Here is a 47,871-nt window from a genome sequence, read left to right as displayed (position 1 = left end):
AACTTAATCGGCGAAGCTCAATTCAGCCGTCAGGCCTCATCTCGTCTTCGCGTCTCATTCACCACCGCGGTGCAGTGGTAACGGAATGATAAGAGCCAGGGTGGGGGGTGTCAACGCGCCCGGTAAAAAAAATGGGAACACGATCCAGAACCCTTGGCATACAAGGGTTTAGAGTTCTCAGCAGTTGTGCCGCTTCTGCCCCACTCCGGGCCGGTGGCGTGATTTGCCACATCGTCGGCCATTCCTCCGGGCTCACTAGATGGAAGTGAACCCAGACGTTACAACGATCTTGTCCCCGCCACATGCGCGGGTCAAGCATAAAGGGCGCCCCTTCGCGGACATTTCATCATGGCCACTCCACACGCACTGATCCTTCGGGCGCCCGGGACCAATTGCGATCACGAGGTCCAGACCGCGTTCGAGATGGTTGGCGCCCCTTCCACTCGTTTGCACCTGAACGCCCTGCGCGAAAACCCGAAGGCCCTTCGCGATTACCAGATTCTGGTGCTGCCCGGCGGCTTCTCTTACGGCGACGATGTCGGCGCCGGGAAGATTCAAGCCCTGTACCTTCAGCACTTCCTGAGCGACGCGATGCGGAAGTTCCGCGATCAGGAGAAGCTCATTCTCGGCATTTGTAACGGCTTTCAGGTGATGCTGAAGGCCGGGTTGCTCATGCCGGTGGACGAGGAAGACGGCCCGATCGCAACGCTGACGAACAACGACTCGGGACGCTATGAGGATCGCTGGATCCATCTCCGGGCCACACCAGGGAAGTGTCCCTTTCTGAAGGGGGTGGAACAGGTCCACCTGCCGGTGGGTCATGGCGAGGGGCGGTTTGTGTGCCGGAAAGAATGGATTGCGAAGGGGCTCGAGCAATCCGGGCAGGTGGTCCTGCGATACGTTGACGAACACGGAACCCGCGGCGGCTACCCCATCAACCCGAACGGCGCTCAGGACGACATCGCCGGGATTTGTGACACCACGGGGCGAGCGTTAGGGCTGATGCCGCACCCCGATCGGCACTTGTTCCCAACCCAGCACCCGCAGTGGACGCGCCGCGGTCTGAAGTCCGAAGGAGATGGCCTCGCCATCTTCCGTAACGCGGTCGAGTTTTTCAAAGAGTGAGTGTGTCTCCCAGAATTAAAATCCCCATCCGCTGAGCTTGTACATCGTGTCATCGTCGTCCCTCCAGCGCGGGGTTGAGGCGCGGATGATGGGGCAGGCTTGGCGATTTCCGTTTGAGCCGCAGGGAACCGGCCGCTTGCGGCCCGTGTGATGACCAGTCGCTCGCCGGTACGGGGTCCGCGCCCCTCCCCTACCCACCCACGGGTCGATCAACGGCACATTGCTCCCCAGTCGCTGGCGACCAGCGGGGCCAGCTTTTGAGGCACATCGCCGCGCAGGGAGTCGGAAAGCCCACGCTGCGAGTCCGTACAATACCGGCTCGCCCGACAACTGGGGGAGCACACGATGCAGCGGAGCGCAACGGCACTGGTGGCCCTCGTTCTGACCGCGACCGCGTCGCCAGCGGCGGTCGTCACGAAGGTCGTCGAGTACGATTACGACGGGGTCAAACTCAAGGGGTTCCTCGCCTTCGACGATGCGGTGAAGGAAAAGCGGCCCGGGGTGCTGGTGGTCCACGAGTGGTGGGGACTGGACGACTACGCGAAGGGGCGCTGCAAGCAACTCGCGGAACTCGGCTACGTCGCGTTCGCGCCCGACATGTACGGCGAGGGTAAGGTGGTGAACCACCCGGACGACTCGGGCAAAATGGCCAGCGCGGTGCGGGCGAACGTGACGGTGTGGCGCGGCCGTGCGGAGGCCGGGCTGAAACAGCTCAAAGGACAACCCAACGTGGACGGCGACAAGCTCGCCGCCATCGGGTACTGCTTCGGCGGAAGCACTTGCCTCCAGCTCGCTTACGGCGGGGCCGATCTGAAAGCCGTTGCGACGTTCCACGCCGCGCTCCCGAAGCCGACTGAGGCCGAAGCGAAAGCGATCAAGCCGAAGCTACTGGTCTGCCACGGCGCAGCGGACACCTTCATTTCGGCACAGTCGATCAAGGACTTCCGCGGGGCGCTCGATGCCGCCGGCACCAAATACGAGTTCGTGGCTTACCCAGATGTGGTCCACAGCTTCACGGTGCCCGGTGCCGACGCGCACAACATTAAGGGCATGAAATACGACAAGCACGCCGACGAGGACTCCTGGAAGAAGATGCTCGCGCTGTTCAAGGACACGCTCGGTCGCTGACCGCAGCAGTCGGGAACCGTGATCGTGGGAGTGAGCGGATGCGGCCCCGTGGGGCGCCAAGCTCAATGAGGTTTGGCGCCCTACGGGGCCTGATCCTTGGTCTCGTGCCCGTACCGATTGTGCCGCGTGTTCCCATCTCGCGGCCACGAACGCACTTCTCTAACGTTGGCGCGCTGTGCTAACGTTAGTCGATGGAATGAAACGCGCAAGGTAGCGCACGCCCAGATTGCAGGAGGCGTATCACATGTCCGCCGGGACCGTCACCCCATCCGCGCCGCAGCCGGCGGCCAGACGCTCGCGTTCCAAACGGTGGCTGAAGCGGCTGCTCCCGTTGTTCACGCTGCTGATACTGGTGCTGTGGTTGGCGCCAACCATCGTCGCGAAGACCCCCCTTCGTAACGCGGTCGCGCGGAAGGCGCTCGCCGACGTAAAGGGCTCGGTCGAGGTCGGGGGCGCGTCGCTCGGGTGGTTCGCTCCGGTTGAGCTCCGTGACATCAGTGTTCGGGACGAGTCCGGGCGACCGGTCGTGAACGTCGCGAAACTGCGGTCGCAAAAGACCCTCGTAAACATAGCAGTTGCCCCGAACGCCCCCGGGGCGTTTACGGTCGAGCGCCCGACGATCAACGTAACGTTCGAAAAATGGAGCACAAACGTCGAAAGCGCGTTCGCTGAGTATCTGAAAGAGAAGTCGGGTTCCGCTGCCCGCGTTGCGGTGAATGTGAAAGTGACAGGCGGCACGATCACGCTTCTGGAAGCCGACACGAACACGAGCACGAGCGTGGAGGGGATAGAGGGTTCGGTTGACGTGCCCGCGGCGGCGGCCGAACCGGTCGCGGTGCGCCTCACCGCCGCGACCGGTGAGCTGAACGTCGACGCCACGATCGGCGAAACCGGCACCGCGAAAGTTACGAGCAAAGGTCTCAAGCTGGATACGTTCGCCCCACTGCTAAAGCGAGCCGACCCGGCGCTGAAGCTCTCGGGCGCGCTGGGAACGGACCTGAAGCTCTCGTGGAAGACGGACGCCCGCGGGCGGCTCGCCGTGGCCGTTGCCGGCGCCGCGAACGGGACGCAGCTCGCGCTCTCCGCGCCGTGGCTGAGGGGTGACGAGTTGCGCTTCGACTCGGTCGCACTGCCGCTCGACGTGGAACTCGTCGGGCGGAATTTACAGGTGCGGTCGCTCGACCTGAAATGTGACACCGGCACGGTTTCCGTGAAAGGTGTGTTCGACCCCGAGCAGGCCACGGAGAGTCTGCTCAACCAGCCCGGCGTGTCGATCGAGGCGGACGTGAACGCCGCCCAACTTCTCGCGAAGCTGCCGAAGCTGTTCAAGCTCAAAGGCGGCATTGAACTGCATGAGGGGCGCCTCGGCGTCAAAATCGCCAGCAAGACTGATCCCGCGAACGGCGGCACCGTTTGGGACGGGAAGGTGAGTACATCGGCGCTGAAAGCTACGGCGCCGGGACCGGACGGTAAGGCGCGGCCGGTGGTGTGGGACGAGCCGCTGAAGGTCGAGTTCGTCGGGCGGTACGCGAGCGGACGGTTCCCGACGTTCGAGAAGTTCGTGTGCTTCTCGGAGTTCATGTCCGTCAACGCGGCCAGCGACTCCGAAAAGCTCTTGCTGTCCGCCAACGTGTTGCTCGGCCGGCTGGGCACCCGGCTCAAGGACTTCGTGGACCTCGACGGCTGGACGATTGACGGGCGGGCGTTCGCGTCGCTCGCGGTGCGCCGGAGCGCGGGCGATGCGTTCAACGCGGAGGTGATCGTCGAACTCACCGACCTCGCGGTCGTCGATCAGAACCGGAAGGGCTGGCGCGAGCCGGCGCTGAACGCGCAGTTGAATGTCAAGGGAACACGCCCCGCCGACGGTCCGATCGCGCTCGCCGGCGCGTCTATGAAGCTCACCGCCGGCGGCGATCGGCTCGAGGTTGACCTCACCGAACCGGTCGCGGACCTCGCCAAGCTGTCGAGCGGGAGCGCGGGTGTGCGTCTTCAGGGGCAGGTGGCGAGCTGGAAGGACCGCCTCGACGTGCTGGTCGGCATGCCGGCATTTGAGTTCACCGGGACGATCGACGCACAGGGCAAGGCCCGGTTTTCCGACGATCGCGTGACGATGGACCGGCTTCAGGTCACCCTCACAAAGCCGAAACTGGAGCGGTGGGTCGCGCTCGACGAGCCGCGCATGAGTGCGGCCGGGGATCTGGTGTTCACCCGCGCCGACCGCGTCGCGACCATCTCGAACGTGGCGGTCACGTCGGACACGCTCAATGTCGCCAAAGGCACGCTCACCTTCGAGGTGCCCGCGAAGGGCGACCCGGTGATCAGTGGAAGCGGGCAGAGCACCGTTGACCTGAACCGGCTCGGCCGCACCGTAAAGTTGTACACCGATCCGAACGGGCCGGAGGCCCTCTACGGCACCGGCACCGGGCCGCTCAAGTTCCGCACGGCGGGGAGCGTCACGGAGTTCAGCGGCTCGCTCGCGGTAACGCGCTTCGGGTACGGCCCGAAGAACCAGCTCGTCTGGCAAGAGCCGGCGCTCCAACTCGAGGCCGAGGGTAAGTACGACAACGGCACGGAGGCGCTCGTGCTCGCCGGTGCCAAGGTCGAGCGCCCGGGCCTCGTGCTCAACACGAAAGGGACGCTGGCCAAGGTCACCACCACCGGCGAGGTGAATCTGACCGGCACCCTGCGGTACGATTGGGACCAGCTGAACCCGCTGATGCGCAAGTTCGTCGGTGACACGTTCACCGCGACCGGCACCGGCTCGCGCGGGTTCGCACTGTCGGGCCAGCTCGAACCGCCGGTCGCGGTGGTTACCGCCCCCCCGTCGCCGAAAGGCCGCCCCGCACCGAAAAGCGGCCCGGCGCCAAAGGTGCCTGTCCCGGGGACGCTCGCGGGGCTGTCCGGCCAGGGTTCGGCCGGGTGGCATACGCTCAACGCGCTCGGGTTCGATGTCGGTGCGGTGGAAGTGGACGCGAAGATGACCAGAGGGGTGGTGAAGGTCGAGCGCATTCACACCACCGTTGCGGGCGGTAAAGCGTCCCTCGAGCCGACGATCAACCTCGGAACCGCCCCCGGCACGGTGACGTTTACGAAAGGCGCGGTTATCGACCGCGCGAAGATCACGACGGGCTCGCTGGGTCAGGTCGGGGCGCTGAGGTTCGCGCTGCCGGCGTTCTCCGGGGCGGTGCAGGCGGAAGGCGAGTTCTCGGCGGCGATCGAGGACAACCTCGTCTCGCTCGCCGACCAGAATCAGACGGCCGCGAAAGGAGTGCTGCTGATCCACCGCGCCACCGTTGGGCTCACGCCGGTCGCGGCCCAGGTCGCAAACCTGCTCGGCGCGAAGGACACCGCGATGACCCTCGCCAACGAGACGGCCGTAACGGTGCAGGTCGCCAACGGGCGGGTCCACCACCAGAACTTCGCGATGCGGATCTCGGGCACCACGTTCCACACCAGCGGGTCCGTCGGGTTCGACCAGTCGCTCGATCTCGTCGTCGATGTGCCGATGCCCAGAGAGTTCGTGCTGCTGAAAAACAACCCGGTGCTGCAAAAGGCGATCGCCGGGAAGGTGCTGAAGGTGCCGCTGAAGGGCACTTTGACCAAGCCCGAACTGGACCCGAAGGCGCTGAACGCGGCGATCGCCGCGCTCGCCCGCGAGGGCGCAAAGGACGCCGGTAAGGACCTGATCGAGAACGAGATCAAGAAGCTGTTCCCCGGCGCGGCCGTGCCGTCCCCGCAGGGGGGCGGGTTCCCGTTCCCGTTCGGCAAGAAGCCGTAGAAAGTTCGCCTTGTCGCTTTAACGCGGTGTGCTATGTGCTCCGGCCGGTTCCTACCCCCCCGGAGGTTGGCATGCGGTTCCGGACACTGATTGCAACGCTCGCCGTTCTATTTGCGTTGCCCGCGCTGGCGGAAGACCTTCGTCCGCTGGTGCCGCCCCGGGCATGGGCCACAGTCGCTGAAACCCCGGCCGCAGCCCCAGTCAAGCCACAAGTCACGAAGGTTTTTACCGTTACGGAACTGGTCGGGCCGTCTCTGTCGCCTGAGGGCGAGAAGGCCGCTACCGCGCAGCCGTCAAACGCACAAAAGCTTGTGAAACTGGTGACGGGCATGGTCCGGCCGTACTCGTGGGTCGGCGCAGGCGGCACGGGAAAGGTCGAATACTACGACATCGGTGCCGCGCTGGTCGTGACGAACACCGCGGACGTGATTACGGAGATCGGCGACCTGCTCGAGGCGTTGCGGCGGGTCTCCGTCATGAACCTGGTTTATGACGTTCGGTTGGTCCGCGCGCCGGCAAACGTGTTTGAGCGGGCCGGGGTGAAAGCGGCACGCGATACCGTTCTTACCGATGCGCAACTCCGGGCGGTGCTCGACGCCAGCCAAGCCGACCGCGACGCGAGCGTGACGCCGTTCCCGCGAATCACCGCTGCGGCCAGCGAAACGGCCACCTCGAAGTGCGGCAACACGCAGACGTTCGTGACCGGCCTGGATGTCACGAAGGTGAAAGGGGCGTCCGTTCTGGTGCCCCGGCAAACGGCCGTGCACCTTGGCGAATCGGTCACGGTGAAAGGTGTGGTGTCGGCCGACCGCAACTACGTTCACGTCGAAGCGAGTGTGTCACGCACGCAACTCGTCGGGAACGTTGAACTGATTCCGGTAACGACGCAAATCACTCCGGTGTTCGAGGGCGGGGCGCAGGGTAAGCCGGTACCGTTCACGCAGTTCGTTCAGGCGCCGGACGTTCGCAAAGAGAGCGTCGAGCGGTCGGCCGTTGTTCCTAACGGCGGGACGCTTGTGATCGGATCGTGGAAGCAGGCGGCCGAGGGGCGCGGGAAGGACAAGCCGGGACCGGAACTCGAAGTCCTCGCGCTCGCGACCGTTCGTACAGCGTTCGACATCGACGCGTTCCAGAAGCACCTCACCGCGCCGGGCACGCCGCTGAGGAACAGCGTTCACAAGCTCAGGAGCGTCGCTGCCGCCGATGCGGCGCTGGTGCTCGGTGCGCGGTTCCAGCGGGCTGGGACCAAGCTGGTCGCTGAACCGGTTTCGAACAGCCTTCTGGTAAGCGGGGACAAGGACACCGTCGAGCAGATCGGCAAGCTGATCACCGAACTGGATAAGCCGCTGCCGCAGACGGTCGTGCAAGCGATGATCGTGGACGTGCCGGACGGGTTCCTGGCCAAGTGCGGTTTGACGGCGGAACGCGGCACGTCGGAGTGCGTGCTCACCCCGCGCGAAGCCGAGAGGCTGAACGCCTTCCTGCGGGCCGCGAAAGAAAAGGGCGAGTGCGAAGTGTTGTCCCGGCCGCAGGTTCAGGTCGCCGACAATCAAACAGGGTACGTTCAAATCGGGCAAAACTATCCGGTGGCGCTCGCGGGCGGGAAGGTCGAGTCTAAATTTGCCGGCACCGCACTTCGCGTCACACCGTGCCTCGCACCCGATGGCCAAACCGTGAAACTGACCACGGAAGTGCAGAACGGTAAGGTCATACCGGGTACGGTGATGACCGCGTTCATCCCCGGAACCGCCTTCCCCGTCACCACGCTCGTGCCGGCGACGGTGTGTACGCATGAGGTGCGGACCCATGTGGCGGTTCCCGCCGGGCACACGGCCGTGGTCGCCGTCCCTGTTGCCGAGCCCGCGCCGGCAGCAGGAGCGCCTCAGAGCGGCGCGCGGACACAAACGATCGTGGTGCTCACCCCAATACCTGTCGTTCACGATGTCGGGTCAAAGCCGGCCGGGAAGTGAGTCGAAGAGCCGGCAGACGCTTGCGACAGTGCAGTGACCCAACGTTCCCGATTTGGTGATAATTTAACCAACGGGCGAGCAGCGTGCGGCTCGCCCGTTGGCAGTTCCTCCTGGGTCCAGATCCAGTAGCTTTAAGTTGTGTCCGCGTGACATCGAGCGCGCAAACCAACTCGAAGCGACTGGATTTACGCGCTCGATGTCGCTGGGTGACATCAGCCGGGGGACACAGGAGCACGTCTGTGAACGCCTCATTTAATACGCAGCCGTCCGAGGCCGTCGCCCACTTCGGCCCCGCAACCGCAGGGTTGGTGTGGCATCCCGCGCCGGCCGGGTTCAGCGGTGCGGTTGTTTGGCGGGGGGACGATTCAGCGGGTGTACCACAAGTGGCCCTCAAAGGGTGGCCGCTGAGCACCACGCTTGAACGCGTTCGAGAGGTTCATTCCTGGCTTGCGCCTGCGTCGGCACTTCCGTTCGTACCGACCGTGATACGAAATACGCTCGGCGGCACCGCGGTTTCCGCGGTCGGGCGCGTCTGGGACGCGTGCCGGTGGCTTCCCGGGGCACCAGCGCCCCAGCCAAGCGAGGCCGAGACGCGGGCGGCGTGCGAAGCGGTCGCGCAACTGCACCTCGCGTGCCCGGCCGAGCCGGTGAAGCGCCCGTGCCCCGCGGTCGGAGCCCGCCTCCGCTTGTTAGTGGACCATCAGGCGCTCTACGCGGCCGGAACGATTCTGCCACCCCTTGCGCCACAACTCGATGCGCTCTTGGCTCGTGCCGCTGCGGAGATCGGTCGGTGTGCCGATGCGGCGGTTGAGGCGTTACGACCGTGGGCCGCGTGGCCGGTCCGGGTGCGGCCGTGTGTGCGCGACCTCCGACGCGAGCACGTGCTTTTCCAGAGTTCGGCCGTTACCGGAATTATCGATTACGGAGCGATGGCGATCGATACCCCGGCCGGCGACCTTGCCCGGCTCCTCGGCGATTTCGCCGAAGCCGATCCCGCGCTCTTTGAGGAAGGGTTGAGCGCGTACCGGCGCGCGGGCGGCCCGCTCGACGTGCCCAACGAGTTCGTTCGGCTGCTCGCGACCACGGGCACCCTTTGCTCTTTACTCGGCTGGCTGTTCCGCCTCTTCGTGCGCGCGGAGCCGGTCACCAACCCCGTCACGCTGGCCCACCGCCTCACACACCTGATCAGTCGGGTCTCACATCTGGTCCATTTCTAGATCGTTTGCTTTCGGTGCCCGGTTTGAGCGAACGGCGGGTCGAACGAGGCCGGTACGACCGGAGTGCGCGTTCGATAAATCCGACACCGTCGGAATAACAGTCAAAGCCGCTGAAAATGACGGCCGCGGATATTTGACACCCCCGACGCGCGCTCTACGGTTCGGGTGTGAACGGGTCGTCTGGCAACGCCGGTTCGGTTTCGAGACGACGGCCCGGTGATTTTCGGTCGCCGGTCCGCCGAAGTGGCGGCCGGGGCACCAAGAGTTGACCGGTAGCGACGCCCGCGTGACCGAGTCCCGGCGACCGGCCGGCTCGCGCAGCACACGGAGAGATGTCATGCTCGGCCGGTTCACACGGCGGGTCGTCGAGTTCCTGAAAGGGGAAGACGGTCCGACCGCCGTCGAGTACGCCGTCATGCTGGCGCTGATCATCGTCGTGCTCGTCGCGGCGATCACCAACATCGGCGGCACGACGAGCGCGATGTACAACGATTTGAGCCTTCAAGGGGTGAAACCCGGCGGCTCGGGGTCCTGACCTGGTGAGTGGGTTTCGGTTCGTGGCGCCGTGCGGGGCGGGGAACCCGGTGCGGCGTCGGTCTGGTGGTTACCAACTTTTTACGGGAGATCGGATCATGCGCAGTCTGACCAAGAGCCTGGTGAACTTCCTGAAGGCCGAAGACGGCCCCACCGCCGTCGAGTACGCCGTGATGCTGGCACTCATCGTCGTGGTGTGCATCGCCGCCATCACCACCCTCGGCTCCAACGCCAACAGCACCTTCTCCTTCGTCGGCTCGTCCATCAAGCCGACCGGTGGCACCGCCGCCAGCTAAGTGGCCTGCGGGATTACCGCACAGGCGTGACACGGGCCGGTACGCTACGGCGGCACCGGCCCGTGTCGCGCGCCGAACACACCGGTACGAGCGCCCCCCGGCCCGTAACCTCAAACCCGTGACACGAGAACCTGTAATGAGTAACGCCGCACCCGTCCTGCCGACTCCGGTCACCGCCGCGGACGACTCGCTCGGGATCGACCGCGCGTTCGTCCTCCAAATGGCCAAGATGCCGCTCCTCGCGCTCGCGTGGCTGGCGGCCGGGATCGCGTCCCATTTCCTCTGGGCCGCAATCTGGCCCGAGGGCCTCAACGGCGGCCCGCTGGTGGTGATCTGCGCCGGCATGGTCTTGGCCGCGTTCGTGGACGGGTGGGCGCTAAAGGTGCCGAACTGGCTCACCCTGCCGCTGGTCTTGAGCGGTTGGATGTTGGGCGCGCTGCACGACCTCGGTGCCCCGGTGGGGGCCGGGACCGGCGGGTTCGGCCTCGCGGTACTGGGCACGCTGCTCGGGTTCGCGCTGCTGCTCCCGATGCTTGTCATCAGAGGGGTCGGCGAGGGTGACGTGAAGATGCAGATGGGGTTCGGGGCCTGGGTCGGGGCGTTCTTCGGCACCGGTGCCACCACGTCCGAGGCCGGCGGCCCCGCGCTGCACGCAATGGGCGTCGTGTTCTGGGCGTTCTGCTTCGGTGCGATCGCCGGCGGCGCGTTCGGGCTGGTCATCATCTTCGTGCGCCGCCAGTTCTCGCAGAACGCGGGCATCGTGAGGGAGATCATGGGCGACCTGATGATGTTCGGCAGCGGTCAGGTAAGCGCGGCGAGCAAGCGGGCGGAGGAGCGGCGCCGCCGCTGGACCAAACTCCCTTACGGGATCCCGCTGTGCGTCGGGTTCCTGCTGTACCTGGGCTACGCGCTGTTGCTTGTGGGGTGACGGCTGTTGAACCGGTTCGGGGCGCGGCGGATCGTCCTGAGTCCCGAACCATCGGACAGTAATGGGCGGCATTGAGGCACGCGACGATCGGAACTCACGGCCGGCCTCAAACCGTTGAGTGTAATCAGAAAAATCGATCGAGCCGCTCCCACGATGCGGGCCGCGGTGAGCTATAGAATTGGCAATCTGCGAATTTTCGGCACAGATCAGAAACTCCGAAATATTGAAGGAACCCGACCCGCCCGGTCGATTCAGAGGGCGGGGAGAATGGCGTCACAACACATCGGTTCGGCAAAGCCGGCAGGATTCGACGAATCGGCGCTCTCGCTTCGAGCGCCCGGATCTCGACCACCGGATCGGACCGACGGCGCCTCGGGTCTCGACCAGCAGCGGGCTTCGCGTGCCGTCCCAAGTGGGACCGGCGGCGCGTGCGCCGCCGGAGCGCCCGACCGGGCGCGGCCGCAGGGCCGTTGGACCAACAATCCCCGAGGTTTTTGCACCCATGAAGCAGAAGAACGTGATCCTGATGGTGGTGGCGGTCGGGTGCGGCCTCGTGGCCGCGTTCCTGACCGCACAGATGAGCGCCAAGCCCATCGAACAGATGGAGGTCGTGGTCGCGGCCAAGGACCTGCCGGTCGGCACCATGCTCGGAAAGGAAGACCTGAAGGCCGCGGTCAAGATCGTCAAGCGGCCGAAAGAGGGGCTGCCGCCGACGGTGGTGCTGAACCCGGAGGAGCTGGTGGACAAGCGCCTCTCGCGGCCGATCCGGGCCGAGGAGGTGATCAACTCGCAGGACCTCAGTAAGGGCGGGGTGATTACGCTGCCCGAGGGGTACCACATGGTGTCGCTCCAGTTGGGGGCGGGCCAGGCCGCGGCCGGGTTCGTCGGGCCGGGGAGCCGGGTGAACGTCCACGCCACCATGCGGCTGGGGAGCAAGATCGAGGCGTTCCCACTGCTGGTCGACATGCTCGTGGTCGCGGTCGGGACCGAGACGGCGTACAGCAAGGAGGGGACGTTCCCGAACCTGAACATGGTGTCGTTCGCGGTGCAGGAGAAGCAAGCCCTGCTGCTGTCGCTGGCCAAGAGCCGCGGTTGCAACATCGAACTGATGCTGCGGCGCCCGGGAGAGTCGATCGACAGTGACAAGGCTTACAATATCGACGAGGTGATCAAGAAGCTGTCCGACGAAAAGAACCCGGCCCAGGTGACCGGCGCGGGCGAGAGCGCTCCCAAGGGCCGGTCCGGCGAGCCGACTGAGTCCGCCCCGAAGGCCGAGCCGCCCGCGAAGGAGGTGCCCCCGGCGCCGCAGCAGAAGCCGGAGCCGCCCCCGATCCCGATGGTCAAGGTGCTGGTGGCCAAGAGCGACATCAAGCCGAACACCGAGATCACCGCGGACCTGATCCGCGAGGAGTTCGAGGAGGCGACCCTGCCCAAGCAGTACGCCGGCGGGGCGCTGGGGGACCTGAACGAGGCCCTCGGCCAGTTCCTCCGCACCGGCGTGGCAAAGGGCCAGTGGGTGACTCCGGGCATGGTCGGCATCCAGAGCCCGAAGACATCGCCGCCGCCCGCCGAGCCGAAGCCGACGATCGAGCCGCCGAAGCCAGCCGAACCGCCGAAACCGGCCGAGCAGCCGAAGCCGGTGGCCAAGCGGAAGACCCTCGACGTGACGCTCCACACGGCCAACGGGACCGTCATTCACCGGTACGAGGAGCTGGCCGCGGGCAAGTGGAAGAAGGTGGCCGAACTGACCCCGGAGCGGGCCAACCAGGCGGAAGCCCCTGACGCGCCCGAGCCCCCGAAGGGGGACCGCAAGGTCGACTGACGAAGCACCCGTTCCCCGGCTGTGGTGGCGAGATCGCAACCGGGGGACACAACCCGACGGCCGCGCACCGGTCAGGAAGACCTGTGAGGCCGACGGGCGCCCAGGCGGGCCGAACCCGCCGCGAGATTGGAACCCGGTCGGGTCCGCACCCGAACCGGCACCAGTGCAGCGGGGGCGGAGCGATCCGCCCTCACTACGAGGAGAGGTGACAGGATGCACCGTAACCGTACCACCCGGCGGTTGTTGCCGTGGGCGCTCGTTATTACACTCGGCTTGGTGGCTGTAACTACGGGTTCCGGTCAACCGCCCGACCCCAAGAGCCCCACCCCGGCGGACCTCGACAAGAGCGGCGCGGTCGTGGTGCCGCTCGGCGGGCTCCGCTCCTTCGACCCGAAGCTCAAAGGCGGGGTGCCGCCGACCGACATTCTGAACAGCCGCGAGGACGTGCTGGGCGCGCGCCCGGACCCGAACGACCCGACCAAACTGCTGCTGACCGGTAAAACGGCCGGCCTGAGCCAACTGACCATCGTCCAGAAGGACGCGCCGCCGCTCAAGTTCGACGTGGTGGTGAAGCCCGACCTGGCCCAGCTCCGCAAGCTGATCCGCGACACGGTGCCCACCGCCAGCGTGACCGTCGAGCCGGGCCTCGGGAACGTGATCGTTCTGAGCGGGTACGTGACCAGCCCCAGCGACGCGGACATCGTCCAGCGGCTCGCGAACAGCGCCGTGGGCGGCGCCAACGCGAACGTGATCAACGCCGTCCAGATCGGCGGCGTGCAGCAGGTGCAGATCGACGTCGTGGTGGCGTCGGTGGACCGCAACCAGCTCCGCAGCCGCGGGTTCGACTTCGCCCTGCCGGGCCGCGGGAGCTTCTCGTTCAGCAGCCTGGTGAGCGGCCTCCTCGGCGTGCAGTCGGCCGGCGGCGTCACCACCGCGACCTTCAGCCCCGACTCCAACTTCCAGTTCGCGGTGGTCCCCAACCGGTTCTTCGGGGCGCTGCGGGCGCTGCGCACCGAGGGGGTGGCGAAGTTCCTCGCGGAGCCGCGGGTCGTGACCCAGACCGGCCGCCCGGCGTTCTTCCGGGCCGGCGGCCAGCAGGCGATCATCAGCGGGTCGTCCGGGATCACCGGCCCCGGCGTGACCCTGCAACCGTTCGGGACCGAGCTCACGGTGGTGCCGATCGTGTACGGCAACGGGCTGATCTGGTTGGACATCAACCCGCGCATCACCGCGGTGAGCCAGGGGCTCGGGATCACCATCAACGGGTCCAGCAGCCCGGGCTTCACGGAGCAGAGCGTGCAGTCCACGGTGCTGCTGGAGTCGGGCCAGACGTTCGCCATCGGCGGGCTGATCCAGAACAGCGTGAACGCGTCAGCCTCGAAGGTGCCGGTGCTCGGCGACCTGCCCTTCGCGGGGACCTACTTCAGCCGCGTGGAGCACACGGTCCGCGAGAGCGAGCTGGTGATCCTGGTGACCCCGCGGCTGGTCCACCCGATGGACCAGTGCCAGGGGCCGAAGCGGCTGCCGGGCCAGGAGACCCGCAGCCCCGACGACTACGAGCTGTTCCTGGAGAACGTGCTCGAGGCGCCCCGCGGGCAGCGTAAGGTGTGGAACGGCAAGTGCTACAACGCGCCGTACAAGTCCGACCCGACCGCGGCCAAGTACCCGTGCATCGGCGGGGCCTGTGCCAGCCCCCTGCCCGGGACGGCCGGGGCCCTGATCGCCCCGCAGTACGGCTCGCACTCGCTCCCCACGACGGGACCGGGTCAGCCGCCGGTCGCCCCGACGGCCCCGGTTCGGACGGGCGCCGCGCCGGCCGCTCCCGCGCCCGAGACCCCGGCCCCCGTCCCGATGACGCTGCCGCCGGTGGGCGGGGCGACGCCGGCCGAGCCGGCCCCGGTGCAACTGCCGCCGCTGCCCCCGGTCGGCGGGTCCCCGGTGCCCTAAGGTTCGGAGCCGAAAAGGTTTGGCGAGCGCCGGAAGCGGACCGGGGCGAAAGCAGCGGCGAGCCCCGGCCGCCGCCACTCTCGCCCCGGCTGTTCGGGCGGCGGCGAACCGCGGCCACGTGATAAGTCGAAAGTTAGCGCGGGGCAAAATGGTGTGCTAGCCTTTCCTGCCCCCCCGGCTCGGCGCCGGGCCAGGGGTGACGGACAGGAACGGTCCCCCCGCGACACAACACACCCGGTGCCGGCCATGCAACGCGTCGCGATCGTCGACCCCACGGAATCCACCCGCGAGTCGCTCCGCACCCTGCTGCTGGGCGTGGATTTCGTGTGGCTCGAGGCCGAGTGCGCCCGCTACGAGTACTTCTTCGAGGTGATCCAGGCCTCGACGCCGGACCTGGTGATCGTCACGCTCGACGCCGACAAGAACAAAGCCCTCCAGATGATCGGGCAGCTCTCCGTCGAGCACCCGAAGCTGCCCATCCTGACCATCAGCCACGACCACCAGGCCCTCCTCCAGTCCCTTCAGAAGGGCGCGAAGTACTTCCTGACGCACCCGGTCGGGCTCGAGGACATGCTGGCCGCGCTGCGCCGGGCGCTGGGCGAGGCGGGCGGCGAGGCGCCGTCGGCCGGGGGGACCGCCTCGGCCCGCCAGACCGGCTCGTCGTCGATGATCGCGGTGCTCGGCTCCCGCGGCGGGGTCGGCACCACCACCCTGGCGGTCAACATGGCCGCCACCCTCGCCTCGGACCCGACCAACGCGGCGGCGCTCATCGACCTCGACCTCGCGCTGGGCGACGCCGACATCGCGCTGGAGGTGAACGGGTTCGAGAACATCAGCATCTCGGACCTGGCCCGGAACATCGAGCGGCTGGACATGAACTTCCTCAAGCGGGCGATGGCCAAGCACGAGCCCACCGGGCTCGCGATCCTGCGCCACCCGCTGGAGATCGCCGAGGTGGGGCTGATCCACGAGCAGCACGTGGAGCGGGTGCTGAACCTGCTGAAGATCAGCTACACGCACCTGGTCCTCGACCTCAGCAAGTGCCTGCTGCCGACCGACCTGATGGCGCTGCGCATGGCGGACATGATCATCCTCGTGGCCCAGCTCGAGCTGAGCAGCCTGCGGAACGTGGTCCGGCTGATCCACTGCCTCGGCGGCGAGGAGAACCTGGCCGACAAGATCCGCGTGGTGATCAACCGGCAGGGGGCCGACTCGGTCGAGGAGGGGATCAGCCTGAAGAAGGCCGAGGAGGTGATCGGCAAGCCGATCTTCTGGCAGGTGCCCAACGACACGAAGGCCGTCATCGGCGCCCGCGTGGCCGGGCACCCGCTGGTGAAGCACGCGCCCAAGAGCCGGGTGCAGCAGAGCATCTACGGGCTCACGCAGGCCCTGTACGGGAAGCCCGTCGGGGGCGGCGACGCGAAGGGCAGCAAGGGCGGCTGGGGCTTCTTCGGCAAGCGCTAACGTTTGCGCGCCGGGCCTCCCCCGAGCGGCCCGGACGTGACGCGCCGGACACCGGACACCGGACACCAAATACCGAACACCAATGAGCCGACTCCAACAGGGCATTTCGAAGCTCAACAGCCTGAACGCCGGCGGCGGCCCGAGCGGCATCTCGCGGCTGTCCAGCCCGAGCATGGCCGGGCCGGGGGGCGGGGGCAAGAACTTCGACGAGCTGAAGCGCCAGATCCACTCCAAGCTGGTCGAGCGGCTCGACTTCACCCGCGTCAAGGACCTGTCCTCGGACGCGATGCGGCGCGACATCCGCCGCGTCATCGAGCACCTGTGCGACACCGAGAACCCGCTGCTCAACCGCATCGAGCGGGAGAAGCTGATCGAGGAGGTGCTCGACGAGACCCTCGGGTTCGGGCCGCTGGAGGTGCTGCTCAAGGACCCGACCATCTCGGACATCCTGGTGAACGGGCCGCACAAGTGCTACGTGGAGCGGCGCGGCAAGCTCGAGAAGACCGACGTCAAGTTCCGGGACAACGACCACCTGATGCAGATCATCGACCGCATCGTGTCGAAGATCGGCCGGCGGGTGGACGAGACCAGCCCCATGGTGGACGCGCGGCTCCCGGACGGGTCCCGCGTGAACGCCGTGATCCCGCCCATCGCCCTGGACGGCCCGAGCCTCTCGATCCGGCGGTTCGGGGCGAACCCGCTGAAGCTCGAGGACCTGCTGAACTACAAGGCGTTCACGCCCGAGATGGCGATGCTGATGGAGGCGTGCATCAAGGCCCGCCTCAACGTGCTCATCTCCGGCGGCACCGGGTGCGGTAAGACCACCCTGCTGAACACGCTGTCGAGCTTCATCCCGGGCGACGAGCGGGTGGTCACCATCGAGGACGCGGCCGAGCTCCAGCTCCAGCAGGACCACGTGGTGCGGCTCGAGACGCGCCCGCCCAACATCGAGGGCAAGGGGGCGGTGAGCACCCGCGACTGCGTGCGGAACGCGCTGCGCATGCGGCCCGAGCGGATCATCATCGGCGAGGTCCGCGGGTCCGAGGCGCTGGACATGCTCCAGGCCATGAACACGGGCCACGGCGGGTCGCTGGCGACGCTCCACGCGAACACCCCGCGCGAGGCCCTCACCCGCCTCGAGACGATGATCATGATGGGCGGGTTCGAGCTGCCGGTGAAGGCGATGCGGCAGCAGGTCAGCTCCGCCATCGACCTCATCATCCAGGCCAACCGGCTCCAGGGCGGCCCCCGCAAGATCACCCACATCACGGAAGTGATGAACATGGAGCAGGACATCATCATCATGCAGGAAGTGTTCCGGTACAAGCAGCTCGGGATCGACCAGAACGGCCGCGCGTACGGCCAGTTCGAGGCCACCGGGGTGCGGCCGACGTTCATCAACCGGCTCGAGTCGAAGGGCGTGAAGCTGCCCAGCAACATGTTCGCCGAGCGCATCCTGATGCGCGACTGACCGGGACCGAATTCGCAACGGCGAGCCGCGAACGGCACACACGAGACAACGGCCAGAAGACCGGGCGGGGCTACGGGGGACGCGGGTCCGCGCCCCGCCGCCCGCGCCCCGCCGCCCGAACTCCCAAGGTTGACCCCGATGAGCACGCTCCTCCTTCCGGTCCTGATCGGCGGCCTGGTGATCGCGATGGTCGCCCTGCTGTACCTCGCGCTGCGCGCCAACCCGGACGGGGCCGCGGCCGACCGCCTCGACCAGCTGGTCGGCCGCAGCACGCGGAAGGACTCGTCCGCCGACATGCTGCTCAAGCAGGCGCTGCAGGAGGTGGACAAGAAGACGCTGATGGACAAGCTGATGCCGGAGTTCTTCAACCTCACGAAGACCTTCGAGCAGGCCGACTGCAACATCAAGCCCAGCGCCCTGTTCGGGATCTCGCTGGGGCTGAGCGTGCTCGGCGCGGCGATGAGCATCTGGCTGGTGAACCTGTACGTGCTCCCGATCGGGGCGCTGACGTGCTTCGCGCTGCCGTGGCTGTGGCTGCACATGAAGCGCTCGTCGCGGCTCAAGGCGTTCGCGGCCCAGCTCCCGGACGCGATGGAGCTGGTGGCCCGGGCGCTCCGCGCCGGCCACTCGCTGGCCGCGGGCATGCACGTGGTGGCGGAGGAGATGCCGGCCCCCATTTGCAAGGAGTTCGGCCGGGTGTACGAGGAGCAGAACCTCGGCATCCCGCTGGAGGAGGCGCTCAAGGGCATGTGCGACCGGGTGCCGAACCTGGACCTGAAGTTCTTCGTCACCTCGGTGGCGATCCAGCGCCAGACCGGCGGCGACCTGGCCGAGATCCTCGACCGGATCGGGCACATCATCCGCGAGCGGTTCAAGATCCTCGGGCAGGTGAAGGCGCTGACCGCCGAGGGCCGGCTCTCGGGCGTGGTGCTGATCGCCCTGCCGATCGGCCTGTTCGTCATGATGCTGTGGACCAAGCCGGACTACGTCGAGATGCTGTGGAAGGACGACCTCGGGATCAAGATGTCGATCGGGGCGGTCGTGCTGATGCTCATCGGCTCCTACGCCATCAAGAAGATTGTGGACATTAAGGTTTAACGGCCGGCGCGCGGCGCTTCGTCCCCCCGCCCCGCGCACGAAGCCGCCGCGCCGACAGCCGAAACGCCAGACACGCACCCGGAGCCACCTGTGGAACTGCTCGCGCTGTTGTCCGCCGCCGAACTCGCACCGATCCTCGTGTTCGTCGCCATCATGGCGGGCACGTTCTGGGTGCTGTCGCTGATCTCCAGCCGCAACAGCCAAGCCGAGGAGCGGCTGGAGCGGATCGGCCGGCCCAAGTCGCTGGTCGAGATCGAGATGTCGCAGGGCGAGAGCGGCAACCGGTTCAAGGGGATCAAGGACGCGTTCTCCAACCTGGGCGGGGTGATGGAGCCGCGCACCGAGCTGGAGAAGAACTCGATCCGCATCCAGCTCGCCAACGCCGGGTTCCGGAGCGAGAACGCGGCGGGCGTGTACCAGGGCATCCGCGTAGTTTGCCTGGTCGTGTTCCTCCTTCCCGCGCTTTTCTTCTTCTTGCTCAAAGACGGGTTCACCCTGAAGTCGATTGAATGGACGGTGGCCCTCGGCGGGCTCGGGTTCTACCTCCCGCAGCTCGGCCTGTACCACCTGCGGAGCACGCGGCAGAAGGAGATCTTCCTGACCCTGCCCGACGCGCTGGACCTGCTGGTGGTGTGCGTCGAGTCCGGGCTCGGCCTCGACGCCGCGCTGCGGAAGGTGACGGACGAGATGAAGGGGCACGCGAAGACCATCTGCGAGGAGTTCTCGCTGGCGAACCTCCAGCTCCAGATGGGCCGCCCGCGCCGCGAGGTGCTCCACGACCTGGGCGTGCGGACCGGGGTGGACGACGTGCGGTCGCTGGCCGCGATCCTGATCCAGGCGGACCGGTTCGGGTCCAGCATCGCCCAGGCGCTGCGGGTGCAGTCCGACTCGATGCGGGTGCGCCGGCGGCAGATCGCCGAGGAGAAGGCCGCCAAGACCGCGGTGCAACTGATCTTCCCGCTGGTGCTGTTCATCTTCCCGTCGATCTTCGTGGTGCTGGTCGGCCCCGCGGCCATCCAGATCTACAAGAACCTGCTGAAGCCGGGCTAGCGGCTGCCAGGGGGGACGGGCCGCGGGGCGGGGCCGCGGCTCAACCGGGCGGAACCGACGAACGCCCTTGTGACAGAGTGATCGTAGCCGGGCAGGACGCCCGATTTCGTTCTCAAGGAGGAGAGTGCGATGACCAAGTCGATGCGCGCGGCCGCCGCGGCCGCGGTTCTGACCGCCGGGCTCGGGTCCGTCGGGTGCGTGGGCACCGGCGCCCACCGGGGCGGCGACGCCACCCTCGGGGACCGGTACCGCAACTACGTGGACCCGTGCTACCCGGAGCGGTACAACCACGCCGCCCGGCAGGCGACGATCGCCCCGTTCGCGCAGCAGGTGCACAACGGGCACGTGCTGAACCAGACCATCTACACCTACTACTTCGAGCAGGGTACCGACAAGCTCACGCCGGCCGGCACGGCCAAGCTGGACTCGATCGCCCGCACCCGCCCGGCGCCGGACCCGAAGCTGTACATCCAGGCCGCGACCGATGACATCCTGCTGACCGACGCGAACGCGGACAAGATCGTCGAGCTGCGGGCCGAGCTCGACGCCAAGCGCGCCGCGGCGGTTCAGAAGTACCTGGCGACGGTGCCCGCCTACGCCCCGGTCCAGTACGAGGTCGCGGTCCACAACCCGTCCACCCCGGGCGTCAACGCCGAGTTCGCGACCGGCGCCTACCGCACCTCGGCCCTGAACTACTCCGGGGCGCGCGGCACCGGCACCGCCAACGGCGCGGCGATCGGCACCGGGGGCGGCGGCACCAGCCTGACCGCGCCGCCCGCCGGGACCCCGCGGTAATCCGAAACCCGGACAATCCGACAACCCGCCCGGGGCCGGGCGCCAATCGTTGGCGCCCGGCCCCGATTTCGTGTCCTAAGCTTAACGCGCCCGCCGCACCCGGGGTTCACACGATGTCCACCCGACCGATCCTCCCGTTCGCGCTGGCCGCCGGCGCGGCGCTGACCGCCGCCCTGCCCGCCGGTGCGGCCGAACCCGGCGCGCTCGTCGCGGGGTACGGCACCGAGTTCTACGAGTACTGGACCGGGCTCCTGAAGCAGCAGAACGGCGTGGTGATGGCCGCGCTCGGCTTCGGCGCCGTGTGCCTGTTCATCATCACCCGCGGGAAGTGGCGGAAGTGAGCGTTGCGGCGTGCGGAGTGCGGCATAAACGCCGCTCCCAATTCCGCGCGCCGGATTCTGCGTGCTTCGTGCTTTCAATCCGCGTTCCGAATTTCGCACTCCGAATTGGTGCAACATGGGTCTGAGCCGCAGCGCGGTCGTCGCGGACTGGGACGGGAACCCGGCGCCGGAGGCGCCGGCGTCGCCCGAGTCGCTCAAAGAGTCGGGGCTGACGCAGGGCTTCATCTGCGACATGCTGCTCCGCACGATCTACACCCGCGGGGTGATGCTCGGGCGCGACCTGGGGCAGTTCCTGTGCCTGCCGTTCAAGGTGATCCGCGAGCCGCTCCGGTTCTTGAAGGACGAGAAGCTGATCCAGGTGGACGGCGGCGACCTCGTGGGCGAGGTGAGCTACCGGTTCAGCCTGACGGACCTGGGGCGGGACCGCGCCCGGGCCGCGATGGAGCAGTGCGCGTACGTCGGGCCGGCGCCGGTGCCGCTCGAGGACTACGTCGAGCAGTGCTACCGCCAGACCGTGACCGGCCTCACGTGCTACCCCGAGGCGCTAAAGGCCCCCTTCGGCCACCTGGTGCTGAAGGAGGACATGTTCAACAACATCGGCCCGGCCATCATCAGCGGCCGGAGCGTGTTCATCTACGGGCCGCCGGGCAACGGGAAGACGGCGATGGCGCGGGCCATCGGCGACTTCATGAACACCGCGGGCGGATCCATCTACATCCCCTACGCGTTCGTCGCGGACAACAACATCATCACGGTGTTCGACCCGTCGCTGCACGTCATCGACGACACCGCCGTCGAGTACGGGGACGAAGCCGACGCGGCCGTCCGCAAGCTGCTCTCGACCGGCTCCGTGGACCAGCGGTGGGTGCGCATCCGGCGGCCCGTCATCGTCACCGGCGGCGAACTGAACCTGCCGATGCTCGACCTGAAGTACAGCGCCGAGTCGAAGTTCTACCAGGCGCCGATCCACTTCAAGGCGAACGGCGGGGTGTTCCTGATCGACGACTTCGGCCGCCAGCTCGTCAGCCCCAAGGACCTGCTGAACCGGTGGATCTTGCCGCTCGAGGACCGGCACGACTTCCTCACGGTCGCCAGCGGCAAGAAGTTCCAGGTGCCGTTCGAGCAGCTCATCATCTTCAGCACCAACCTGGACCCGAAGGCGCTCGTGGACGACGCGTTCTTGCGCCGCATCCGCCACAAGGTGGGCATCCAGGCCCCGCAGCGGGACGTGTACGAGAAGATCTTCGCGTCCAACTGCAAGCGGCTGGGCATGAACTTCGATCTGGCCGCGGTGGATTACTTGTACGAGCGGTACTACACCAAGGGCCGCGTGCCGCGGGCGTCGGACTGCCGCGATTTGCTGGAAACGGTCCAGTCCATCTGCCGATACAGACGGCAACCCGTGCATCTTACGCGCGACCTGATGGTCGAAGCTTCGGCCAGTTTCATCGCCGAGTTCACGTGACCCGGGCGCGTCGGAGCGCGAACACATATTCGAGGTGGGCCATGGACGGCCGAGTTTCTTTCCGATGGCTCGCGTTCGGGTGCGCCGTCGCCGCCGCGCTCGGGTGCAACCGCAACGCGGTGCAGCCGTCGCCGTTCGGCCAGATGCCGAACACGACCGGCGCCCCCGCACCCGCCCCTACCGCCACGGCCAAATCGATGTGGGGCGGGGGCTCGAGCGCGGCCCCGCCGCCGGGGGCGGTGGAGCTGACCCCGCCGCCGTCGACGGAGCCCCCCAAGGCGGAAACGCTTGTGGCCCTCGCCGACGTGCGCCTGGACGCCGCGTTCGACGAGAAGACCGCGCCGGGCAGCCGGGAGCCGCTACTCGACATGGCCCGCGAGGGGTACCAGAAGGCGCTCAAACAAGACCCGAAGAGCCCGATCGCCATGCTCGGGATCGCCCGCTTCTACGCGAAGGTCGGGGAGAAGGAGAAGGCGCTCGAGGCGTACAAGAAGTACCTGACCACCTACCCAAAAGACGTCAAGGTGGCGCACGAGGTGGCGATCGCGCACGCCCGGTGGAAGGACTGGCCCGGGGCGGTGGCGTGGTGCCAGTTCGCGCTCACCCACATGGACCCCGAGAACCGCGACGTGAAGAAGTTCCTCGGGTTCTGTCAGGCCCGGGTCGGCAAGTGGGACGAGGCCCTCGCCACGCTGAGCCAGATCATGCCCGAGGCGCAAGCCCGGCACAACCTCGCGGGGCTGCTCGACCACCTGGGGTACCCGGAGCACAGCAAGCAGCAGCTCCAGCTCGCCACGCAAGCGGACCCGAATTACGTTCCGGCCCGCGACTTCCTCACCGAGCTCACCCAGCCGCGCGGGGCGACCGAGCCCGAGCAGGTGCGGCAGGCGTCCGGCGAGCAGCCCGCGCCGTAGCCCGGACGGGCTCGGCCCGCGGGGCGAACCCGTCACTCCGCTATTTCTTGAGTTCGATGAGCGCCGCGGAGCCGTCCGACAGGGGGACCAGCGCGGTACCGCCGGCGACCCCGCTCGCCGCCGCGGGGACCGCCCCGGGCAGCCCCACGCTCTTGGTGTCGAGGGCCGCTCCGGTCGCGCCGTCGAGCACCCGCACCCGCCCGGCCAGGTCGGTGACCACCCACCGGTTCGCCCCCGCCGGTTGCGGGTCCCCGACGGGTGTGCCGCTCGCGTCCTCGCTGAGGGGCACCGTCCAGAGCGGCTCGTCGCGGTCGGGGTCGATTGCCCCGACCGCTTTACCGTCCACGACGTAAGCGACCGCGGCTCTGTTGCCCTCACCGGTTTGAACCGCGAGCCCGGAGCTCAGCTTCCCGGCGGGCAGGCGCGCGCCGCCCGCTCTCCACCGCCGGAGCGGCGCGCCGGACTTGTCGGACGCGAACATCCACACGCTCCCGCTCACGTCGCCGACAATCAGCCGCGGCGGGCCGTCGGCTTCACCCGGCACCACGGCCCCCGGACCCGCGACCGCCTCACGCAGCACCCATTCGCCGAGTTCTCGACGGGCCGCGTTGGCCCCCGGGGGCCACTCCCAACGGGTGAGCTTCTTCCCGCCGTCGGAGGTCACGAACGTCGTATCAGACAGCGGGGTGATGCCACAGACCGCTGCCGCGGCGGGCCGGTCGCCGCGCCACTTCGGCCCCGCAATCAGTGCGGCCGGCGCGGTCACCCCGGCCCCCGGAATGAACCGGTGCACGAACCCGTCGGCCGCCGGGATGTGCAAGGCCCCTCCCACCACCGCGGGCTGACCGGCCAACTCGCCGGGGGCGCCGACCTCGTCCTCACCCAGCAGCTTCCCGCCCGCGACGCGCCGGACCACGAACTTGGGGCCGCCCTTGGCTGTAACGGGGGTGACCGCGAACACCGTTTGTCCGTCCGCCGCGGCGGCCACCACGGTCGGCCCGCTGGCGCCCGGCGGCGCCGACGCGATCACCCACTCCGGTTTCGCCGCGAGCGACTGGCTCGCGGCGACCTCGCCCGCCACGGGCACGACCACGATGCCACCATCTTCGTCCACCAGCACGAAGGAGTCGCCCTGAGGCACGGGACCGGCACACCGTTCGGCCGACGACAGCTTGGCGGGCACCAACCCGAGCTGGCGCTGCCACCGCACTTCGCCGGTGCGCAGGTCGAACGCCACCGCGCGGCACCCGGACGAGTTCGCCGACCGCACGACCAGACACGCCGCGTCCTTTCGCGCGCTGAGCTGCGGGCCGTGAACCGGCTCGCCGACGCCGGCCCGCGTCCCGGCCAGTACGACGTCTTGTCCTTTGTTCGGAACGAGCACGAGCCGCGCCCGCTGCAAGTGCCCCCCGGCCAGCAGCCAGTACTCCGACTCCCCAACCGGGATCACCAGCCCGCGCACGGGCCGGTCGTCCGGCGTGCCCGGGAGCGCGGGCGCCGCCATCGGAAACAGAGGCTTGTCCAGGTTCCCGGGTTGGTTCACACCGAACACGCGGAACTGCCCGGTGTCCGACGCGACGGCGAGGCGCTCGCCGTCGCACACCGGCGGGTACCACACCCACCCCGGGACCGGTACCTCGGCCGCCGGGGCCGCGGGCGCTTCCGGGACCGTCGCGCCGTCGGGCGGGGGCTCGACGGTTCCGACCGGGAAGGCCCGCAGGTTGGTGACCGTGGGGCCGTGGGACTGCGAAAGGATGAGCCACCGGTCGGCCGGGTCGGTGCCCTCGGGGCCGACGAACAGCGGCGGCACGCGCAGGGTGCCGGCGAGGTGCCCGGTGGCGACGATTTGAACGCACCGCGGGTTGATGCGGTTGCCGCCGTCGTCCTTGCCGCCCGCGTCGATGACGTACAGCCGCCGCGCCTCGGCCGCGACGTACAGCAGGTTCGTTCCGGGGCGGAGGACGGCCCCGTTCTCGGCCAGGGTTTGCCCCAGGCGAATGTGCCCGATCCGCTGCCCGGTGGCGAGGTCGAACTCGTACACGGTCCCCTCGGGGTCCCGGAGCGGCACGAACGCCCGCCCCCCCACAACCACCGCCGGGCCGGCGGGGGCCGGAAGGGGCTGGTACCAGAGCGGCGCGCCCGTTTTCAGGGCGTGCCCCGACACCGCCGCGGACCCGCCCACGTTGGACGCGACGACGGCGATGTCGGTCGGCCCGCCGGCCAGCGTCACCCGGGTCACAACGGGCGGGTCGGTGATGTCGGCCCCGACCCGCGTGGCCCACAGGAGGGTCCCGGTGTCCTCGTCGAGCGCGTACAGGATGCCGCGGGCCACGCACAGGAATACGGTCGGGGGCGCGGCCCCGACACCGGCTTCGTGCAGCTTGGTTTTGCCGACCGGGGTGACGAACAGCAGCGACGCGGCCGTGGTCGGCGGGACCGGCTCCGGGGGGGCCGGGTCGTCCGTGTAGCGAACCAGCTTGCGGAGGTTCCCCTTCGCGGTCGCAACGAGCGCCCGCACCTCAGGGTCGTCGATGAAGCCCGCGGCCCTGAGCTCGGCTTCCGCGCTCAGGATGAGTGCGTCGGTGGGGGCCTCGAGCTGCGCCTTGGCTCGCGCGAAGGCGGCCGTGCGGGCCCGCTCCCGCTGGACGCTTTTCTCCGCCTGGTCGAGGCGCCCTTTCAACTTGTCCAGGGGCTGGTCGTCCGGGCCGCGGAGCGGGTCGAGCGCCGCGACGAGCTCGCGCCCCTTGGCGACGGCCGCGTCCGCCTGCGACAGCTCCTCGGACTTGGCGCGGTCCGCCTGGTAAGCCGTGACCCGGTCGCCGGCGTACTCGGCGATGTCTTCGCACAGCTTTTTGCCGGCCTCGAGCACGTCGCGGCCGTACTCGGTCGGTTTCGTCAGCGGGGAGCTCTTGTGCGATTCGAGGAACGCCGCGAACCGCTTCAGGGCCGGCTCGTAGTCCTGGCGGTTGGTCACCGCGCGGACGGTCACTTGCGTGGACGACAGGTCGGCAAAGAACTTGTACTTGTTGACCCGATCACTGCCCGGGTAATCCTGCACGAGCTTTTCGTACAGCTTGCCGGCGGCGGCGTATTCGGCCTTCTGGTACTCCTCTTGGGCGCTCTTCGCGAGTTGCTCTTCCTTCTTCCCCTCGGTCTGCAAGATGTAAACGATCGCGAACCCGAGCGCCGCGACGATGAAAATTCCCATGCCCGCGAGGAGCAGCGGGGCGCGGTTGCTCTTCTTCTTTTTCTTCCGGACAACGATCCCGTCGTCCGGGTCGTCCGCGGGTGCGGGTTTGAGCGGCTTCTTGTCTTTCTTCGGGGGCGGTACGTCGGTCCCTTCGGACCACACGACCTCTTTCACCTTGGGCGGCTTGACGACCGCCGCGGTCACGATCGCGGCCTCGACGATTTCGGGCTCGGCCGGTTTGGGCGGCTTTTTCGGCGCGGGCTTGGGCTCCGCTCTCGGTGCGGGTTTGGGCTCCGGTTTCGGGACCGGGGGTGGCTCGGGCGCCGGCGGCGCGGTGGCGACCATCGGCCGCACCGTGAACACCTGGCGGCACTCCAGGTTCGGGCACCGCATCGACTTCCCGCTCATCTCCGACTGGAGGGTGAAGCGCGTTTCGCAGTGCGGGCACTGGGCAACGATCGACACTGGGTGCCTCGTGGGGCGGAACAAGTGGGACGAGCGGCGATGGGCCTATTCTAAGTCCCAACCGCTTCCCGGGTGAACCGCCTTTTTCGCCCCGAAACGCGGAACCGGCGACACGCGGTACCCTGTGCCGTGTGCTCGCAGTAATCCGCGCGTGCGCGTAAGACCCACTGCCGCAGAAGGAATGAGGGGTCGAAACCGGCCGCGCGCCGCGGGGTGACACCGGCCCCGGTGTGAGGCCGGGGCGTTTTGTAGCGTTTGCGGCGGCCCCACGGTTCGCCGGGCTTTACCGCCGCACGCGGATCGGTATCAGTTGAGTCGCTTGGCTGCCGGTTGGCCCTCGGTGAGCTCCCAGTACGCGCCCGGCTCGACCGCTTCCCACGACTGCGTGCCCCCCCAGGACCAGCGCACCGTCACGCGCTTGACCGGTCCCAACGTGCCCAGCCCGAAATGCACGCGCGGGTCGTGGGCCGACAGGTAGCTGCCGCCGCCCTTCACGAACCGCGTCAGCTTCCGGTTCTCGAACTCGACCGTCACCGTGGAACCGACGATGTCGCGGTTGTCCCGGCCTACCAGCCGGACCCCGAGCCACGGTCCGGTCGTGGGGGCTTCGTTCCGGAGCACCGCGACCGGACCGTTGGTGTGCGTGACCACGAGGTCGGGCTTGCCGTCGCCGTCGAGGTCGCCGACCGCGAGCCCGCGCGCGACCGCCGGGGTGCGGAAGTACGCGCCGCCCCGCTCGCTGATGTCGCGGAACCAGCGCCGGCCCTCGCTCTCGGCGTTCTGGAACAGGACCGGTGACTGCTTGAGCGCGCTCCCGGCCGGCCGGCGGATGACGTGCCCGTTGACCAGGACCACGTCCTCAGAGCCGTCGTGGTCGAAATCCACGAACGCAGTGCCGAAACCCACCCGGTGCAGCCCGACTTTCGCCACCCCCAGCGCCCGCGAGCGGTGGTCGAACACTTCCCCGCCGAGGTTGTGGTACAGCGCGTGCAACTCGCCCTGGTAGTTCGTGACCCAGATCGACGCGCGCCCCGTGTGGTCGTAGTCGGCGACGTCGGCGCCCATGCTGCCGTTGTACCGCCCGGTGTCGTCCACCGCCGTTCCGGACGGCCCGCCCTTCTCCTCTAGCTTCCCGCCCCGGTTGAAGAACAGAAAGTTGTTCGACGCGTCGTTGGCGACGTACACGTCCGGCGTTCCGTCGCCGTTGAGGTCCGCGAGCACCACCCCGAGTCCGCACCCCGTGGCCGTGAAGCCGTGTTCGGCCGCGGCGTCGCGGAACCGTTGCCCCTTCTCGTTCTTGAACAGCGCGTGGACGAGCGGCTTGAACTTCTGGGGCGCGCACACGTCGCGCGGGACGCCGGGGATCTGGCCGGGACAGGGCGGGTTGTTCGCGAACGACCAGTCCACGTACCGGCACACGTACAGGTCCGGGAACCCGTCGCCGTCGATGTCACCCCAGCCCGCGCTGGTGCTCCACGACGAGTCGCGCAGCCCGAGCCGTTCGCCCACCGGCGTGAACTTGCGGCCGCCTTTACCATCGGGCTCGTTGTGGAACAGTTCGATGCGCCCGTACCCGGTTACGACGAGGTCCGGGAACCCGTCGCGGTCGTAGTCCGCGACGGCCGCACCGTGCGTGTACCACCACGGCAGTTCCAGACCGGCCGCGGCGGTCGCGTCCTCGAACGTGAAGTTCCCGAGGTTGCGGTACAGCTTGCACGGGTGCCCCTTGAGGTCGGTTTTCGTCGGGCCGTCGAAGTACCCGCCGCCGACGATGAAGATGTCGGGGCGGCCGTCGCGGTCGTAATCGAACACGGCGGCCCCGGCGCCGAGCGATTCGAGGATGGTGAACTGGTCGGCCTCTTCGCCGTTGCGACACGTCGCGCGGATGCCGGCGGCGGCGGTCACGTCCTTGAACCACGCCGGGCCGTTGTACTGCGGCTCTTCGGCCGGCGTGGGCTCGGCCGCGGGTCTACTTTCTTGCGCCCGCGGGCCGCACGCGCCGAGGACAAAGGCCACAGCGACCGCGCCCGCGAGCGCCACGAAGCGAAGAACGGGGGTGGGGGCGTACATGGTTCGCGTCCTGAGCGTGAGGGCTGTCGTTCGGGCCGCCCCTTCGGCGCCGCCGAGTGGCTCCGGCCCCCGACCCGCTCGAACGGCCGGCGCGGGTAACCGCCGCTGACGCGGTTGAGCCCCGGGCGGGTGTGTGCTCCGGGGCGCAGGGTCGGGATCCTACTGCAACGGGCCGGGGGCGGCGATCCCCGGCGGCGGCTCGGCGCCGCGGCGCCGGCCGCGCGCGGTTCGCTCGGCTTCCAGGTCCTCGAACCGCTTGCGGGCGCGCTGGGCCTCGTCCGGCCGGCCGCTGAGCTGGAGGCACCGACTCATGGCGAGGTGCGCCTCGGGCACGTTCGGGCCGACCCGCAGCGCCCGCTGGAGGAGCGGCTCGGCCGCCGCGGGCCTGTGCTCGTCCAGGTCCAGTTGGGCGAGTTCGACCAGCGCCGCGATGTCGTTCGGGTCGGTCGCGAGCATCGCGTCGAGGGTTCGGCGCGCGCCCTCGAACTGCCCGAACCGCCGCCGAGTAGTCGCCACGAGGAACCGCAGGAACCGGTTACCGGGCTTCTGTTGGATCAGGACATCGAAGTGTTTGAGGCACTCGTCCGGCGCGGACTGCACCAGGGCGACCGCGAGGTGGTACCGGGCTTCGAAATGGTCGGGGTCGAGAGCGAGCGCCGCGCGGTACTTGGCGAGGCTCTTGTCGAGCTCGCCCGCGTAGCCGTAAATGCGCCCCTGCCAGGTGAGCCCCTGAACCTGATCGGGGCGGCCCGCGCGGCGCGCGAGCCACTGCTCGGCGGCGGTGTGCAACTTGGTGACGAGCGCCGGGTCGTCGCGCTCCGGGTCGAACTGCGCCCCGGAGTACGGAACCCGGCTCTTCAGCGTGCCTTCAATGAAGGCCTCTAACGCCCACGGCGCGTCGGGGCCGTCGGGGGCGGCGGTGGACGCGGCGAACAACTTGTCCGCGTGCGCCGCACTTCCCGTGTACGCCGCGAGCAGGTCGGACTCGAACTCGTAGGCCGCGGTGGGCGGGTGCGCCTGCTCGAACTTGCGGAGGTGTTCGCGGGCGACGGCGAAATCGCCCTCGCGCCGGGCGGCCCGGGCCGCGAGGAGCCGAGCGTCCGGGTCGTCGGGACGGCCGGTGAGGCGCTTGATGAGAATGTCCGAGGCGGTGCGGAAGTCGCGCCGGTCGAGCGCCGCGCGGGCGTCGCGGAGCGGGTCCGGCGCGAGCGCGGCCCACGCGCCCCACGCCGCGGCGCCGAAGGCAAGGGCGACCGCGACGCGCGCCGCCCACCGTTTGCGGCTCGCCGGCGCGGCCGGTACGGCGGGCGGGCCGCCGGTGATCGATTTGCGCAGTGCCATCGGCGCGTTCCGGGTCGGTGAGCCGCTATTGTAGCGGCCGGCCCGGCGAACGTGTTTGTTCGGATCGGCGTTCCGATTAGAATGGCCCCGCCGCGAGAGCCGCCCGCACCACTTTTTGAGGGGAACCCGTCGTGCCGAGCCGTTTCGCCTTCGTTGCCGTCGTACTGTTCGCCGCGAGCGCCCTGCGCGCCGCCGCCCCCGCCCCGTGGTGGGACGCCGAGGTGGAGTCCGCGCTCACGGGCGCGAAGGACAACCGCAAGGAGCTGGAGCAGGCGCTGCGCGCCGTTCCCCCCGAGCAGCGCAAGGGCATGGCGTTCCTGATCGCCAACATGCCGGACGCCGACCGCGCCGCGCTGAAGGCCGAGTTCTTGCTGACGAACGTGGACCTGGCGTACAAGGCCCGCAACGAGACGCGGTGGGGCAAGGACGTTCCCGAGGAGCTGTTCCTCAACGACGTGCTCCCCTACGCGAACGTGGACGAGAAGCGCGACGCGTGGCGCAAAGAGTTCTACGAGCTGTGCATGCCGATGGTGAAGGACTGCAAGACGCCCACCGAGGCGGTGCAGGCGCTCAACGCGGAACTGTTTAAAAAGCTGAAGCTCGGGTACTCGACGCAGCGGCGGGCCGCGAACCAGAGCCCGAAGGAGTCCATCGAGCAGGGGAAGGCGTCCTGCACGGGGCTGTCGATCGTGCTGAGCGACGCGTGCCGGTCCGTGGGCATCCCGGCCCGGCTGGTCGGCACGCCGCTGTGGGTGGACAAGCGCGGGAACCACACCTGGGTCGAGATCTGGGACAAGGGCTGGCACTTCACCGGCGCCTGCGAGCCGGACCCGGCCGGGCTGGACCGCGGGTGGTTCGTCGGCGCCGCGGCGCAGGCCAAGAAGGACGTGCCCGAGCACGCGATCTACGCCGCGAGCTTCAAGAAGTCGTCGCAGCACTTCCCGCTGGTGTGGGCGCCGCGGAACCACGGCGTGCCGGGCGAGAACGTGACCGACCACTACGCGCGGAAGGCCGCGCCGGACGCGAAGGCCGAGACCGCCAAATCGGAATCGGCTCTGAAGGAACTCCGGGCGGCGCTTGAGGCCAAGCCGGCGGCGCTCGCGGACCTCGCCAACAAGCCCTTCGCGAAAATCCCGCTGACGAAGGCCGACGCCGCGACCGCCCGCCGACTGCTGTGGGACGCGCACGCCGCGATCATCAAGGCGGACCGCGCGGCCGAGATCAAGGACCGGGTCATCAAGGACGACAAGCTCGAGATGCCGTTCTCGTACAAGACGTTCGGGGCCAAGCCGAAGGACGGGCGGAGCCTGTGGATCTCGATGCACGGCGGGGGCAACGCTCCGAAGCAGGTGAACGACGGGCAGTGGGAGAACCAGAAGAAGCTGTACACGGTGGAAGAGGGCATTTACCTCGCCCCCCGCGCGCCGACGAACACCTGGAACCTCTGGCACGAAGCGCACATCGACCGCATGTTCGCCCGGCTCATCGAGGACCTGATCGTGCTCGAGGACGTGAACCCGAACCGCGTGTACGTGCTGGGGTACTCGGCCGGCGGCGACGGGGTGTACCAGCTCGCCCCGCGGATGGCGGACCACTGGGCCGGCGCGGCGATGATGGCCGGGCACCCCAACGGCGTGTCGCTGCTGTCGCTGCGGAACGTGCCGTTCGCGCTCCAGGTGGGCGGAAACGACTCGGCGTACAACCGCAACAAGGTCGGCAAGGAGTACGGCGAACAGCTCGACAAGCTCCAAAAGGACGACCCGAAGGGGTACGAGCACTTCGTGAAGATCCACGAGGGCAAGCCCCACTGGATGAGCCTCGAAGACAAGGTGGCGCTGCCGTGGATGGCGAAGTTCACCCGCAACCCGGTGCCCGAGAAGGTGGTGTGGAAGCAGACCGGGGCGCCGCACGACCGCTCGTACTGGCTCGCGGTGCCGAAGAGCGAGGCGAAGGGTGATTCGCTCGTGGTCGCGACGCGCGCCGGCCAGACGGTCGAGATCGCGACCGCGGAGAAGGTGTCGAAGCTCATCGTCCGGTTCGACGACCGGACCGCCGACCTCGACAAGCCCGTGGAGGTGAAGCAGGGTGGCAAGGCGCTGTTCACCGGGATCGCGCCCCGGACCGTAGGCACACTGGTGAAGACCCTCGCGGGCCGCGGCGACCCGGGGCTGGTGTTCGACGCCGAGGTGGAAGTAACGCTCGGCGGTGGAAAGTAGTCGCCTTCGCCGTGGCGGAGAACGTCGTGAGTGACGCACAACCTCGATCGCCCTGGGCAGAACGGCTCGCGCGAACCGGCCATCACTGGTTAGGGGACTCGATGTTCAAGCGGTCGAGTTGGGCGGCGAGCGTCTGGTAGTTCTTGTACCCCAGCAGCACGGCGGCCCGCCGCTGGACGCCGTCCGCCTCCGCCATCGCCCGGCGCAAGTAGTGGCGCTGGATCTCCTCCAGGTGCCGGGTAAGGCTGAACCCGTTCCCCAGCGGTAGCGACAGCAGGTCGGGGGAAGCGGCCCCGGCCCCCGGTACCTCGGCGACCGTGTCTTCAATGTCCTGTTGTTCGATCACCTCGCCGTCCGTCAGCACGGCCGCCTGGGTCAGCGTGTTCTGCAACTGGCGCACGTTTCCCGGCCACGGGTGGGCGGTCGCGAACCGTAGCGCCGACGCCGACAGCCGCTTGGGCCGGTAGCCCGGCTCCTGGCGGGCGAACTCTCGGTTGAGCCGCTCGAGCAGCCGCCCGGCGATCGCCGGGATGTCGCCCCGCCGCTCTCGCAGGGGCGGCAGCTTGACCGTTAGCACCGCCAGCCGGTAGTACAGGTCTTCCCGGAACTGGTGGGCCGCCACGCCCCCGAGCAGGTCGCGGTTGGTAGCGGCGACCACCCGCACGTCGCTGGAGAGCGGCCGGGTGTCGCCCACCCGGCTGAACGCCCGCAGGCACGGCGAGCCGTCCGCCGGCGGTTGAAGTATCCGCAGCAGTTTGGCCTGCATCGCCGGGTCGCACTCCCCGACCTCGTCCAGGAACAGCGTTCCCCCGTCGGCCACCGTGAACGCCCCGTCCCGGTCCCGGTCGGCGCCGGTGAACGCCCCTTTCTTGTGCCCGAACAGCTCGCTCTCCAACAGCTCCCGCGACACGGCCGCGCAGTTGATGGCGACGAACGGGCGCTCGCGGCGCGGGCTGGCCGCGTGGATCGCCCGGGCGAACAGTTCCTTACCGGTCCCGCTCTCACCGAGCAGCAGCACCGACACGTCGCGCCGGGCCGCCCGGCGCGCGCGTCCGACCGCCAGCCGGACGGCGGGGCCGTCGCCGGCCACCGCCTCGAACCCGGCCACGTCCTGCGGACCGTCCGCGGCGAGCGCCTGGAGCCGGGCGTCGGCGTCCCGCAGCACGGTCGGCACGTAGTCCACCATCAGGTCGAACGGGACGGTGGTCACCCACGCCTTGCCGTCGTGGGTTTGGTAGAAGGTGGCCGGTTGGTACTTGCTCTTGCCCAGCAGCACCCAAACGGCGGTCATGGTCGGGGTGCCCGGGCTGAGGTGGAGGCACAGCTCTTCGTCAGGCGAACGGGGGAGCCCCACGATCCCGGCCAGCGCGTCGTCCATCAACCGGAACACTTCTACGTAGTCGGTCGGGTTCTTGACCGTGAGCCGGTGGAGCACCGGGCTCCCGCCGACCCATTCGGTGTACAGCCGGTTCCGCGGGCCGGTGTGGCTGGTGAGCAGGTGGACCTCATCGAACCGTTCGCGATCGATCAGCGTTTTGAGCGGCCCGGCCTGTCCGGTTAACGGCGTCGGCGGGTTCAGCCCGCGGAGCACCTCGGTGGCCTGGTCGGGTGGGAGCGTGGCGGCGAGCGCCCGGAAGTCGGCGTACCCGATCCACGACACGAGAATGCGGCGCGTGGGCATCGATCACCACGGGATTGGACGGGATGACAAATTCGTTTGTACACGGCATCCGCATCGTGGCCAACGCGATCGGCTTGCCGGGAGAATTTTGGGGACTCTGGGGCCGTCCGAGTGATCGACCGAAGTTGCAGATTCGCAAAGAACTTGTGCGCGAAAATCGTGAGCGAACGCGGTCTGCGTGGAGCGACATCGGTCGAGCAAAACGGACTTTGGCACCGCACGTGCGTTAGTGAATGACACCTTCCCCAACTCTTTGTTCGGCCGGTGTGGGTAACGCCGGCGAGCCGGTGGCGAAGGTTATCAACTTCACCGCGGACTTTTGGAGCCGATGATGAAGCCGGTCTTTGCCGCCGGCGCGGCGGGCTCATCCCCCGCAACCGAACGGGCGGTGGGGCTAACGCCCAGCCCCACCGCCGCCCGCCAGGTTCTGACCCGGTGTTCCGTTCCGATCAAGCCGTTCACGCCCAATAAGGACGCCCGTTGATCACCTCCTACACCCAACACTATTCGCTTCGCTCTACCCCTCAATCCGAGCCGATCCCCAGCAGCAACCAGATTTGTAACAGCGCCGGCGGGTACGCCTTCGCCGTTGACGACTGGACCCAACTGGACCGCTTCCTGATCCTCGGCAGCGAGGGCGGCAGCTACTACGCGACCGCGCGCAAATTAACGGTCCGGAACGCCGAGGCGGTGCGCCGGTGTGTCGCCGCCGACGGTCCCCGGGCGGTGGCCCGGATTGCCGAGGTGAGCGAGGCCGGCCGCGCCCCGAAGAACGACCCGGCGATCTTCGCTCTGGCCTTGGCCGCCGCGATGGGTGACATCGCCACCCGGACCGCCGCTCTGGCGGCCGTTCCGCGGGTGTGCCGCATCGGCACCCACCTGTTCGCGTTCGTTCAGGCGGTCGAGGGGTTTCGAGGGTGGGGGCGCGGGCTCAAACGCGCGGTCGCGGCGTGGTACGCGGGGAAAGAGCCGCAAGAACTGGCGTACCAACTCGCCAAGTACCAGTGCCGGGGCGGGTGGTCGCACCGCGATCTGCTCCGGTTGTGTCACGTGAAGTTGACCGGTACGGCGAACGATGTCGCCCGGTGGGCCGTCGGTCGAGGTGAACTGCCGCCTGTCGATGTGGTTGCCCCGACCGATCCACTTGCTCTCTTGGTTGCTGTCGAGGCCGTGAACCGTGCAACGACGGTTGACGAGGTCGTTCGACTCGTGCGCGATTACGGACTCGTTCGCGAGTGCGTGCCGACGCGGTGGCTATCGAAAGCTGCGGTGTGGGACGCGCTGCTGGAACGGATGCCGCTCGGAGCCTTGGTGCGAAACCTGGCGACGATGACCCGGATCGGTTTGTTGAGCGCCGGCAGTGAGGCCGCGGGCCGGGCGGTCGAGGCGCTGGGCGATTCGGAGCGGCTCCGGCGCTCCCGGCTTCACCCGGTGTCGCTGCTCACCGCGCTGCGCACGTACGCCGCCGGTCAGGGGGCGCGCGGGGCGGGCAGGTGGGCCCCGGTGCCGGCCGTGTCGGACGCCCTCGACGCCGCCTTCTACGCCGCGTTTGCTCACGTCGAACCGACCAACAAGCGGTGGCTCCTGGCCCTGGATGTGTCCGGCAGCATGGGGTGCTGCTCGGTGGCCGGTGTGCCGAATCTGTCTGCCCGTGAGGCGTCGGCGGCAATGGCGCTGGTAACGGCCGGGACCGAACCCACCCACAAGATCGTCGGCTTCACCGGTCGCGGGGACGGAACGTTCGGACCTGGAGTGGAACCGCTCGCGATCCGGTCGGGGCAGCGGCTGGATGCGGTTACCCGAATGGTGGCGGCCTTGCCGATGGGGCCGACGGACTGTGCCCTACCGATGCAGTACGCGCTGGAGCGGAAACTGGCGGTGGACGTGTTCGTGGTCTACACGGATAGCGAGACGTGGCACGGGGACATGCACCCGGCGCAGGCGCTGCGTCAGTACCGAGAGAAGACCGGCATCCCGGCGAAGCTGGTGGTCATGGGGATGGTGGCGAACGAGTTCTCAATCGCCGATCCGGACGACGCCGGAATGCTCGACGTGGTCGGGTTCGATACCGCGGTGCCGCAACTGCTCGCCCAGTTCGCCGTCTGTAATACCGGCAACGGATGAGGCCGCCGAGGCGAGGACGGATAGCATCAACACTCGATGGCTGAGCCAAGAATATTTTGACAGGATTCGCATGATCCACATAATAAACAGCGTTTTAAATCGACCGATCTTCATCAAATTAACTATGTCGATCATGTCATCATTTGTTTTCGTAAACACGAATCCCGTGTGGGCCGGAACGAAGTCGCGACCCGCCATCCATTCCGCCATCCTTATAGTTAGGTTCCGGAACCGGAAGACGACCATACTCAGTTTCGCAGCATGGCATTGACTGGACTCTTGGTGTTGCATATACAATTTTAACATGTCACAAGTTCCAAACCCTGCGAACCGGGTCGCGGCCGAGTGCTTGGCCGGCCGGTTCCGCATTCTCAACCGGGTCATCACCGGGATCTACGACGACGCGTTTCGCCCGCACGGCGTGCGGATCAGTCAGATGAACGTCATGGTCGTTATTGCGGACCAGGGACCGGTTCGGGCCGCGGACGTGTGCCGGGTGTTGCAGCTCGACAAATCGACCCTCAGCCGCGACCTCGACCGGTTGCTCGACCGAGGGTGGGTTCGTTCCACGCCCGCTGAGGGGCGCGCGCAAGACCTGGAGGTCACGCCCGCCGGGCGAGCGCTGATCGAGAAATTGATGCCCGCCTGGGAAGAGGCCCAGAAGCGTGTTCACGAGTTGATCGGCCCGGAACTCGCGCAAGGGCTGTTCGCGGCGGTGGGCAAGATCCGGCAAGCGAACAGCGGGAGCGCTGCTTCCGAGTGATCGCGCCGGGTCGGATTGTGTGCGCGTTGGCTGCGGGCGCCCTGACCATCCGAGACGGCACGATTTGCCCGACCATCAACTATGAAACGCCGGGTGCGTGCGATCTCGATTGCGTACCCAACCCGGCGCGCGGTGCCCCGCCTCGGGTTCGCCGACCACAACTGTAGCGCCCTGTCCGGGTTCCCGCCCTGTGCTACGTTCGGCGACCCCTCCGGGGTGCAAATGTAACCGGTGCGTCTCTCCCGTTTGACAGTACTCCGCCCCGGAGGGGCCGGCGGGCGTAGCACAGGGCGGGAGCCCTGTGCCACTCACTAACTTCGCGCACAATCCATGTAAGGTGGCAGGTACGTGCAGGTACTTTACCGGCATGAAGTTGCATATGCAACTTGCTACAGTTCGCCCCGCCGGGGCGGACTCATGTGGAGGGCGCGGCGCATGAGCAATCGAATTCGCTTTCTCGCGGTGGCCGGCACCCTGGCGCTCGCGGGCGTCGGGGCCGGCGTCGCGCACACGGCCGGGGGTAAATCTCCGACCGAGGCGCCGGTTCCGCCACCGGTGACCGCTCCCGAGTCGCGTGTGGTGCGGGTGACAGAGGTGCGGGCCGGGTTGGACGGTAGCGGCCAGACCTACACCGGAGTGGTCCGCGCGCGGTACGAAACCGACCTCGCCTTCCGGGTGGGGGCCAAGATCGTCGCGCGGCACGTCGAGGTCGGGCAGCGGGTCGCGGCCGGAACCGTTCTGTTCCGGCTCGACCCGACGGACTACCGGCTCGCGCTGAAGGCGGCGGAGGCGGATCTGGTGGCGGCCGAGGCCGAGGTGGTTCAGGCGACCGCGGAGTACGACCGGCTCCAGCGCACTCACAACATCGGCGCCGGCAGTTCGTCGGACCTCGATAAGGGGCGCTCGGCGCTGTACGGGACCGGGGGCCGGCGCGACCGGGCGAAGGAACTGCTCACCCTCGCTCGTAACCGCCTGGCGTACTGCGAACTGACCGCCGATTCGGACGGCGTGGTGACCGCGCTCCCGGCCGAGACCGGACAGGTGGTGGCCGAGGGGCAGGTCGTCGCCCGGTTCGCCCGGGACGGTGAGCGGGAAGCGGTGGTGAGCTTGCCCGAGAACCGGGTGAATGCCGCACGGACCGCGCGGGCCACGATCACCCTCTGGGCCGCTCCGGGCCAGCCGTACCCGGCCACGCTCCGCGAGCTGTCGCCGATCGCGGACCCGGTCACCCGAACGTATCAGGCGCGATTCACCATCGACGGGACCGGGCCGCAAATCGCGCTCGGCATGACGGCGACCGTTCACCTCGCCCCGGGCGACGCGGCCCCCGGATATGTGCTGCCGCTTTCCTCGCTGTTACGAACCGACGACCGGCCGGCGGTCTGGGTCGTGGATCGCGCGACCGGCGCGCTCGCACTCACGCCGGTTGAGGTTCGGGAGTACCGGCACGAAACGGTGGTGCTGTCCGGCGGGGTGAAACCGGGGCAACTGGTCGTCACCGCCGGGGTGCAAAAGCTCGATGTGGGGCTGACCGTGCGGCCCTGGGAAGCGGGGAACCCGTGAGCGCGTTCAACCTGTCCCGCTGGGCGGTTCAGCACCCGGCGGTCGTTCTGTACCTGATCCTCGCGGCCGGCGCGGCCGGGCTGTACGCCTACCTGGGCATGGGCCGGGCCGAGGACCCGTCGTTCACCATCAAGACGATGGTCGTCACCGCCGCGTGGCCGGGGGCGACCAGCGACGAGGTGCAGCGCCAGGTGGCCGACAAGATCGAGGAGAAGCTCCAAGAGACGCCATACCTGGACTACCTCCGCACCTACTCGCTGCCCGGCCGGGCGGTGGTCACCGTGCAGCTCCGCAACGACACCCCGCCGAAGGCCGTGCCCGACATCTGGTATCAGGTGCGGAAGAAGGTCGGGGACATCCGGCACACGTTCCCCGAGGGCGTGGTGGGGCCGTTCCTGGACGACGAGTACGGGGACGTGTACGTGGCGGTGTACGCCTTCACCGGGGCCGACTATACCCCGGCCGAGCTGAAGCGGCTCGCCGAGGACGCGCGCCGCCGGCTCCTGCGGGTGAAGGACGTGTCCAAGGTGGTGCTTGTCGGCGAGCGCCCGGAGAAGGTGTTCGTCGAGTTCTCGCACAAGAAGCTCGCCACCCTCGGTGTTCCGCCGCAGCAGGTGTTCGACAGCCTCCGGCGGCAGAACGCGGTCGCCCCGGCGGGGAGCGTGGAGACCCCGACGGACCGGGTGTACGTTCGGGTGGAGGGGCCGTTCGCTGCGGTCGAGAAGGTGCAGGCGGTGCCGGTTTACGCGGGCGGCAAGGTTTTTCGCCTGGGGGACATTGCGGAGGTGCGCCGCGGGTACGAGGACCCGCCGACGTTCACCGTGCGGCACAACGGGAAGCCGGCCGTGGAGGTGGCGGTCGCGATGCGGGCCGGGGGTAACGTGCTCACCCTGGGGCGGTCGCTGGACACGGAACTGGCGGGCATTGGAGCCGACCTGCCGGCGGGCGCGGCGGTCGAGCGGGTGGCGTTCCAGCCGCACGTTGTGGAGGAGTCGGTCGGCGAGTTCACCCGGTCGTTCGTCGAGGCGCTGGTCATCGTCCTGGTGGTCAGCTTCCTGTCGCTCGGCTGGCGGAGCGGGGTGGTGGTGGCATTGAGCGTGCCCCTGGTTCTGGCCGGCGCGCTGGTGGTCATGAACGCGGTCGGAATGGCGCTGGACCGGATCAGCCTGGGGGCGCTCATTCTGGCGCTGGGGCTGCTCGTGGACGACGCCATCATCGCAGTCGAGATGATGGTGGTGAAGATGGAGGAGGGGCACGACCGGGTGTCGGCGGCCACGTTCGCGTGGAGCAACACCGCGTTCCCGATGCTCACCGGCACGCTGGTCACGGTGGTCGGGTTCCTGCCGGTCGGGTTCGCCAGGTCCGCGGCCGGGGAGTACGCCGGCGGCATCTTCTGGGTGGTGGGGATCGCGCTCGTCGCCTCGTGGCTCGTGGCGGTCGTGTTCACCCCGTACCTCGGCGTGCGGCTGCTCCCGGACTACGCGGGGCGCGCGCACCACGACCCGTACCACACCCGGATGTACCGGATCCTGCGGCGGGCCGTGACGGCCTGCGTGCGTCACCCGCGGCTTGTTGTTGCGGTGACGGCCGCGCTGTTCGTGACTGCGGGGTACGGGATGACGTTCGTGCCCAAGCAGTTCTTCCCGCAGTCGTCCCGGGCGGAACTGATGGTCGAGTTCCGGCTCCCGGGCGGGTCGTCGTTCACCGCCACCGAGGCCGAGGTGGTGAAGATGGAGCAGGTGCTGGCCGGCGATCCGGACATCGACCACTTTACCGCATACGTCGGGGCCGGGCCGCCGCGGTTCTATCTGGCGCTGAACCCGGACCTGCCGGACCCGAGTTTCGCCAAGTTCGTGATCCAGACGAAGGACCCGGCGGCGCGCGAGCGGCTTCGCACCCGCCTCCTGGAGCGGGTCGCGGCGGACGACACGTTCGCGCTGCCGCGGGTGCGGGTGGTGCGGCTGGAGTTCGGCCCGCCGGTCGGGTTCCCGGTACAGTTCCGGGTGGTCGGCCCGGACCCGGCACGGGTCCGCGAGATCGCGCACCGGGTCCGCGACGTGGTGCGCCAGAACCCGCACGCGCGGGACGCCCAGCTCGAATGGGACGAGCCGTCGAAGGTGGTACGGCTCCGGGTGGATCAAGACCGGGCGCGGGCGCTGGGGCTCACCCCGCAGGACGTATCCGCAACCCTTCAGACGCTCCTCACGGGCGCGCCCGTGTCGCAGTACCGCGAGGGCATCGAACTGATCGACGTGGTGGCGCGGGCGGTGCCGGAGGAGCGGTTGAAGCTCGACGCGCTGCCCGACCTGACGATCATCACCCCGGCCGGTAGCGCGGTGCCGCTTTCGCAGGTCGCCACGGCGGCCCACGAGCAGGAGGAGCCGATCCTGTGGCGGCGCGACCGGGAGACGGTGCTGACGGTGCGGGCGGACGTGGCCGACGGCGTTCAGGCGCCGGACGTGACCGCCGCGATTCTGACCCAACTCCGGGCGCTCAAGGAGGGGCTCCCGCCAGGCTACCGGATCGACACCGGCGGGGCGGTGGAAGAGAGCCAGAAGGCGAACGAGGCGCTGTTCGCCGTGTTCCCGGTGATGATCGCGGTGATGCTGACGCTCCTGATGGTCCAGGTGCAGAGCTTCAAAAAGCTCTTCCTGGTGTTCGTGATCTCGCCGCTGGGGCTGATCGGCGCGGTGTCAGCACTGCTTCTGTTCCACGCGCCGTTCGGGTTCAACGCTCTCCTGGGAGTGATCGCCCTGGCCGGCATGGACATGCGGAACTCGGTGATCCTGATCGACCAGATTGAACACGACGTGGCGCACGGGATGTCGCTGTGGGACGCGGTGATCGAGTCGGCGGTGCGGCGTGCCCGCCCGGTGGTGCTGACGGCGGCGACCGCGATCCTGGCCATGATCCCGCTCACCCGGAGCGTGTTCTGGGGGCCGCTGGCGGTGGCTATCATGGGCGGCCTGTCGGTCGCCACGTTCCTCACACTCGGCAACCTGCCGGCCCTGTACGTCCTGCTGTTCCGGGTGAAGCGCCCGACCGGACCGTTACCGTCGTCAAGCGGCGAACACACCGCGGCACCGCCGACCCTCGCGCGGTCCGGTACGGCTCCCGGCTCTTGATAGGGGTCGTGGCTCTATCCCTGTTGGCCCGGCGGTCCATCCGGAAGGCGAACCTGAGAGCGGTGCGGGCGGCAGACCGGCCCCGTTCGCGACCAGGCTGGCGATGGCGGTGGGCGCACGGGTGGCTGGCGTCGCGGGTGGTGGGCGACAGTGCGTAACACCCGGCCGGTGGAGCGATCCGGGTGATACGGGTGGACGAGCCCAGCGGGCGGGTCGCGTTCTTCGTCACCACCACTTCGCGGGAAGTACAGATCAAACACATCGGACCGATTCGAGCGGCAGCACGTGCCTTACCGGCACGGTCGGCAATGTCGGCACCGGTACGTTCCGGCACGTCGGGTCGTACCGGCCGGAGCGAGGGGAGACGCCCGGCGGCCACGGAACCACCCGCCCCCGGCCTTCACTCTGGGCCGCCGCACAGTGGAATACCTTACGCGACACTCGTGTTCGCACTACGAACGGGGGCACCGACATGGGCTTCTTCACCGGGCGGGTTACGTTCCTTCGGTTCGCGGTCGGCGGCCCGGCCCCGCGGTTCTTCGACGACGAACATCTGGACCGGCTCCGGGAGCACGCCGCAGGGCGGCAGGCGCTCGCCGCCGCGGACGGCATCGAGACCGGGTGGGCGGCCGGCAAGTCGGTACTAGACACTGAGTTCGATCTGGCCAAGAACGTCATCAACGACACGCTCCACTTCGACCTGCGAGTGGACACCGATCGGCTCCCGGGCGACCTGCTCAAAGCGTACTACGAGACCGACCTCGCCGCACTCGCGAAAGAGAACCCGAGCGGCTTCGCGTCGGCCCGGCAGAAGCGCGAGGCCAAGGAAGGCGCGCGGAACCGCCTGGAGGCGGAAGCCAAAGACGGGCGGTTCAAGCGACGCAAGTGCACCCCGGTGCTGTGGGACCGGGCGGCCAACGAGGTGCTGTTCGGGGCCACTTCGGCCACCCACGCGGACCGGCTCTCGGACCTGTTCGAGCGCACCTTCGGGCTCCCGCTCGAACCGCTCACCGCCGGCCGCCAGGCCGAACGGGCCGCGAGCGCCCTGGGGCTCACCGGTGCGGCGGAAATGCCGTCGGAGTTCGTGCCCGGGAACGAGGGCGAGGTGGCCTGGGTCCCGGGCGGCGGGGCGGCCGACTTTCTGGGCAACGAATACCTCCTGTGGCTCTGGTTCCTGACGGACCGGGAGACCGATACGGTGACCGCGGCGGACGGGAGCGACATCACCTTGATGCCCGCGCGGACGCTCACCCTGGAGTGCCCGCGCGGCGTCACCGGGAGCGAGACCATCGCCAGCGACGGGCCGACCCGGTTGCCCGAGGCCCGCCGCGCCGTGCAGGCCGGGAAGCTGCCCCGGAAGATGGGGCTAACGATGGTCCGGCACGGCTTGCAGTACGAGCTGACGCTGCACGCCGAGACGCTAGCGGTGGGTTCGTGCAAGATGCCCGACCTCCCCGAAGACGTAACCGAGGCACGGGCCAAGTTGGACGAGCGGGCGACGCAGGTGCGCGAACTAGTCGAAACGCTGGACCTGTTGTACGCCCACTTCCTGACGGTGCGCCTGTCCCCCGGCTGGGCGGAAGAACTGGAGCGGGTCCGGGGGTGGCTGGCCCACGCCGAATCGCGGGCCGCGTAAGCCGGCGGTGGGTGCAACAGCACCTCACAGGGGGCGTTGGGCGCACACTCGTGTCCGCCCAGCGCCCCTCGGGTTACTAGTTTGCTGTTCGAGCCGAACGAGCCCGGGCACACCGGTCGCCCCGAAGCGAGCATCAGTTCGTGGGCTGTTCGGGCCACGTCTCTTCCAGAAAATGCCGCACCAGCGCGGCGTGCGACAGCGGGCGTGAAAGGTCCTCGACATCGGTGTTCGTTTCGTAATCGAGCAGCACGACCGTCCCGGCCCTCGCAACCTCTCGAAGCCGTTCGATTTCGCGCGCGAGGCAACGCTCCAGAACCCACGCGTACGCCGGGAGGTAGATGCGGAACCGGGCCTCCCGGTAGCCAAGAAGCGTTCCGCTCCCCACGCCGAACCGGTGCCCGCGGACCGCACCGCGACTCGCCCCGGCGCGTTTGATGTTCCGCATGTCCTTGATCGCCAACTTCTTCGGGTCGATGTCTTCCTTCTCAAAGACCTTCAGACCTTGCCAGAGCCCTTCGACCGATGAAGCGGTTTCGTGAGGCGTGTTCGGAATCGGGATACCGCCGTGAGGAAAGAAGGGACTGAACCGCACCCACGGTTCTGGTCCTTTCGAGGTCACGTCCGCGACGGTCGCTCCGGGCCATTGTTGCGCGACTGTTTCGGCCTTTTTGCGGCGGCTCTCAACGACGACGGGCATGACCCCCTCCGTTCGGACAAACGAACGAGGATACCGCCGCGCGGCGCCAGTGCGATGTCGGGAGGAGCGCGTTCAGCGGCGCAACACCAGCGAGACGGCCTGCGACACGACCTCCCCGTGGGTCTGGTCCGTTCGGAGCCGGCCGGCGATGTAGCACGCGCACAGTAACAGCGTCCAACTCACGCACGCGAGCAGCACCGCCACCAGCACGGCGCGTGCGGTCCGTCCCCACGCGAACGCTCCACCCACCAATACCGCCAACCCGCACGCCACAACTGGCACGTGTTCCACCCATAACCGGACGCCGAACGAATCACCCTGCCCCGGATCGCTCCAGAACGCCAAAATCGTCGTTTGCAGTGCGGCGTTGACCAAACTCGCCCAGCCCCACCACGGCACATCCCGCCATCGCCACACGTAACCGACCAGCGCGAGCAACACGACCGGCGTCACCCAGAACAGCCCGCGCGCCGGGGACACCAGCACCGCAGACACGTCCGGCGCACTCACGAAATGCCCACTAATCATGGGATGATCGTGGGTGCCGTGAGCGATCAGCGCGGGCGTCCCGACGTTTACCGCGTGAACCTGTGCCTGGAACACGATGGCCGCGACACCGACCACGAGACCGGCACCCGCACCCGGCCCCCACGCGCGCCAGCCCCGGCGCAGGAGCGGCGCCCCGCGCCACGCCACGAGCAACAGCACGTAGGGCGACTGGTGCGGCCGAGTCAGGTAGAGCGCCGACGCCAGCACCGCGAACACGAACACCGCGACGTTCGACCGCCGCGCGTGCGGTATCCGGTCGGCGAGCAGCAACAGCAGCGCCATGATGCAGAACGCGGTCGGGTGGACGCTGAACGGAAACCACGCGGTGTAGTACAGCAGCGGGGTGCCGAGCCAGGCTGCGATCGTCGCAACAGCCGCAACCGATGTCGTGCTCGTGGTACGAACCAGAGAAAACGTGATCTGCACACCGATGCCGGCTACGAACAGCAAGCCGAGCGCGACGAAACCGACCTCCAGGCGCGTGTAACCCGCCGGCCCACTAGTGCTCCCAGCAATTGTGGTCAGCACGCGGGCCGGTCGTAGGAGCGCCCCCTCCAGCAGAGACAGCCCGACCGGGAACACGTTCTTGATGCCGCCGTCCGCACGCCGGGGAGCGCCGACGTCGGTCCGGAACGGCCCTTGTGCCGGCCCGAGCGGCAAATCATCGGTCACGTCCCAGTCACCGGAGACCACCGCCGAACGCGCGGCGGCGTAGTAAAACTGGGCGTCGAACCCGCGGAGCAGCGTGCCATAGTAACTGTCGGCCTTTGCGAGCCCGAGCGCGCCAACCGCCACGACGAGCAGCGCCGGCCCGCAGCCGCGCAACAACCGGCTCACGAGTTCGCCCACTCCAACCCCCTTCCAGCAACCGAACCGCCCGTACCCACGCCACCGCGGCCCGCAATCCTAGCTCAGTCGTTCCGGGCTCACAATCGGAATGAAAGGCCCGGCGGGCATCGAGTTGGAACGGCGGCACGGGCCAGGGTCCCGCAGTATTCCGTTGCTACCGACGAGCACAATCGCGACAATCCGGCACCGCTCCCACCACCTTGTCCGAGAACACGCATGTTCCGCTCGGTTCCGCTGGCCCTCTGGGCCGCCCTGCTCGGCTCAACCGCTCTGGCCGCAGATTCCATCAAGCACGGCTTCCTCGCCACCGGCGGGGAAACGTTCATCACCGACGAATCCGGCAAGACCGTCTGGAAGTACCCGCACGCCACGCGCGACGGCTGGGTGCTGGACAACGGGAACGTCCTGCTCGCGCTCTCGAAGAGCAAAACGTACCCCGGCGGCGCGGTGGTCGAAGTGAACCGGGACGGCAAAACGCTGTTCGAGTTCAAGGGCACCCAATCGGAAGTTAACACGGTCCAACCGCTGGACGGCGGAACGGTGCTGCTCACCGAGGCCGGGGACAAGCCGCGCGTCCTCGAAGTCGACCGCGACGGCAAGGTTGTCACCGAGGTCGCGATTCAGGCACAGACGAAGGACCACCACCTGCAAACGCGGATGACACGGAAACTCGCGAGCGGCAACTATCTCGTGCCGCAACTGCTGGACCGCGTGGTCCGCGAGTACGACCCCAAGGGCAAAATCGTGTGGGAGGTGAAGACGCCACACATGCCCTTCACCGCGATCCGGCTCGCCGACGGGAACACGCTTATCGGCTGCACGCACGGCGACCTCGTGATCGAGGTGAACAAGGACGGTAAGGAGGTGTGGCGGGTGACCAACGACGACCTGCCGACAAAGCTCATCAGCGACGCGTGCGGGGTTCAGCGGCTCGAGAACGGGAACACGGTGCTGACCAGTTACCGAACGACCTCGAACCAGACCAAGCTGTTCGAGCTGACACGCGACAAAAAGGTGGTGTGGACCTACACCGACGCCCGGAAGGTCGGCATCCACCACTTCCAGATTCTGGGCGCGAACGGAAAGCCCGAAAAGAACCCGCTACGGTAAGTCATTGGTCACGGTCCCGTTGAGGTGGGTTCCGCCCGCGGGAAGATGCCCAGTTCGTGTCGCGCGACAGCGATCATTATCACCCCGTGGCCGACAAGTTCGGCGGCCATCGCGATATTACGGCGGCATGAAAGATACTTAATGATCAAGTAGACTCCACATCGGCATAGAGAACACATGGCTGGAGGAAGTAGCTGACGACGTGCTTTGGCAGGTGGCCGACTTTCCGCATGACGTGATGGAGCTTGTCTCGCAACGCCGGCTTGGAGTCCGGCAGCCCGTCCTCCGCCACGGCTCTCTTCACGTCGTTGTTGAGGTACTCGTCCGGGTTCCGTTCCGGCGCCCGGCGGGGCAACGCGACCACCTCCAACCGGTCCGAATGGGCCGCCACCCATTCCGGCGCCACAGCGTTCTGATGCACCTTCAAGCGGTCTACGATCAGGATAATTTTGCCCGTCGTGGTCCGCAGCAGGCGCCCCAAGAACACGATGAATCGTTCGCCCGTCATGGTCCCCGGGTACATCGTGAGCCGCAGCGTCCCCGCGTTGGTGATCGATGACACCATGTTGACGCCGAGGTGCAGATCCGGCACATCCATCGTCGCGCGTTGGCCCCTTTTGGCATACCCATATCCCGAACAGTGGTCGGCAACGACCCCGGTCTCGTCGCACTCGTGGGTCTCCGCACGCGCCTGTTTCGCTCGCTTCTGGAGGGCCGGGTACGTGTGCTCGAGCCAGTGCCGCACCTCCTCCGGATCTGGCTTCTTGGCGTGACGGACCGGCTTCTTGGCCGTATACCCCCAGCGCCGCAGGTACGCGCTCACGGTCCGTACCGCCAACACCACGCCGCACGCCTAGCCGATCAGGTCGCCAGGGCCAACGCGTATTCTCTTTGCCTGGATTTCCAGGGGGTTCACGCGGCCCTGCTGTTAAAAATGGCGTTTTTCGGACCTCACAATCACGAAAGCCTCGGATGCTCAACGAATTAATACTCGTTGGCACTGGTGTCGTACCCGGTATTCATGAACATCTTTCGCGCCCGTCATAATGTCGGTATTGGCGCGGCACCGGCAGCGGCCGGTGGTCGGAACTTATTCAGTGGCCAGGGAGGGGCGATCGGAAGTGGTGGGTGAAGTGTAGGTGCAAAAAA

General features: G+C 68.1%; 32 protein-coding genes. 25 read left to right on the top strand and 7 right to left on the bottom strand.

Going from position 1 to position 47,871, the window contains the following annotated elements; genetic code table 11:
• The first annotated feature begins 348 nt into the window (after nucleotides 1-348).
• The 18 genes from purQ (at nucleotide 349) to R5W23_RS23435 (ending at nucleotide 23,343) form a co-directional block, all read left to right on the top strand.
• Nucleotides 349-1,125 carry a phosphoribosylformylglycinamidine synthase I gene (purQ, locus tag R5W23_RS23520; RefSeq protein ID WP_261188403.1) on the top strand — a complete coding sequence of 259 codons (777 nt, stop codon included), beginning with the start codon at nucleotides 349-351 and terminating at the stop codon, nucleotides 1,123-1,125.
• Between the two features lie 345 nt (nucleotides 1,126-1,470).
• Nucleotides 1,471-2,253, top strand: coding sequence for a dienelactone hydrolase family protein (locus R5W23_RS23515; protein ID WP_320688411.1), 783 nt, complete (start codon nucleotides 1,471-1,473; stop codon nucleotides 2,251-2,253).
• Nucleotides 2,254-2,497: 244 nt separating this feature from the next.
• Nucleotides 2,498-6,031 carry a hypothetical protein gene (locus R5W23_RS23510; protein WP_320688410.1) on the top strand — a complete coding sequence of 1,178 codons (3,534 nt, stop codon included), beginning with the start codon at nucleotides 2,498-2,500 and terminating at the stop codon, nucleotides 6,029-6,031.
• Nucleotides 6,032-6,102: 71 nt separating this feature from the next.
• Nucleotides 6,103-8,001: a secretin N-terminal domain-containing protein gene (locus R5W23_RS23505; RefSeq protein WP_320688409.1), complete on the top strand. Its 1,899-nt coding sequence runs from the start codon at nucleotides 6,103-6,105 to the stop codon at nucleotides 7,999-8,001.
• Nucleotides 8,002-8,084: 83 nt separating this feature from the next.
• A complete protein-coding gene (locus R5W23_RS23500; protein WP_320688408.1) occupies nucleotides 8,085-9,218 on the top strand; it encodes a phosphotransferase in 1,134 nt (377 codons plus the stop codon).
• A gap of 337 nt (nucleotides 9,219-9,555) precedes the next feature.
• Nucleotides 9,556-9,753 carry a Flp family type IVb pilin gene (locus R5W23_RS23495; protein ID WP_320688407.1) on the top strand — a complete coding sequence of 66 codons (198 nt, stop codon included), beginning with the start codon at nucleotides 9,556-9,558 and terminating at the stop codon, nucleotides 9,751-9,753.
• 97 nt (nucleotides 9,754-9,850) lie between these two features.
• The gene (locus R5W23_RS23490) at nucleotides 9,851-10,048 is read left to right on the top strand and encodes a Flp family type IVb pilin (protein ID WP_261188399.1); all 198 of its coding nucleotides are present in this window, start codon (nucleotides 9,851-9,853) and stop codon (nucleotides 10,046-10,048) included.
• Nucleotides 10,049-10,184: 136 nt separating this feature from the next.
• Complete coding sequence (locus R5W23_RS23485) at nucleotides 10,185-10,976, top strand: A24 family peptidase (protein ID WP_320688405.1); 792 nt, start codon at nucleotides 10,185-10,187, stop codon at nucleotides 10,974-10,976.
• Between the two features lie 502 nt (nucleotides 10,977-11,478).
• Nucleotides 11,479-12,798 carry a Flp pilus assembly protein CpaB gene (gene cpaB / locus R5W23_RS23480; protein ID WP_320688404.1) on the top strand — a complete coding sequence of 440 codons (1,320 nt, stop codon included), beginning with the start codon at nucleotides 11,479-11,481 and terminating at the stop codon, nucleotides 12,796-12,798.
• 213 nt (nucleotides 12,799-13,011) lie between these two features.
• Nucleotides 13,012-14,745, top strand: coding sequence for a type II and III secretion system protein family protein (locus tag R5W23_RS23475; protein WP_320688403.1), 1,734 nt, complete (start codon nucleotides 13,012-13,014; stop codon nucleotides 14,743-14,745).
• Nucleotides 14,746-14,991: 246 nt separating this feature from the next.
• A complete protein-coding gene (locus R5W23_RS23470) occupies nucleotides 14,992-16,209 on the top strand; it encodes an AAA family ATPase (protein WP_261188395.1) in 1,218 nt (405 codons plus the stop codon).
• Nucleotides 16,210-16,381: 172 nt separating this feature from the next.
• Nucleotides 16,382-17,680: a CpaF family protein gene (locus R5W23_RS23465; protein ID WP_407936159.1), complete on the top strand. Its 1,299-nt coding sequence runs from the start codon at nucleotides 16,382-16,384 to the stop codon at nucleotides 17,678-17,680.
• 138 nt (nucleotides 17,681-17,818) lie between these two features.
• Nucleotides 17,819-18,778: a type II secretion system F family protein gene (locus tag R5W23_RS23460; RefSeq protein WP_261188393.1), complete on the top strand. Its 960-nt coding sequence runs from the start codon at nucleotides 17,819-17,821 to the stop codon at nucleotides 18,776-18,778.
• A 90-nt stretch (nucleotides 18,779-18,868) separates the two neighbouring features.
• Nucleotides 18,869-19,828, top strand: a complete 960-nt coding sequence (locus R5W23_RS23455) for a type II secretion system F family protein (RefSeq protein WP_320688402.1) — start codon at nucleotides 18,869-18,871, stop codon at nucleotides 19,826-19,828.
• A 129-nt stretch (nucleotides 19,829-19,957) separates the two neighbouring features.
• Nucleotides 19,958-20,623 (top strand): OmpA family protein, encoded by a 666-nt coding sequence (locus tag R5W23_RS23450; protein WP_320688401.1) that lies wholly within the window; start codon nucleotides 19,958-19,960, stop codon nucleotides 20,621-20,623.
• Between the two features lie 113 nt (nucleotides 20,624-20,736).
• Nucleotides 20,737-20,964 carry a hypothetical protein gene (locus R5W23_RS23445; protein ID WP_261188390.1) on the top strand — a complete coding sequence of 76 codons (228 nt, stop codon included), beginning with the start codon at nucleotides 20,737-20,739 and terminating at the stop codon, nucleotides 20,962-20,964.
• Nucleotides 20,965-21,079: 115 nt separating this feature from the next.
• Complete coding sequence (locus R5W23_RS23440) at nucleotides 21,080-22,429, top strand: ATPase (protein ID WP_261188389.1); 1,350 nt, start codon at nucleotides 21,080-21,082, stop codon at nucleotides 22,427-22,429.
• Nucleotides 22,430-22,470: 41 nt separating this feature from the next.
• A complete protein-coding gene (locus R5W23_RS23435) occupies nucleotides 22,471-23,343 on the top strand; it encodes a tetratricopeptide repeat protein (RefSeq protein WP_320688400.1) in 873 nt (290 codons plus the stop codon).
• Between the two features lie 40 nt (nucleotides 23,344-23,383).
• Here the strand turns inward: R5W23_RS23435 and R5W23_RS23430 are convergent, their stop codons facing one another.
• The 3 genes from R5W23_RS23430 to R5W23_RS23420 form a co-directional block, all read right to left on the bottom strand.
• Nucleotides 23,384-26,998: an outer membrane protein assembly factor BamB family protein gene (locus R5W23_RS23430; protein WP_320688399.1), complete on the bottom strand. Its 3,615-nt coding sequence runs from the start codon at nucleotides 26,996-26,998 to the stop codon at nucleotides 23,384-23,386.
• Between the two features lie 306 nt (nucleotides 26,999-27,304).
• A complete protein-coding gene (locus tag R5W23_RS23425) occupies nucleotides 27,305-29,068 on the bottom strand; it encodes a CRTAC1 family protein (protein ID WP_320688398.1) in 1,764 nt (587 codons plus the stop codon).
• Nucleotides 29,069-29,227: 159 nt separating this feature from the next.
• On the bottom strand, nucleotides 29,228-30,409 hold the full coding sequence (locus R5W23_RS23420) for a tetratricopeptide repeat protein (RefSeq protein WP_320688397.1): 1,182 nt from the start codon (nucleotides 30,407-30,409) through the stop codon (nucleotides 29,228-29,230).
• A 131-nt stretch (nucleotides 30,410-30,540) separates the two neighbouring features.
• Here R5W23_RS23420 and R5W23_RS23415 point away from each other — a divergent pair, with 131 nt between their 5' ends.
• Complete coding sequence (locus R5W23_RS23415) at nucleotides 30,541-32,625, top strand: transglutaminase domain-containing protein (RefSeq protein WP_320688396.1); 2,085 nt, start codon at nucleotides 30,541-30,543, stop codon at nucleotides 32,623-32,625.
• An 82-nt stretch (nucleotides 32,626-32,707) separates the two neighbouring features.
• Here the strand turns inward: R5W23_RS23415 and R5W23_RS23410 are convergent, their stop codons facing one another.
• On the bottom strand, nucleotides 32,708-34,306 hold the full coding sequence (locus tag R5W23_RS23410; protein ID WP_320688395.1) for a sigma-54 interaction domain-containing protein: 1,599 nt from the start codon (nucleotides 34,304-34,306) through the stop codon (nucleotides 32,708-32,710).
• Between the two features lie 480 nt (nucleotides 34,307-34,786).
• Here R5W23_RS23410 and R5W23_RS23405 point away from each other — a divergent pair, with 480 nt between their 5' ends.
• From R5W23_RS23405 to R5W23_RS23385, 5 genes are all read left to right on the top strand, one after another.
• Nucleotides 34,787-36,430 (top strand): TROVE domain-containing protein, encoded by a 1,644-nt coding sequence (locus R5W23_RS23405; RefSeq protein WP_320688394.1) that lies wholly within the window; start codon nucleotides 34,787-34,789, stop codon nucleotides 36,428-36,430.
• Nucleotides 36,431-36,734: 304 nt separating this feature from the next.
• Nucleotides 36,735-37,193, top strand: coding sequence for a MarR family winged helix-turn-helix transcriptional regulator (locus R5W23_RS23400; RefSeq protein WP_320688393.1), 459 nt, complete (start codon nucleotides 36,735-36,737; stop codon nucleotides 37,191-37,193).
• Between the two features lie 435 nt (nucleotides 37,194-37,628).
• The gene (locus R5W23_RS23395; RefSeq protein ID WP_320688392.1) at nucleotides 37,629-38,756 is read left to right on the top strand and encodes an efflux RND transporter periplasmic adaptor subunit; all 1,128 of its coding nucleotides are present in this window, start codon (nucleotides 37,629-37,631) and stop codon (nucleotides 38,754-38,756) included.
• On the top strand, nucleotides 38,753-41,881 hold the full coding sequence (locus R5W23_RS23390; protein ID WP_320688391.1) for an efflux RND transporter permease subunit: 3,129 nt from the start codon (nucleotides 38,753-38,755) through the stop codon (nucleotides 41,879-41,881). Before R5W23_RS23395 ends, R5W23_RS23390 begins: the two co-directional genes overlap by 4 nt.
• Before the next feature lie 472 nt (nucleotides 41,882-42,353).
• The gene (locus R5W23_RS23385; protein ID WP_261188378.1) at nucleotides 42,354-43,517 is read left to right on the top strand and encodes a hypothetical protein; all 1,164 of its coding nucleotides are present in this window, start codon (nucleotides 42,354-42,356) and stop codon (nucleotides 43,515-43,517) included.
• Nucleotides 43,518-43,650: 133 nt separating this feature from the next.
• Here R5W23_RS23385 and R5W23_RS23380 read toward each other — a convergent pair whose 3' ends face one another.
• Both R5W23_RS23380 and R5W23_RS23375 read right to left on the bottom strand, forming a co-directional pair.
• Entirely contained in the window at nucleotides 43,651-44,214 is a 564-nt protein-coding gene (locus R5W23_RS23380; RefSeq protein ID WP_320688390.1) for a DUF6939 family protein, read from the bottom strand.
• A 72-nt stretch (nucleotides 44,215-44,286) separates the two neighbouring features.
• A complete protein-coding gene (locus tag R5W23_RS23375) occupies nucleotides 44,287-45,612 on the bottom strand; it encodes a hypothetical protein (RefSeq protein WP_320688389.1) in 1,326 nt (441 codons plus the stop codon).
• Between the two features lie 216 nt (nucleotides 45,613-45,828).
• Between R5W23_RS23375 and R5W23_RS23370 the strand changes: the two genes are divergently transcribed.
• On the top strand, nucleotides 45,829-46,722 hold the full coding sequence (locus R5W23_RS23370; RefSeq protein ID WP_320688387.1) for a beta-propeller domain-containing protein: 894 nt from the start codon (nucleotides 45,829-45,831) through the stop codon (nucleotides 46,720-46,722).
• 145 nt (nucleotides 46,723-46,867) lie between these two features.
• Here R5W23_RS23370 and R5W23_RS23365 read toward each other — a convergent pair whose 3' ends face one another.
• The gene (locus tag R5W23_RS23365) at nucleotides 46,868-47,563 is read right to left on the bottom strand and encodes an IS630 family transposase (RefSeq protein ID WP_320688412.1); all 696 of its coding nucleotides are present in this window, start codon (nucleotides 47,561-47,563) and stop codon (nucleotides 46,868-46,870) included.
• Nucleotides 47,564-47,871 lie beyond the last annotated feature (308 nt).

The sequence above is a fragment of the Gemmata algarum genome (genome assembly GCF_034097035.1).
Lineage (GTDB): Bacteria > Planctomycetota > Planctomycetia > Gemmatales > Gemmataceae > Gemmata > Gemmata algarum.
The sequence above is the reverse complement of the archived record's forward strand: the minus strand, read 5'-3'. Positions and strand labels throughout refer to the sequence as shown.

Excerpts from the sequence above, each read along its gene's own strand:
- purQ (WP_261188403.1), top strand. The coding sequence starts at position 349 with ATGGCCACTCCACACGCACTGATCCTTCGGGCGCCCGGGACCAATTGC.
- R5W23_RS23515 (WP_320688411.1), top strand. The coding sequence starts at position 1,471 with ATGCAGCGGAGCGCAACGGCACTGGTGGCCCTCGTTCTGACCGCGACC.
- R5W23_RS23510 (WP_320688410.1), top strand. The coding sequence starts at position 2,498 with ATGTCCGCCGGGACCGTCACCCCATCCGCGCCGCAGCCGGCGGCCAGA.
- R5W23_RS23505 (WP_320688409.1), top strand. The coding sequence starts at position 6,103 with ATGCGGTTCCGGACACTGATTGCAACGCTCGCCGTTCTATTTGCGTTG.
- R5W23_RS23495 (WP_320688407.1), top strand. The coding sequence starts at position 9,556 with ATGCTCGGCCGGTTCACACGGCGGGTCGTCGAGTTCCTGAAAGGGGAA.
- R5W23_RS23490 (WP_261188399.1), top strand. The coding sequence starts at position 9,851 with ATGCGCAGTCTGACCAAGAGCCTGGTGAACTTCCTGAAGGCCGAAGAC.
- R5W23_RS23485 (WP_320688405.1), top strand. The coding sequence starts at position 10,185 with ATGAGTAACGCCGCACCCGTCCTGCCGACTCCGGTCACCGCCGCGGAC.
- cpaB (WP_320688404.1), top strand. The coding sequence starts at position 11,479 with ATGAAGCAGAAGAACGTGATCCTGATGGTGGTGGCGGTCGGGTGCGGC.
- R5W23_RS23475 (WP_320688403.1), top strand. The coding sequence starts at position 13,012 with ATGCACCGTAACCGTACCACCCGGCGGTTGTTGCCGTGGGCGCTCGTT.
- R5W23_RS23470 (WP_261188395.1), top strand. The coding sequence starts at position 14,992 with ATGCAACGCGTCGCGATCGTCGACCCCACGGAATCCACCCGCGAGTCG.
- R5W23_RS23465 (WP_407936159.1), top strand. The coding sequence starts at position 16,382 with ATGGCCGGGCCGGGGGGCGGGGGCAAGAACTTCGACGAGCTGAAGCGC.
- R5W23_RS23460 (WP_261188393.1), top strand. The coding sequence starts at position 17,819 with ATGAGCACGCTCCTCCTTCCGGTCCTGATCGGCGGCCTGGTGATCGCG.
- R5W23_RS23450 (WP_320688401.1), top strand. The coding sequence starts at position 19,958 with ATGACCAAGTCGATGCGCGCGGCCGCCGCGGCCGCGGTTCTGACCGCC.
- R5W23_RS23445 (WP_261188390.1), top strand. The coding sequence starts at position 20,737 with ATGTCCACCCGACCGATCCTCCCGTTCGCGCTGGCCGCCGGCGCGGCG.
- R5W23_RS23440 (WP_261188389.1), top strand. The coding sequence starts at position 21,080 with ATGGGTCTGAGCCGCAGCGCGGTCGTCGCGGACTGGGACGGGAACCCG.
- R5W23_RS23435 (WP_320688400.1), top strand. The coding sequence starts at position 22,471 with ATGGACGGCCGAGTTTCTTTCCGATGGCTCGCGTTCGGGTGCGCCGTC.
- R5W23_RS23425 (WP_320688398.1), bottom strand. The coding sequence starts at position 29,068 with ATGTACGCCCCCACCCCCGTTCTTCGCTTCGTGGCGCTCGCGGGCGCG.
- R5W23_RS23420 (WP_320688397.1), bottom strand. The coding sequence starts at position 30,409 with ATGGCACTGCGCAAATCGATCACCGGCGGCCCGCCCGCCGTACCGGCC.
- R5W23_RS23410 (WP_320688395.1), bottom strand. The coding sequence starts at position 34,306 with ATGCCCACGCGCCGCATTCTCGTGTCGTGGATCGGGTACGCCGACTTC.
- R5W23_RS23400 (WP_320688393.1), top strand. The coding sequence starts at position 36,735 with ATGTCACAAGTTCCAAACCCTGCGAACCGGGTCGCGGCCGAGTGCTTG.
- R5W23_RS23395 (WP_320688392.1), top strand. The coding sequence starts at position 37,629 with ATGAGCAATCGAATTCGCTTTCTCGCGGTGGCCGGCACCCTGGCGCTC.
- R5W23_RS23385 (WP_261188378.1), top strand. The coding sequence starts at position 42,354 with ATGGGCTTCTTCACCGGGCGGGTTACGTTCCTTCGGTTCGCGGTCGGC.
- R5W23_RS23380 (WP_320688390.1), bottom strand. The coding sequence starts at position 44,214 with ATGCCCGTCGTCGTTGAGAGCCGCCGCAAAAAGGCCGAAACAGTCGCG.
- R5W23_RS23370 (WP_320688387.1), top strand. The coding sequence starts at position 45,829 with ATGTTCCGCTCGGTTCCGCTGGCCCTCTGGGCCGCCCTGCTCGGCTCA.